48 protein-coding genes and 6 pseudogenes (1 of these 54 only partly in view) are annotated in these 57,540 nt (G+C 68.2%); 24 read left to right on the plus strand and 30 right to left on the minus strand.

Annotated features, from left to right (window positions below; genetic code table 11):
• Positions 1 to 77: 77 nt before the first annotated feature.
• Entirely contained in the window at positions 78 to 1,064 is a 987-nt protein-coding gene (locus ABZT02_RS10750) for an aldo/keto reductase (RefSeq protein WP_356016344.1), read from the minus strand.
• A 244-nt stretch (positions 1,065 to 1,308) separates the two neighbouring features.
• Between ABZT02_RS10750 and ABZT02_RS10755 the strand changes: the two genes are divergently transcribed.
• A complete protein-coding gene (locus ABZT02_RS10755) occupies positions 1,309 to 2,217 on the plus strand; it encodes a helix-turn-helix transcriptional regulator (protein WP_356016346.1) in 909 nt (302 codons plus the stop codon).
• Positions 2,218 to 2,539: 322 nt separating this feature from the next.
• Positions 2,540 to 3,163, plus strand: a complete 624-nt coding sequence (locus tag ABZT02_RS10760) for a hypothetical protein (RefSeq protein ID WP_356016347.1) — start codon at positions 2,540 to 2,542, stop codon at positions 3,161 to 3,163.
• Positions 3,164 to 3,339: 176 nt separating this feature from the next.
• Here ABZT02_RS10760 and ABZT02_RS10765 read toward each other — a convergent pair.
• A pseudogene (locus ABZT02_RS10765) lies at positions 3,340 to 3,639 on the minus strand (UTRA domain-containing protein); the annotation flags it as partial.
• A gap of 310 nt (positions 3,640 to 3,949) precedes the next feature.
• On the opposite strand from ABZT02_RS10765, the gene ABZT02_RS10770 reads away from it, so the two are divergent.
• On the plus strand, positions 3,950 to 5,323 hold the full coding sequence (locus tag ABZT02_RS10770; RefSeq protein ID WP_356016349.1) for a ricin-type beta-trefoil lectin domain protein: 1,374 nt from the start codon (positions 3,950 to 3,952) through the stop codon (positions 5,321 to 5,323).
• A gap of 233 nt (positions 5,324 to 5,556) precedes the next feature.
• Positions 5,557 to 6,855 (plus strand): ThuA domain-containing protein, encoded by a 1,299-nt coding sequence (locus ABZT02_RS10775; protein ID WP_356016351.1) that lies wholly within the window; start codon positions 5,557 to 5,559, stop codon positions 6,853 to 6,855.
• A 199-nt stretch (positions 6,856 to 7,054) separates the two neighbouring features.
• Here the strand turns inward: ABZT02_RS10775 and ABZT02_RS10780 are convergent, their stop codons facing one another.
• From ABZT02_RS10780 to ABZT02_RS10795, 4 genes and pseudogenes are all read right to left on the minus strand, one after another.
• Positions 7,055 to 7,531, minus strand: coding sequence for an MSMEG_6728 family protein (locus ABZT02_RS10780; protein ID WP_356016352.1), 477 nt, complete (start codon positions 7,529 to 7,531; stop codon positions 7,055 to 7,057).
• 10 nt (positions 7,532 to 7,541) lie between these two features.
• A complete protein-coding gene (locus tag ABZT02_RS10785; protein WP_356016353.1) occupies positions 7,542 to 7,778 on the minus strand; it encodes a DUF2945 domain-containing protein in 237 nt (78 codons plus the stop codon).
• A pseudogene (locus ABZT02_RS10790) lies at positions 7,775 to 8,198 on the minus strand (hypothetical protein); the annotation flags it as partial. The pseudogene ABZT02_RS10790 and the gene ABZT02_RS10785, both read right to left, overlap by 4 nt.
• Before the next feature lie 632 nt (positions 8,199 to 8,830).
• Positions 8,831 to 9,417 (minus strand): annotated as a pseudogene (locus tag ABZT02_RS10795) (SMI1/KNR4 family protein).
• 387 nt (positions 9,418 to 9,804) lie between these two features.
• Here ABZT02_RS10795 and ABZT02_RS10800 point away from each other — a divergent pair.
• The gene (locus tag ABZT02_RS10800; protein ID WP_356016354.1) at positions 9,805 to 10,383 is read left to right on the plus strand and encodes a dihydrofolate reductase family protein; all 579 of its coding nucleotides are present in this window, start codon (positions 9,805 to 9,807) and stop codon (positions 10,381 to 10,383) included.
• 90 nt (positions 10,384 to 10,473) lie between these two features.
• Here ABZT02_RS10800 and ABZT02_RS10805 read toward each other — a convergent pair.
• A pseudogene (locus ABZT02_RS10805) lies at positions 10,474 to 11,173 on the minus strand (IS256 family transposase); the annotation flags it as partial.
• A 768-nt stretch (positions 11,174 to 11,941) separates the two neighbouring features.
• Between ABZT02_RS10805 and ABZT02_RS10810 the strand changes: the two are divergent.
• Positions 11,942 to 12,418: a lamin tail domain-containing protein gene (locus ABZT02_RS10810; protein ID WP_356016356.1), complete on the plus strand. Its 477-nt coding sequence runs from the start codon at positions 11,942 to 11,944 to the stop codon at positions 12,416 to 12,418.
• Positions 12,419 to 12,552: 134 nt separating this feature from the next.
• Here the strand turns inward: ABZT02_RS10810 and ABZT02_RS10815 are convergent, their stop codons facing one another.
• The 11 genes from ABZT02_RS10815 to ABZT02_RS10865 form a co-directional block, all read right to left on the minus strand.
• Positions 12,553 to 13,353, minus strand: a complete 801-nt coding sequence (locus ABZT02_RS10815) for an inositol monophosphatase family protein (protein ID WP_356017100.1) — start codon at positions 13,351 to 13,353, stop codon at positions 12,553 to 12,555.
• A 213-nt stretch (positions 13,354 to 13,566) separates the two neighbouring features.
• Positions 13,567 to 15,018: an amino acid permease gene (locus ABZT02_RS10820; protein WP_356016357.1), complete on the minus strand. Its 1,452-nt coding sequence runs from the start codon at positions 15,016 to 15,018 to the stop codon at positions 13,567 to 13,569.
• Complete coding sequence (locus ABZT02_RS10825; protein WP_356016359.1) at positions 15,011 to 16,306, minus strand: MFS transporter; 1,296 nt, start codon at positions 16,304 to 16,306, stop codon at positions 15,011 to 15,013. Before ABZT02_RS10825 ends, ABZT02_RS10820 begins: the two co-directional genes overlap by 8 nt.
• A gap of 8 nt (positions 16,307 to 16,314) precedes the next feature.
• On the minus strand, positions 16,315 to 16,644 hold the full coding sequence (locus ABZT02_RS10830; protein WP_356016360.1) for a hypothetical protein: 330 nt from the start codon (positions 16,642 to 16,644) through the stop codon (positions 16,315 to 16,317).
• Entirely contained in the window at positions 16,626 to 17,819 is a 1,194-nt protein-coding gene (locus ABZT02_RS10835; protein ID WP_356016361.1) for an ATP-grasp domain-containing protein, read from the minus strand. Before ABZT02_RS10835 ends, ABZT02_RS10830 begins: the two co-directional genes overlap by 19 nt.
• Entirely contained in the window at positions 17,816 to 19,078 is a 1,263-nt protein-coding gene (locus ABZT02_RS10840) for an ATP-grasp domain-containing protein (RefSeq protein WP_356016363.1), read from the minus strand. Before ABZT02_RS10840 ends, ABZT02_RS10835 begins: the two co-directional genes overlap by 4 nt.
• Before the next feature lie 23 nt (positions 19,079 to 19,101).
• On the minus strand, positions 19,102 to 20,448 hold the full coding sequence (locus ABZT02_RS10845) for a hypothetical protein (RefSeq protein ID WP_356016364.1): 1,347 nt from the start codon (positions 20,446 to 20,448) through the stop codon (positions 19,102 to 19,104).
• Positions 20,445 to 21,686 (minus strand): ATP-grasp domain-containing protein, encoded by a 1,242-nt coding sequence (locus ABZT02_RS10850; protein ID WP_356016366.1) that lies wholly within the window; start codon positions 21,684 to 21,686, stop codon positions 20,445 to 20,447. Before ABZT02_RS10850 ends, ABZT02_RS10845 begins: the two co-directional genes overlap by 4 nt.
• Positions 21,687 to 21,714: 28 nt before the next feature.
• Complete coding sequence (locus ABZT02_RS10855; RefSeq protein ID WP_356016368.1) at positions 21,715 to 23,052, minus strand: coproporphyrinogen-III oxidase family protein; 1,338 nt, start codon at positions 23,050 to 23,052, stop codon at positions 21,715 to 21,717.
• A 64-nt stretch (positions 23,053 to 23,116) separates the two neighbouring features.
• Entirely contained in the window at positions 23,117 to 24,712 is a 1,596-nt protein-coding gene (locus ABZT02_RS10860) for a tryptophan halogenase family protein (RefSeq protein WP_356016370.1), read from the minus strand.
• Positions 24,713 to 24,783: 71 nt separating this feature from the next.
• Positions 24,784 to 25,326, minus strand: a complete 543-nt coding sequence (locus tag ABZT02_RS10865; protein ID WP_356016372.1) for a flavin reductase family protein — start codon at positions 25,324 to 25,326, stop codon at positions 24,784 to 24,786.
• A 399-nt stretch (positions 25,327 to 25,725) separates the two neighbouring features.
• On the opposite strand from ABZT02_RS10865, the gene ABZT02_RS10870 reads away from it, so the two are divergent.
• The 5 genes from ABZT02_RS10870 to ABZT02_RS10890 all read left to right on the plus strand — a co-directional run bounded on the left by ABZT02_RS10870 (position 25,726) and on the right by ABZT02_RS10890 (position 30,190).
• On the plus strand, positions 25,726 to 26,385 hold the full coding sequence (locus ABZT02_RS10870) for a hypothetical protein (RefSeq protein WP_356016374.1): 660 nt from the start codon (positions 25,726 to 25,728) through the stop codon (positions 26,383 to 26,385).
• 74 nt (positions 26,386 to 26,459) lie between these two features.
• A complete protein-coding gene (locus ABZT02_RS10875; protein ID WP_356016376.1) occupies positions 26,460 to 27,053 on the plus strand; it encodes a hypothetical protein in 594 nt (197 codons plus the stop codon).
• Positions 27,054 to 27,154: 101 nt separating this feature from the next.
• The gene (locus tag ABZT02_RS10880) at positions 27,155 to 28,498 is read left to right on the plus strand and encodes a hypothetical protein (protein ID WP_356016377.1); all 1,344 of its coding nucleotides are present in this window, start codon (positions 27,155 to 27,157) and stop codon (positions 28,496 to 28,498) included.
• Positions 28,499 to 28,532: 34 nt separating this feature from the next.
• Entirely contained in the window at positions 28,533 to 29,840 is a 1,308-nt protein-coding gene (locus ABZT02_RS10885; protein WP_356016379.1) for a cation:proton antiporter, read from the plus strand.
• A 194-nt stretch (positions 29,841 to 30,034) separates the two neighbouring features.
• Positions 30,035 to 30,190, plus strand: a complete 156-nt coding sequence (locus ABZT02_RS10890; protein ID WP_356016381.1) for a hypothetical protein — start codon at positions 30,035 to 30,037, stop codon at positions 30,188 to 30,190.
• A gap of 279 nt (positions 30,191 to 30,469) precedes the next feature.
• Here ABZT02_RS10890 and ABZT02_RS10895 read toward each other — a convergent pair whose 3' ends face one another.
• Both ABZT02_RS10895 and ABZT02_RS10900 read right to left on the minus strand, forming a co-directional pair.
• The gene (locus tag ABZT02_RS10895) at positions 30,470 to 30,760 is read right to left on the minus strand and encodes a DUF6355 family natural product biosynthesis protein (RefSeq protein WP_356016382.1); all 291 of its coding nucleotides are present in this window, start codon (positions 30,758 to 30,760) and stop codon (positions 30,470 to 30,472) included.
• Between the two features lie 519 nt (positions 30,761 to 31,279).
• A complete protein-coding gene (locus ABZT02_RS10900; RefSeq protein WP_356016384.1) occupies positions 31,280 to 32,395 on the minus strand; it encodes a winged helix-turn-helix domain-containing protein in 1,116 nt (371 codons plus the stop codon).
• A gap of 172 nt (positions 32,396 to 32,567) precedes the next feature.
• Between ABZT02_RS10900 and ABZT02_RS10905 the strand changes: the two genes are divergently transcribed.
• The 3 genes and pseudogenes from ABZT02_RS10905 to ABZT02_RS10915 form a co-directional block, all read left to right on the plus strand.
• Entirely contained in the window at positions 32,568 to 33,509 is a 942-nt protein-coding gene (locus ABZT02_RS10905; protein WP_356016386.1) for a LysR substrate-binding domain-containing protein, read from the plus strand.
• A gap of 570 nt (positions 33,510 to 34,079) precedes the next feature.
• Positions 34,080 to 34,454 (plus strand): peptidase inhibitor family I36 protein, encoded by a 375-nt coding sequence (locus ABZT02_RS10910; RefSeq protein WP_356016387.1) that lies wholly within the window; start codon positions 34,080 to 34,082, stop codon positions 34,452 to 34,454.
• 164 nt (positions 34,455 to 34,618) lie between these two features.
• A pseudogene (locus ABZT02_RS10915) lies at positions 34,619 to 34,871 on the plus strand (hypothetical protein); the annotation flags it as partial.
• Positions 34,872 to 35,241: 370 nt separating this feature from the next.
• On the opposite strand, the gene ABZT02_RS10920 reads toward ABZT02_RS10915, so the two are convergent.
• Positions 35,242 to 36,696, minus strand: coding sequence for an amino acid permease (locus ABZT02_RS10920; RefSeq protein ID WP_356016388.1), 1,455 nt, complete (start codon positions 36,694 to 36,696; stop codon positions 35,242 to 35,244).
• An 824-nt stretch (positions 36,697 to 37,520) separates the two neighbouring features.
• On the opposite strand from ABZT02_RS10920, the gene ABZT02_RS10925 reads away from it, so the two are divergent.
• The 3 genes from ABZT02_RS10925 to ABZT02_RS10935 all read left to right on the plus strand — a co-directional run bounded on the left by ABZT02_RS10925 (position 37,521) and on the right by ABZT02_RS10935 (position 40,330).
• On the plus strand, positions 37,521 to 38,255 hold the full coding sequence (locus tag ABZT02_RS10925; protein WP_356016390.1) for a GntR family transcriptional regulator: 735 nt from the start codon (positions 37,521 to 37,523) through the stop codon (positions 38,253 to 38,255).
• A gap of 49 nt (positions 38,256 to 38,304) precedes the next feature.
• Complete coding sequence (locus ABZT02_RS10930; RefSeq protein WP_356016392.1) at positions 38,305 to 39,774, plus strand: APC family permease; 1,470 nt, start codon at positions 38,305 to 38,307, stop codon at positions 39,772 to 39,774.
• Between the two features lie 64 nt (positions 39,775 to 39,838).
• The gene (locus tag ABZT02_RS10935) at positions 39,839 to 40,330 is read left to right on the plus strand and encodes a hypothetical protein (RefSeq protein ID WP_356016394.1); all 492 of its coding nucleotides are present in this window, start codon (positions 39,839 to 39,841) and stop codon (positions 40,328 to 40,330) included.
• Here the strand turns inward: ABZT02_RS10935 and ABZT02_RS10940 are convergent.
• From ABZT02_RS10940 to ABZT02_RS10955, 4 genes and pseudogenes are all read right to left on the minus strand, one after another.
• Complete coding sequence (locus ABZT02_RS10940; protein WP_356016396.1) at positions 40,320 to 41,084, minus strand: IS5 family transposase; 765 nt, start codon at positions 41,082 to 41,084, stop codon at positions 40,320 to 40,322. The genes ABZT02_RS10935 and ABZT02_RS10940 overlap by 11 nt on opposite strands.
• A 28-nt stretch (positions 41,085 to 41,112) precedes the next feature.
• Positions 41,113 to 41,220, minus strand: a pseudogene (locus ABZT02_RS10945) (hypothetical protein); the annotation flags it as partial.
• Positions 41,221 to 41,274: 54 nt separating this feature from the next.
• On the minus strand, positions 41,275 to 41,436 hold the full coding sequence (locus ABZT02_RS10950; protein WP_356016398.1) for a hypothetical protein: 162 nt from the start codon (positions 41,434 to 41,436) through the stop codon (positions 41,275 to 41,277).
• Between the two features lie 254 nt (positions 41,437 to 41,690).
• A complete protein-coding gene (locus tag ABZT02_RS10955) occupies positions 41,691 to 42,581 on the minus strand; it encodes an aminoglycoside phosphotransferase family protein (protein WP_356017102.1) in 891 nt (296 codons plus the stop codon).
• 744 nt (positions 42,582 to 43,325) lie between these two features.
• On the opposite strand from ABZT02_RS10955, the gene ABZT02_RS10960 reads away from it, so the two are divergent.
• Positions 43,326 to 44,984, plus strand: a complete 1,659-nt coding sequence (locus tag ABZT02_RS10960; RefSeq protein ID WP_356016400.1) for a penicillin-binding transpeptidase domain-containing protein — start codon at positions 43,326 to 43,328, stop codon at positions 44,982 to 44,984.
• Between the two features lie 139 nt (positions 44,985 to 45,123).
• Here the strand turns inward: ABZT02_RS10960 and ABZT02_RS10965 are convergent, their stop codons facing one another.
• Positions 45,124 to 46,500: a serine hydrolase domain-containing protein gene (locus tag ABZT02_RS10965; RefSeq protein ID WP_356016402.1), complete on the minus strand. Its 1,377-nt coding sequence runs from the start codon at positions 46,498 to 46,500 to the stop codon at positions 45,124 to 45,126.
• A 105-nt stretch (positions 46,501 to 46,605) separates the two neighbouring features.
• On the opposite strand from ABZT02_RS10965, the gene ABZT02_RS10970 reads away from it, so the two are divergent.
• Complete coding sequence (locus tag ABZT02_RS10970; protein ID WP_356016404.1) at positions 46,606 to 47,301, plus strand: TetR/AcrR family transcriptional regulator; 696 nt, start codon at positions 46,606 to 46,608, stop codon at positions 47,299 to 47,301.
• Between the two features lie 898 nt (positions 47,302 to 48,199).
• Here the strand turns inward: ABZT02_RS10970 and ABZT02_RS10975 are convergent.
• On the minus strand, positions 48,200 to 48,895 hold the full coding sequence (locus tag ABZT02_RS10975) for an SDR family NAD(P)-dependent oxidoreductase (protein ID WP_356016405.1): 696 nt from the start codon (positions 48,893 to 48,895) through the stop codon (positions 48,200 to 48,202).
• Between the two features lie 102 nt (positions 48,896 to 48,997).
• Here ABZT02_RS10975 and ABZT02_RS10980 point away from each other — a divergent pair, with 102 nt between their 5' ends.
• The 3 genes from ABZT02_RS10980 to ABZT02_RS10990 all read left to right on the plus strand — a co-directional run bounded on the left by ABZT02_RS10980 (position 48,998) and on the right by ABZT02_RS10990 (position 50,996).
• The gene (locus tag ABZT02_RS10980; protein WP_356016407.1) at positions 48,998 to 49,876 is read left to right on the plus strand and encodes a helix-turn-helix transcriptional regulator; all 879 of its coding nucleotides are present in this window, start codon (positions 48,998 to 49,000) and stop codon (positions 49,874 to 49,876) included.
• Between the two features lie 254 nt (positions 49,877 to 50,130).
• Complete coding sequence (locus ABZT02_RS10985; RefSeq protein ID WP_356016408.1) at positions 50,131 to 50,487, plus strand: hypothetical protein; 357 nt, start codon at positions 50,131 to 50,133, stop codon at positions 50,485 to 50,487.
• A complete protein-coding gene (locus ABZT02_RS10990) occupies positions 50,484 to 50,996 on the plus strand; it encodes an alpha/beta hydrolase fold domain-containing protein (RefSeq protein WP_356016409.1) in 513 nt (170 codons plus the stop codon). The genes ABZT02_RS10985 and ABZT02_RS10990 overlap by 4 nt, the downstream gene beginning before the upstream one ends.
• 390 nt (positions 50,997 to 51,386) lie before the next feature.
• Here ABZT02_RS10990 and ABZT02_RS10995 read toward each other — a convergent pair whose 3' ends face one another.
• Together ABZT02_RS10995 and ABZT02_RS11000 are read right to left on the minus strand one after the other, a co-directional pair.
• Complete coding sequence (locus ABZT02_RS10995; RefSeq protein WP_356016411.1) at positions 51,387 to 51,560, minus strand: hypothetical protein; 174 nt, start codon at positions 51,558 to 51,560, stop codon at positions 51,387 to 51,389.
• Between the two features lie 264 nt (positions 51,561 to 51,824).
• Positions 51,825 to 52,418, minus strand: a complete 594-nt coding sequence (locus ABZT02_RS11000) for a TetR/AcrR family transcriptional regulator (RefSeq protein ID WP_356016413.1) — start codon at positions 52,416 to 52,418, stop codon at positions 51,825 to 51,827.
• A gap of 972 nt (positions 52,419 to 53,390) precedes the next feature.
• Between ABZT02_RS11000 and ABZT02_RS11005 the strand changes: the two genes are divergently transcribed.
• Together ABZT02_RS11005 and ABZT02_RS11010 are read left to right on the plus strand one after the other, a co-directional pair.
• Positions 53,391 to 54,350, plus strand: a complete 960-nt coding sequence (locus ABZT02_RS11005) for an ornithine carbamoyltransferase (protein WP_356016414.1) — start codon at positions 53,391 to 53,393, stop codon at positions 54,348 to 54,350.
• Between the two features lie 90 nt (positions 54,351 to 54,440).
• A complete protein-coding gene (locus ABZT02_RS11010; protein WP_356016415.1) occupies positions 54,441 to 55,310 on the plus strand; it encodes a methyltransferase domain-containing protein in 870 nt (289 codons plus the stop codon).
• Positions 55,311 to 55,362: 52 nt separating this feature from the next.
• Here ABZT02_RS11010 and ABZT02_RS11015 read toward each other — a convergent pair whose 3' ends face one another.
• Positions 55,363 to 57,540, minus strand: the 3' portion of a protein-coding gene (locus ABZT02_RS11015) for a hypothetical protein (RefSeq protein WP_356016417.1). 696 nt of this gene lie beyond the right edge of the window; the window shows 2,178 of its 2,874 coding nt (coding positions 697-2,874); its start codon lies beyond the right edge, outside the window — the gene reads right to left on this strand; the stop codon is at positions 55,363 to 55,365.

Here is a 57,540-nt window from a genome sequence, read left to right on the forward strand (position 1 = left end):
GCCTTGACGAGGCGGTCGACGAGGTCCGCGAGGACAAGCGTCATCGACGCTCCCCGGCCCGGCGAAGTTGACCCGGGTCACCGACCGACAAAGCCCATGTGCTGCTCGTTGTAGCGGTCGCCGTGTACGCCGATGCGCGCCGCTGTCGCGTCCAGGTCCGCGACCTCGTCGGCGGACAGGGCGATTTGGGTCGCGCCGGCGTTCTCCTCCAGGCGCTCGACCCGGCGTGTGCCGGGAATCGGGGCGATCCACGGGTGCTGTGCGAGAAGCCAGGCCAGGGCGACCTGTCCTGGGCTGGCGCTCTTGGCCCGGGCCAGAGTGGCGACGTGGTCGACCAGTGCCTGGTTGGCGGCACGGTTCTCTTCGCCGAACCGGGGGATGGAGGCACGGATGTCACCGTCGGCGAACGAGGTCGTGGAGTCGACGGTGCCGGTGAGGAAGCCCTTGCCGAGCGGGCTGAACGGCACGAACCCGATACCGAGCTCGGCGAGGGTCGGCAGGACTTCGGGCTCGGGATCACGGGTCCACAGGGAGTACTCGCTCTGCACCGCGGTCACGGGGTGGACCGCGTGGGCCTTGCGGATCGTCGACGCCGCCGCCTCGGACAGGCCGAAGTGACGTACCTTGCCCGCCTGCACGAGTTCGGCGACCGCACCGGCGACCTCCTCGACGGGGACATCGGGATCGACCCGGTGCTGATAGAAGAGGTCGATCGTCTCGCTGCGCAGTCGGCTCAGCGAGGCGTCGGCGACCCGCTTGATCTGCTCCGGCCGGCTGTCCAGCCCGGTGACCTTCCCTCCTTCGATGCGCCAGCCGAACTTCGTGGCGAGGACGACCTGGTCCCGCACGGGGGCGAGCGCTTCGCCCACGAGTTCTTCGTTGACGTAGGGGCCGTAGACCTCGGCCGTGTCGAAGAACGTGATGCCGCGGTCGACGGCGGCGCGGATGACCCCGATCATGTCCTGCCGGTCGCCGGGGTTCGGCCCGTAGCCCTGGGACATGCCCATGCATCCCAGGCCGATGGCCGAGACCTGCAGGCCCTGACCGAGCGTACGCGTGTGCATCCTGTGTCCTCTCGGAGGTATTGGTATGGCGAGCGGGGCGGGCGACCGCCCTCTTCGCGCCTGCCGCGCAAGGCGCCTTTTCCGGCAATCTGCGACAACCAGGGCAGAGCCCGGACGTCCGGCCTGCTGTCACAACCGATAAGAACGCAGCTCACGAGGATGAGGGAGGGTCGCTTGTTCCGTGTACTGGCAGTACGCCCCTCGACTGTGTGGTCTGCCCGCCGGGAACCGTAGCCTCGACAGCGTGGACCAGCGCAGCGAGATCCGTGACTTCCTGAGCACCCGACGGGCGAAGATCACTCCCGAGCAGGCAGGGCTGCCGGTCAGGGGCGGGCATCGACGGGTGCCGGGGCTGCGCCGCGAGGAGGTCGCCCTCCTCGCGGGGATCAGCGTCGAGTACTACGCCCGCCTGGAACGCGGCAACCTCCAGGGCGCCTCCGACGCCGTCCTCAACGCCGTCGCCCGCGCGCTCCGGCTCGACGAGGCCGAACACGCTCACCTGCGCGACCTGGCCCGCACCGCTCGCCCCGGCGCCGACCGCCGCGTACCGCGTCGCAGCCGACCCCAGCCCCTGCGGCCCACCCTCCAGCACCTGCTCGACGCCATGACCGAAGCCCCCGCCTTCATCCGCAACGGCCGCCTGGACGTCCTCGCCATCAACCGCCTCGGACGCGCCCTGTACGCCCCGGCCTTTCTCGGCAGTGCCCGCCCGGCCAACCTTGCCCGGTTCCGTTTTCTCGATCCGGCCGCTGTCGACTTCTACGCCGACCTGGACAACACCGCCCACAGCACTGTCGCCTTGCTGCGCACCGAGGTGGGCCAGGACCCCCACAACCATGACCTGACCGACTTGATCGACGAACTGTCCACCCACAGTGCCGAATTCCGCCCCCTGTGGGCCACCCACGACGTTCGCCTGCACCGCACCGGCATCAAGACTTTCCACCACCCCACCGTCGGCACGCTCAGCCTCACCTACGAAGCCATGCCGCTGCCCACCGATCCGGGCCTTACCCTCACCGCGTACACGGCCGAACCCGGCACCGTCTCTCGTGAGCGCCTGGAACTCCTTGCCAGTTGGACCCCCACGCTCGACCGGCCCGATCTGCCCGAGCCAGGGTCGGCACCCCCTACACAAAGACGCACCGCATAGCGGCCCGAGCCCGGCGGGGGATCGACTCGACCAGTTCGGCGAGATGCCCGCCACCGGTCCCCCTTCGGCAGGGCACGTCGAGGCAGCCTGCGCCGCTCACCCCGCTGACCGGTACCCCGCAGCCACCGGTGCGGGGCTGCTGGAGGTCAGACAGGCGGCCGACCGGCTCTGGGACTGACCGCTGACCACGACGAACCGGCCCCGGCGCGCCCAACTGGCTTCAGGAACGGCGGCACCTCCGAGGCGGCGAGCGGACACCGTCGTTGTCAGTGCTGCCTGCGACGATCCCGCATGGTCCAGGAACACCACGGTAGGAGGGTTCATGTCCTTCGGTTTCAAGACATCATGGCTCGCGGTGCGTGACGCCGGGCCGGAAGAGGTGGCCGATGCCCTCGACCTGCGGCACCGACAGCGCATCGACTGGATGACCGGCACCGAACTCGCCTACCGACAAGGTGTCTTCGTGGCCAGACCCGTCCCGGAGTGGACACTCGCCCACGGCAGGATCCATCTGACGCACACGACCGACCCCACCCACCCGGACATTCCCGACTGGCTACGGACACTGCCCGCGCGCGTGGGCGACCTCCAGTACTTCGCCACCGACCGTATAGGCGAGTTCCACGCCTGGGCCAAGATCGAATCCGGTGAACTGACCCGCGCCTACTGCTACATCGGGATGACGGGTGACGTGCCCCTGCGCCGGGGAGAACCCACCGCCGTCGAAAGGGAACTCGGCGTCGGGCTGGTCGGACGCGAAGAGGTCCGGCGTGACTGGGGAGACGACGAATGGGACGCCTGGCACGACGCCATGCCGACGGAACATTCGGTGATGCGCATCGCCGCCGACTGGAGCGTCTGCCCTCCCCTGATCGACGACGACTCCGTCACCGCGCCCGGGATCCACGGCTTCCCCCCAGGCGTCGAGCCCGGACACGCATCCTGACGACCTGAAGCCCCTGCAGGACGCCTCTCGCATCTTCCAGCCTTACGCCCGGGCGGCGGCCGGCGATACCGTGCGGTGCCGTGATGGCGGGCGCTGATGAGACCCGACTGGTCAACCTGCGCGGCCACAGCGCTCTGCCGTACAAGCCGTACCACCCCAGGGTTCCGCCTGGATGTCCCCCGTGGCGAGGACGCGATGGCGTGCCGGTGAGCGAAGTCGCCCGGCGGATGCGGGTGGTGTCCGAGTCGGTCGGGTGGTGCGACGTCCGCGGGGCCGAGGGTGGGCCGGGAGACGACCCGGTAGCTGTCGCCCCGGCAGACGGAGTGGACGTATTCGAGCGGCTGTCCCCTGGTGCCATGGGTGAGCCGCCCGAAGAGCAGTGTCGGACACATCTCGGGCCCGTCGAGTAGTCCCGCTTCGGCGCGGGTAACAACGGCCGGCTCGTTCGCCTGCGCGGCCTCCCGGACATGCACGCCCTGCTACCGGCACAGGGCTCATAGAAGTCGCCGTCCCCAGTTGCTCCGCGGACAGGGTGCCCCCTCCGGAACGCATTCATCCCTTCGCGACCTCTCCTGCTTCGCCTACAACTTCTCAACTCAGCGATGCCAGGGCGGACTTCCCTGGTCTCACCTCTTGACGGCTTTGGTGTAGACCTTTAAGTTCACCAGCCAGCAGGCCTTCCATAGATGCATCCGTCGCACACATATGTGAACACCCGTGTTCACCTCTCACCGCCCTCATGTCGGTGGCGTCCACCCCCCACCCCTGGACGAAAGGCCCCTCGCCATGCAACGCCTCGCCCTGCGCTGCGCCCTCGCTCTCTCGCTCGGCCTCACCGCCGTAGGCACACTCGCAGCCCCCTCCGCCTCGGCGGCCACCGGCACGATCACCGGCCTGGCCGGCAAGTGCCTCGACGTGGCCGGCGCGAGTACGGCCGGCGGCACAGCCGTACAGATCTACGACTGCAACGGCACCGCCGCCCAGCAGTGGACGGTCGGTTCCGACGGCACCATCCGGGCCCTGGGCAAGTGCCTTGACGTCACCGGTAGTTCGACGGTCAACGGCGCCCTGCTCCAGCTCTGGACATGCAGCGGCGGCGCCAACCAGAAGTGGACGGTCAGCGCCGCGCGCGACATCGTCAACCCGGCCGCCAACAAGTGCCTGGACGTCACCGGCAACACCTCGGCCAACGGCACCCGCACCCAGATCTGGACCTGCACCGGAGCCGCCAACCAAAAGTGGAATGCGCCCGCCTCCGACGGCGGCACGACGCCGCCGGGGTCCGCGCCGATGGCCGTGGCGCCCTACCTCTACAACGGCTGGGGCAATCCGCCCAGCCCTACGAATGTCATGAACGCGACCGGCGTGAAGTGGTTCACGCTGGCGTTTGTCCTGAGCAACGGCTACTGCAACCCGCAGTGGGACGGCGGCCGGGCGCTGACAGGCGGAGTCGACCAGCAGACCATCAACACCGTGCGCGCGAACGGCGGCGATGTCATCCCGTCCTTCGGCGGATACAGCGGCAACAAGCTCGAGAGTTCTTGCTCCAGCGCCGGCGAGCTGGCGGCGGCGTACCAGAAGGTCGTCAACGCCTACTCGCTCAAGGCGATAGACATCGACCTCGAGGCCGACGCGTACAGCAACGGCACCGTGCAGCAACGGACCGTGGACGCACTCAAGACCGTCAAGGCCAACAACCCGGGCATCAAGGTGTACGTCACCATCGGCACCGGGCAGAGCGGTCCCGACACGAGTCTGATCAACCGGGCCGCGTCGTCCGGGCTGACCGTGGACGCCTGGACGATCATGCCGTTCGACTTCGGCGGCGCGGGCCAGAACATGGGCACCCTCACCCAGCGGGCGGCCGAGGGCCTGAAGACCGCGCTGAAGAACGCGTACGGCTACAGCGACGACGCGGCCTACCGCGACATGGGCATCTCGTCCATGAACGGCATCACCGACGACAACGAGACCGTCACCACCGCCGACTTCCAGAGCATCCTCTCCTACGCGCAGGCCCATCACCTGGCGCGGTTGACGTTCTGGTCCGCGAACCGTGACCGCCCCTGCCCGGGTGCCTACCCGAACGACGACACCTGCTCGGGCGTGAGCCAGAGCAACTGGCAGTTCACCAGCATCTTCGCCCGGTACACCGGCTGACGTACGCACCTCGCACCTGGACCCGGCCCCCGGCCCCCTCACCACGGGAGCATCCGCGCTCCCACGGAAGAGACCGACCAGCCGCCACCCCCTGCCGAGAACGCCCATGGCGGCGGTTGTCACCGGGTGAGGGGCAACCGGACATCGGCAAGCCATCCGACTACGGCAGTCGTCGCCCCCTATCGCCCCCTGAGCAACTACCCGTAGCCCTCACGGAAAGGATCGACCAGAAGATGAGCACCGCCCGATCCGGCTCCACCCGCGCACTCCTGCGGGTCCTGCTCCTGATGGCCACCCTGCTGGGCCTCGCGGCCGTACCGCCCGCCGCACAGGCGAGCACCACCGCGACCCCGTTCAAGGTCCTCGCCCTTTACAGCGGCACCTACGACGCGGCGCACATCGACTTCGACAAGGAGGCGAACGTCTGGTTCCCGCAGCAGGCGACCGCCAACGGCTTCACCTACACGGCGAGCACCAACTGGGACCTGCTCGCCAACGGCGGGGTCAACGCCTACCAAGTCGTCCTGTTCCTGGATGATCTGCCGCAGACGTCCGCCCAACGATCCGGTTTCGAGGCGTACATGAGAGGCGGAGGCGGCTTCATGGGCTTCCACGTCTCGGCGTTCACGACCGACGCGGCAAGCTGGTCCTGGTACCACAACACCTTCCTCGGCTCGGGCAACTTCGCGTCCAACACGTGGGGGCCGACCTCGGTGAACCTGAAGGTGGAGGACCACACGAGCCCGGCCACCGTGAACCTGCCGGCCACGTTCACCTCGTCGGTCAGTGAGTGGTACAGCTGGTCCAAGGACCTGCGGCAGAACCCGGACATCAAGATCCTGGCATCGATCGACCCCAGCAGTTTCCCGGTCGGCACGGACCCCAACCAGTCCTGGTACAGCGGCTATTACCCGATCCTGTGGACCAACACGAAGTACAGGATGCTGTACGCGAACTTCGGCCACAACGCGATGAACTACACGACCAACACCCGGCTCTCATCCACGTTCGCGAGCGCGACCCAGAACCGGTTCCTGCTGGCCGGGCTCAAGTGGCTGGGCGGAGGCGCCACCACGATCCCGCCGACCGGCGACCAGATCTCCGAGACTGTCTGGTACACCGTGCAGAACGGCGACAACGGGACATGCGTGGACGCCCGTTCGGCAGCCACCGCGAACGGGACGGCAGTCCAGCAGTACGCCTGCAACGGCACGACAGCGCAGCAGTACCAGTTCCGGAGCACCGACAGCGGGTACATGCAGATTACCGCCCGCGGCAACACCGCGCAGGTGATCGACGTGACCGACCGCTCGACGGCGGACAATGCGCCGTTGCAGCTGTGGGCCTACTCCGGCGGCACGAATCAGCAATGGCAGCCGGTACGTGAGACCAGCGGGCACTACCACTTCATCGCCCGGCACAGCGGCAAGTGTCTGACGGCCGCCGCGGCGGCGACGAACAGTGTCCAGCTCACCCAGCGGACCTGCGACGGTTCGGCCGCACAGTCCTTCCAGCTCACAGCACAGTCCTGAGCCACTGCACGGCGACACAAGGACGGCTTGCGCCCAGCCGTGTTCCGGGTTCCGCAGTCGAGGCGGCCCGCCCGCCTCCGTAGGCGTCCGCCCAGTGCAGCCGGCCGCTGAGATGACCTGCGGTCTGGCGAATTCACGGTCGGCTGCAGGCCCGCGACGCGCCGGAGCAGAGCCCGATCCAGCTGTCTTCGAACCGCCGTCAGCCTGGTTGTCTCTCTCTGTCGGACGCGGGCCACACGTAGGGGAGGTCGTCGGGTACGCCGGGGAAGAGCGCGCCGTACACCTCGGGGTCCTTGCGGACCAGCGCCGAGCGATGGCTTTCGTGGAAGCCCTCATCGCCGTGCCAGGGCGGCAGCTCGCCCGCGGCCGCCAGCGCCGACTGGTCGCGCACCGGGGTGCCAGGGTGCAAGGCAGCCAGCCCGGCCACCAGCGAGGCGGCGCAGCTGTCCTGGTGCCCCTGTTCGCGCCAGACCCGGCAGATCTCCAGGCCGTACCGTACGAGTGCCTCCTCGTACCCTGCCCACATCCTTACGGCCGGATGCCGACGCCAGCCGTATCCCGGCACCGTCAGACCGCGCAGGACCTGCAAGGCCTCGACTCTCTGCTTGCCCAGTCGTCGCCTGTCCAGCAACAGGGCTGTCTGCCGGAAGTCAGGGTGGGGCAGGAAGGTCTGCATCGGGGCCCGCTCACTTCTTGCGCAACGCGGACGGCTTGTGGACCGCCGTGCTGCCGGACTTGGTGCTGCGCACCTCGTACTGCGGTTCGTCCGGTGAGGCCTCCACGGTCCGGCCTGCGGCCTCGGTGCGCCGGGTGAGCTTGCGGACGACCGAACCTTCGGCGGTGCTGCCGTGGCTCCTCCAGGTGACCTCGTCGCCCCGGGTGAACTTCTCACTCTCGGCCTCGTTCTTCGCCTTCTTCGTCATCTCAGTTCCTCCGTTCCTCTCCGCCCAGGACGTGATCGTCCGGTGCGGCGCGCCCCGGTGCCAGGCACGCCGAGCGGTCTGGTGTGCTCAAGGGGATGCCCGGCCTCGACACGTGGCAGTGCGCGACGCGACACAGCACCGCGGGCGGCGGGGCCACACAACTCCGGGCCATCGACCAGGCGCCCGTAGTAGGTGACGCCCACGGCGACGCCCTGATGGGCCACCTCCGCCCGCAGAGCGTGCGCACAGGCCTCGGCCTCCGTCTTGGAGGCGCAGTAGGCGCTCAACAAAGGAGCGGCTCCGATCGACGCCAGGTAGGCGATCTGGAGAAAGGGAACCCGCCGTGTCGAGGAATTCGGGCAAGACCCGCTGGCACGTAGCCGGATCCGAGTCGACGTACGGGCGGACCTCCGCAATGCCCGGCATCGGCCCCGATTCTCATGGTCCAGCAGCGCAAACCCGCGCGTCGACTGTCGGTCCCACAAGCGGGCTGCTGCGCACACGATGACCTTCCCTTCCGCTTTTCGGATGCGGGTCCTGCACCATTACTTCGGCGCGGAAGCGGTACTCGGATGCGTTCCAGGTCCGCGAGGAGGCGGGCCCCCAGAGTGGTCGGGGTAGCCGTGGATACACCACGCTTCCGTCATCTCCGCCTCGTACTGGTGATCCGCGGCCGCGCGAGCTCCATACCCAGCATCGGCAGGACCGGCGCCTCATCGCCGGCGACCGCACCCGACTTAGTCGCAAAACCGGCATAGGCGGCGAGGTGGGCAGCCGGTGGGATGGAACGTCAGCCAGGTACTGCTCTCGCACAACGAGCCGGGCGCCGTCGAGGAAGCCAAGGAAGTTACGCTCTGGGCGTCGAGCACCAGCCGGCAGGCACCGGTGAAAATGAAGCCGCCGCGAATTCAGCGGGTACCGCTTGTCAGCACTGTCAGCGGACAGTCCGCTCGGTGCGTTTCCTGCGGCTGCTACCGCCCCATGGGCCCCTCCCTTCGCGGTGAAGGTGATGGCATCGGTGCCCATCGCCATCGGCAGTCCTGCACAGTGGGTCAGGCATCCGCGAACCATGAGCGGCCTTGGGACCAGTGGGTTGCCCATCCCGCGAAACCGGGCGTGCCCGGCATGAAGGAGGTGTCCGGCCGGGTGCCGAAGGGCATCGCGCCGTTCTCGTCGATCAGCCAGACATGACCGCGCTGCGCGCCGGTGACGATCAGGTGCCAGTACATGGCGCAGCCGTCAGTGCCCAGCAGCAGTGAGCCGTGGTCGAACACGGAATCCACCCGGGCCTCGAACTCCTGCTCAGGCACAGCCTCCTCGTCCTCCTCCCACAACCACGCCGCCCCGTAAGCGGAAAGGGCTCGGAAAGCAGGCGCTCGGGGCGGTCCGAGCCCCAGTCCGAGGGCGTTTGCGCGAAGGGCAGCAGACCGTAGTAGGGCGGTCCTGCGCGCAGCCCGTCGGAGACCTCCGCCACAAACGTGCGGTACGGCTCCGGGAGCACGACGCCGTTCTCGTCCTCGAAGGCCCGCACGGCCTTCCAACCGGCCGGCGACGTCGCCTCGGGACGGGAAGCGAAGACGTCGCGGAGGGCGGCCAACTCGACCGGGTCGCAGATTTCCGTGTTCATGCCAGTCATCACGCAAGATCCGCAAGCGTATTAGATCAAGAGGCCACCCTGCATCGTTCCACCATGCAGGCGCGACTCCGCGCCAGGGCGCCCGGGCAGCGGCCTGTCGGGGGCGGTCAGGCGATGTCTGTCGCAGCCGCGGCGGCGCCGAGCCACGATTCCCAGCACCGCACACCCGCGCCGGACGAGGAATAGTCAAGACCTGTGGATCGGTGTGCCACGCTCCTCTTCCCTCGCCGTGTCGCTGATCACGCTGCCCTTCGCCACCGTCTTGGCCGCGGTCAAGCCCTGGGGCCGCATCCAGGGTGGCCTGGCTCCGCAAGTCCAGCGGCGATGAGTTTCGTCGTCGTTCTCAGTCTGTCTCTTCACACGCGATCAACCGCACTCGAGGAGAGCATTGTGACCGCTACCTACACCTTCGACGTCTTTTCCACCCTCGACGGCTTTGGCGCCCACAGCGGCAGCTGGGGCGGCTACTGGGGCAAGCAAGGCCCCGAGCTGCTCGACCACCGCCTCGCCTTGTACGGCGAGGAGCAGCGGATGGTCTTCGGGGCCAACACGTATCGGGCACACGCGCAGATGCTGGCCTCGGGCATCGAGGAGTCCGAGCTGGGTGACCCATGGGTCACCCGGATGAGAAACATGCCGGCAACGGTGGTGTCGACCACGCTGAAAGAACCCCTCGACTGGCCGGACGCGACCGTCGCGAGCGGCGACCCCGTCGACATCGTCGCCCGGCTCAAGGAGGAATCAGAGGTGCCGTTGCGCTCGCACGGCAGCCTGTCGCTGAACCGGGCGCTGCTGGCCGCCGGTCTGGTCGACCGCGTCCAGGTGACGCTCTTCCCCGTGATCAACGGCCAGACCGGAGTAGACCCGATCTTCCAGGGTGCGGCCGACTTCGACCTCGAGCTGATCGAGAGCCGGACGCTCGACGGCCACACTCAAGAGCTCATCTACCGGCCCACCCTGCATGTCTGAGTCCACCCATGCACCAACCCTCTAAGCGGCCGAACCAAACCTGGAAGTTCCCTGTGACCGACATACCGACAGGTCGCAGGGCCGCCCTTGTCACGCGGCTTGCTGATCATCACCTGATTCGTCGGGTCGTTCGACGAGCTGGCCGTTCTCAAACCTCGCCTCGGCGCGGACCAGGGCGACCAGGTGCGCGCCGGTGCTCGCGCGCCAGCGGGCCTGGGCGGACTCGACCAGCTTGCACACCATCGCCAGCGCAGCCGCCGGGCTGCCGGCGCCGCGGGTGACCTTGGTGCGAAGCTTGACTGTGGAGAACGTGGACTCGATGGGGTTCGTGGTGCGCAGGTGGATCCAGTGCTCGGCCGGGAAGTCGTAGAACGCCAGCAGTTCCTCCCGGTCGTCGGTGATCTTCGTGACGGCCTTGGGCCACTTGGCGCCGTAGGTCGTCGTGAACGCTTTCGATCGCCTTCTCGGCGTGCGCGCAATCCTCGGCGTTGTAGATCTCCTGCATCGCCTTAGTTGCCCCCGCCTGCGCGGACTTCGGCAGGCAGTTGGTGACGTTGCGGGACTTGTGAACCCAGCACCTTTGCTGCCGCGCGGCGGGGAACACCTCGGCCAGCGCCTTCCACAGTCCCATCGCGCCGTCGCCGACCACCAGCTCCGGGTCACGCATGCCCCGCCGGCGGCAGTCGCGAAGCAGGTCGGCCCACGACTCCGTGGACTCGCGCAGCCCCTCCGCCAGGGCGATCAGTTCCTCGGTGCCGTCCACGCGCGCGCCGAGCAGGACCAGGACGCACCAACCGGGCCGCCCTCCCAGCCAACCCACAGTCTGACTGATCGCGTTGAGCATGAAGGCGCGGGCGGCGGGCGCCCCGACGGAGATCCACGCGTCGCTCGCAACGGATCCGCAACCGGAACAGGATCCGAAACCGCTTGAACTGGTGCAGCCAGGCAAAGGCGCGCTCAACCACCCAACGCACCTTGCCCAGTCCGGATCCGTGGGCGACGCCACGTCGGGCGATCACAGGGTCCGACACGCCGTGCGCACACGACACGCGTGCGATGTACGCCGCCACTGGGTGAGGCACAGCGTTCGCTCGCTGGCCTTCCGTAGCCCGGGCAGCGGTGTCGTACGGCCCCGGTGGGCGCCGTCGGCGCTTCGCCGTAGCCCTGCGGGCCGCTCGGATGGGCTCGAGCCGTCGCGTTGTGCTCCGCGTGCTGTGACGCACTTTCGGGTGAGCCTCTGGCCGGGGCTGGGGTGGCGCAGCGTGGCGATCAGGGCTGAGGGATCAGTGCCTGCACGGATTGTCGGGCAGCGGGGGCGTCAACCTGGCGCATTCGGCGCATGGATGGACGTTACAGGCGAGAGTTACGGCAATGTGGGCGAACGGTAACGGAGTGCGCGTATCGCGTTCACAACCTGCACGGGTTGGCCATGGTGTGGGTGTGCGGCCGACCGGCCGCCACCCGCACACCGCACCAGCCCGTCCCATCCGGCCCACTGCAAAGGGCCTCCGGGACGGTCGGTGCTCGTACACCTGGGGGCTTTGTGTCTTCTTCCACTGTGACCGCCCGTCGTCTCTCCTCCGCCGTCCTGGCGGCCGCCGCGATCGTCGGGGCGGTGGCGCTGCCGGCGTCGGCGGCCGACCACGCCCGGCCCGAGCGGGCGAGGGTGGAGATCAGCGCGGTGCAGTACGACTCGCCCGGCCCCGAGGACCGCTCGCGGCGCTCCCTGAACAAGGAGTGGGTGGAACTCACCAACACCAGCCGCCACACGGTCAACCTCGACGGCTGGACCCTGAGCAACGAGGACGGCCGCACCTACACCTTCGAGCACTACCGCCTGGAGGGCCGCGCCACGGTCCGTATCCACACCGGCCAGGGCCGCGACACCGACAACGACCTCTACATGGACCGCCACAACTACCTGTGGGACAACCACTCCGACACCGCCACCCTGCGCAACGACCACAGCCGCTTCATCGACGACGAGTCCTGGGGCAGCCGCCACCACCACGGCGGCGGTCACCACCACCGCTGATCCCCCTTCCCGTCTCCGCGGCTCCAGGTGATGCCGCGGGGCGGGGGACATGGCCCCGGCCGGCTCGTCCGGCCGGGGCCGTCCGGCGTCGAAGCGCGTCGAAACCCATGCGGTCACAGCACTCGGTCGCAGCACTAACTTCGGCTGCGCATCATCGACATCAGCATCCCGTGGGTCTCGTCGTCGGCGGCGACCACAAGCCCACGGCCTGTCTCACCGATCGGGGCACCGTCGATCCCGGTGACTACGCAGCCGGCAGCCCGGCACAGAGCGATACCCGCCGCGAAGTGCACGTTCCCGGAGAGGTCGCCGCCATCGGCGACATACGCGGCGCGCTTGCCGGCAGCGACCCAGGCCAGCGCCAGGGTGGTGGACACGACCCTGGGCCGGAAACGCTCGACGAACTCTGGGTGGGCCAGCAGATCCACGGCCCGGAATCCCGGCGCGCTCGGGAACGGCGGGTCCAGGTTGACGTCCACCAGCCGGGTAGCGGGCGTGGGCGTCAGCAGTGCGTCGTCGGCCCCCTCCTGCCGCAGCCAGGCGGTCTCCCCGTCGGTGAAGAAAACCTCTCCGCTGAACGGATCGGCTATCGCCGCCGCCCCGTCGCGCAGTGCCACGTTGACGGCCACCAGCATGTTGCCGACGGCGTAGTTCAGCGTGCCGCACAAGGGATCCACCAACCACTGGCGCACAGCGTCGGCGGCGCCCTGCTGCCCGCCTTCCTCGCCGAGCACCGCGTCATCGGGGCGTGCGGCACGGATGACGCCGAGGATCGCCTTCTCGGCCTCCATATCGGCGGCGGTGGCAAAGTCCCCGGCGCCCTTGTCGACGCGTTGGAGCCGCTGACCGTACATGGTGCGGACCACGTCCGCGCCGGCCCGCGCCCCGGCTATCGCGACGGCAGCATCATCTGAACTCACGTGTGAGTTGATCATGCCGGGCAGATTACCGAAGCGAAGCCACCGCCCCGGCGAACCTTCCCGGCCGGAGCAGTAGCGGTGTGGCTGCCCGTAATGCGTCAGTCGAACAGTCGGACAACAGCGGGCCGAGCGCGTGTACTTGGTCGCCGGCGTCGGCCAGAGAAACAGCACCTCCGCCAACCGTCGGCCGGCGGCCCCCGGAACCTTGAGGTGCCGCGTGTGCGGGAGTCACGGTCGACCCGACGTGGCACCGGCAGCGGGGTCCACGGTCTCGGCCCGGCGTTCGGTCACCGCGGTGCGTTGCCGCCGGTGCGTCACCAGTACGTAGGACAGCGCCACCATGGCGATGAACGGCACGCCCGCCTGCCAGGCCAGTGAGAAAGCGTCCACGAAACCGGTCAACACCAGGACGAGAAGGGTGAAGGTCATGGCAAGCGCCGTCGTGACCGGTGCCCCCGGCAGCCGAACCGTGGGTCTCCGCGTCGGATCCTCGGCTTGGGCGCGCCTGAAGGCGAAGTGCGTGGCGAAGATGAGCAGCCAGGTCACCATGCCGGTGAACAGAGCTGCGCCGAGGAGCACGGGAAACGCGGTGTCCGGTGACACGGCGGACACGACGGAGGCTGCTATCAGCCCGACTGCGGACGCCAGCACAGCAGGCAGCGGGATCTTGCGGTCGCTGGTGCGCCCGAGAGCGCGAGGCGCGTAGCCACTCAGCGAGAGGGAGTGCATCATGCGGGAGGCCACGTACAGGTTGATGTTGGCGGCGGACAACGCGGCCGTCAGCACCACGGCGTTCATGAGGTCGGCGGCCGCGGGGACGCCGATGAGGCTGAAGAGGCGGACGAAGGGGCTCTGCTGCACGCCGGAGACTTGCACGGTCTCGGTCCAGGGCATGATCGACACGATCACTGCGGTACCCAGGACATAGAACAGCAGCAGCCGCAGTACGGCCCCCCGCGCAGCCCGGGGCACGTCTCGACCGGGGTTCTTGGATTCGGCTGCTGTCATGGCCACGGCTTCGGTGCCGCCGTAGGCGAGCGTGGTGACCGTCAGCGCGAGCAGCATCCCCTTGAGGCCGTTGGGGGCGAAGCCGCCGTGCTCCGTCCAGCCCCCCAGACCTGCTGCGGGATGCTCGCCCGCGCCGAAGAAGATGAAGGTCACGCCGAAGCCGATGAACAGGACGACTGCAAGCACCTTGATGAGGGCGAACCAGTACTCGACCTCCCCGAACACGGACACCGCCGCACAGTTCACGAGGGTGATGAACACGGTGAAGATCACCACCGGTATCCACAGGGGAAGATCCGGCCACCAGAAGCGGAGGTAGATGCCGGCGGCCACGATCTCGCCCCCGATGGTGACGACCAGGCAACCCCAGTAGCACCATCTCTGCACGTAGCCGGCCAGCGGCCCGAGGTACCGGTCGGCAAGCCGGCCGAAGCCTCCGGCCTCCGGGTGCGCGGAGGTCATCTCAGCCAGGGCGTAGGCCAGTGCGATGGCGCACAACGCTCCGACGAGGTACAGGACCGTCACGGACGGACCTGCCATGGACATGGCCAGTGATGAGCCCAGAAAGAGCCCAGTGCCAAGGGCGCCGCCGACGGCCAGCATGGTGATCTGGCGACTGCCGAGCGACCGGTCGAGTCCTCCGCCGTCTCTGCCCGCTGCGTTGTCAGTCATGGTCGAGCGGCTCCTTCGCACGGGTCGCGTCGTCGGTTTGCAGTGCACTGCGCTCACGGATGGCCCGCCCGAGCGCCCACTGCCCAGCGGCCACCAGGACACAGACGCCGAAGCAGGTCGCCCACAGCGCCGTGGATCCCGCGTGGGCGTACAGCTGAGTACCTCCGGCCGGGGCAACCACGGCGGCCAGCGCGTAGGCCGCGCCGAAGAGTCCGTTGTAGCGTCCGCGCAGATGCTCGGGTGCCAGATCGGCGACGATGGTCTGCACGACGGCCGCGATGGCGATCTCACCTGCCGTCCAGATCACCACCGTGACGGCGTAGCCGGCGAGGCTGGACACGTAGGCGCCCAAACCGAAGCCGGTGCCCATCAGCAGGACACCGCAGGCGATGACAGCGCTGTGGTCCTTCTGACTGAGCCACTTGATGAGCAGGGGCTGTACGACGACGACGAGCACGCCGTTCACGGCGACGGCAAGCCCGTAATCGGCGGACGTCAGCCCGCTGTCCACCATGGCGAGCGGCAGGGTGGCACCGACCTGGAACTGTACGGACGCGTGCAGCAGGAGCAGCAGCGCGTAGGCGACCATGACGCGGTCCCGCAGTACCTCTCGATAGCTGCCCGAGGGCTGTTGCGCGCTCTGCGCGGGCCGCACGTCATCGGCCGGTAGCCGCCACCAGATGAGCAGGCCGAACAGCACGCAGGTGACGGCGTCGATCCAGAAGAGCCACATGAAGCCGCGCTGAGCCAGCACTCCGCCGAGCACGGAAGCGACGGAGAACCCGACGTTGACCGCCCAGTACAGAAGGCCATAGGCGCGAGGCCGGTCCTCCTTCGGCACGGCGTCGGCGACGATGGCCCCGGAGGCGGGCTGGTAGAGCTGGAGGCACAGACCCGCGAGGAAGGCCGTGGCGAGGATGGGCACCAGGCCACGGACGTAGCCGAGAGCCAGCAGGGCCGCACCCGCGGCGACAGGGCCGGTGGCGAAGGTAGCCCGGCGTCCCCACAGGTCGCTGAGGAAGCCCCCGACCAACTGGGAGCAGGTACTGCCCAAACCGAGTGCGGTGACGACGGCGCCGGCCCAGGTCACCGACATGGCGCGCTGATCGGTGAGGTAGAGGGTGAGGAAAGGGACCACCATGGTCCCGGCCCGGCTGACGAGGATGCCCGACCAGACCGCCCAGTAGACGGGCGGCAGCCCCCCGAAGTGTGAGCGCAGGAAGCCGACGACCCGTCCGGTCGGTGCGCTGCTCTCCGGGCTCTCCGGGCTCTCCGAACGGTCGCTCATCGGTTTCGTCACCAAGGAAGTTGCTCCGGCCGCGCATGGGTGAGCCGGGCATGGGACACCCTGACCGAATCCGGATCGAGGCACGACATGAAGGAGGCCGCTCGCGGATCCGTCCGGATCGATTCGGCGGCGGCCCGAGCGGCGGCCAGATCCTTCCACCACACCAGATCGACGCGGCTTCCATCGGTGTCGACGGTCAGCACCTGCCGGGACAGGAAGCCGGGCTGCTCCGCCAGGAAACCGTCCACGGACCGGACGGCCTCGTCGAATTGCTGCTCCAGCACCCCGTCGTGGGTGCGGAACGTCACGAGCTCAAGAATCACCGGCTTGCCTGCCAATCGTCTTCCATGAGGAACTTCTCCGCGGACCCGTGATCCGGTGCCGTGAAGAGAACGTGTCCGTGGCGCCGGTGGGGAAGTCTGATGTTGTCGAGCGCGTCAGGCTCTCGGCTGTCAGGTCCGGTGAGGACGACCTCCGCCTGGACGCCGGCAGGCAGAGCGGGCAGACGTCGTCCCATGCCGTCGGCGGGCCGGCCGAGGAATCGGACCCCCGCGATCCGGTGAGGGGCTGCGGGTGTCCGGGGCACTTCCCCCGACAGCAGCGCGTCGTAGAACTGACCGAACACCGTGATACCCAGGGCTCGTTCCATGAGGAGTGGGATGAGATCCCCGCCGAAGCGCGTGTGGATCTCGATGAGATCGATGGCCTCGTCCGTCACCTTCACCTCGGCGTGGATCGGGGCAGTGCCGATACCGAGGGCGCGCACGACGTCCTGGATGTACGACGCGAAGCGAGGGTCGTCCCGCTGAGCGCGGGCGGGCAGCACATGCCCGGTCTCGTAGAAGGAGGGAAAGCCACTGGTCTCCTTCTGCGTCACGGCGAGCAGATGGAAGGTCCCCGCCAGGCTGATGCCCTCCACGCTGTACTCGGTGCCGGGGACGAACTCCTCCAGCAGGAGGCGGCGCCCCCGGTCCTGTTCCGCGTGCGGGTCGTCGAAGAGGTCCGTGTAGGAGGAAATCTCCGTGCGATCCCGTACAGCGCGTACGCCGATGCTGCCGGTCATGTCGACCGGCTTCACGACGAACGGCACAGGGAACGTGTCTGCGGTACGCGGGAGGCCCGCCAGTGTTGTCACGGCGGACCGCACGGTGGACAGCCCGTGGTCGACGAGTTTTCGCCGGGTGGCGCCCTTGTCTCGTATCAGGTCCTCCACCGCGCTCTGCTCGCCAGGCAGGTCCAGTCGCTCCCGGACGCGCGCGGCGAGGCCGAGATGCAGCTCCGAGAAGGACAGAACATGCTCCGGACACACCGTGGCCACCGCGTCCGTCACGTGGTCCGGCGCCATGTCGGCGACCTCGATCAGCCGGGACACCGGAAGCGTGCCGGGAACGGCACCGAGACCCGCCGCCTGGTCGACGAGTGCCACCTCAAGGCCGCGCAACCGTGCCTGCACCACCGCTTCGTGCAGCGTGTACGCCGTGCGGGGAACCCCCACAAGCGCCAGGTACGTCATACGACCTCCTCCAGTTCCGCCTTGAGAACGCCTCTGATCCGCTCGGCGGTGGCCTCCACCGCGGACCGGCTCTCGCCCTCCACGAGGAAGGCCGCGATGTGGTAGTCGGTGCCTTCCGGAAGGGTGACGAGGACGTCTCCGGGTTTCTTGATGACGTCCAGGAGGAGAACTCCGGGCAGTTCACGAGCCGCTTCTTCGCCCGTGATGCAAACGACTCGGCCCGGGCGTTCCACGTTGACCGCGCCGTACAGGCAGGCCCGGTCGGCGGATACGGGGGGCACCTCCGGCAGGGTTCCCTCGACCATGAGCCGCGCCAGGGCAGCCAGCGGGTCCAGGCCGGTCAGGCGCTCCACTGCGAGTGGGGTGAGGAATCCCCCCGGTCGCAGCGCGCCTTCGATCACCACCGGCCCGCGGTCCCCGACGCGGAGTTCTATGTGCGCCGCTCCTCTGGTCGCGCCCAGGGCCCGTGCGGCCTGCACCGCGACATCGACGGCCCGGCCGACGTCGGCCGGGGAAAGGGAGACAGGATGGACGCTGTGCACCTCGCCGAAGGTGGGACCGGCGGCCGGGTGCTTCTCGAAGACGCCGAGGACGACGTGACTGTTCTCGGACAGCAGCAGATCGATGTTGAGTTCGGCACCGCTGACGTACTCCTGGGCGAGCACCATCGCTGTGTCGTCCGTGGGCGCGTAAAGGTCGGCGAGCCTGTTGTCCGACGCTTCGGCGCGGTAGAGCTGACGGATGACGGACATGGCCGCTTCGAGTTCGGATCGCGTGCGGACGAGCATGACCGACTGGCTGTTGGTGGACCGGGGGATCTTCACCACCATCCGACCGTCGACGCACTGCCCCAGCACCTCCACGCCGGCGCCCGGCGCGGTGGCGTCGAAGGTCCAGCTGCGGGGGTGGGGAACGCCGGCGCGCCGGAAGCAGGCGGAGGCGAGCGACTTGTCCCGTGCGGCGCGCGCGGCCTCCGGCGTGCAGCCGGGCAGCCCCAGCGCCTCGGTGATGAGAGCGGCGGTCTCCACCGCGCCTTCCCATACGGAGAAGGCGGCGTCCAAAGGAGCCTCCCGATGCAGCTTCCGCGCGAGCGCCACGGCCTCCAAGGGGCTGCCGTAGGTGTGCACTTCGACTCGATCGGCAAGGGCCGGTGGTGATGTCGGCGTCGAGCCCGGGGCGGCGGGGACGAGCAGGACGACCTCGTCCGCAGCAGCGAGCAGGGACTGCCTCAACCTCGGTGCGGCAAAGGAGTGCAGCACCAGGACTCGTGTGCTTCGAACCGTCATTGTCCTTCGCTTCCAGACACCGCGAGCCCGGCAGGAATGCAGCCGTCGAGCGATTCACAGGCCGCGGGCGCGAAGAACGCGCCCTGATGGACGTTGGCGACACCACCGGTTCCGGCGGGTACGCCGCGGGCCAGGAACCCCGCGAAGTGACCGTCCACGTAGAGACAGCCGATGCCCACTTCGAAGGGAGCGTGTCCGCCGGCAACGGGAAGATCGAGGCTGCTGGGAGCCACGTAGTCCTGCAGGACGTGCGGACGGGCAAGCGCGGCACGGAGCCGTTCGTCCCACACCTCAGCCGACACGGCACGCCCGATGACCACGCCCCGGCCTCCGTATCCGATGGCGGGCTTGAGCACGAGGCGCTCGCGTTCGGCGCGTGCCCGGGCAAGGGCAGCCGGAGTGACCAGACGGGTGGCTGCCACTCCCCCGGGCCCGTCAGCCGGCTGCTCGCCGTCCTCCATCGCGAGCATCGCCTTGTTGCCGAGCAGGCTGAAAACGGGTGGTGCCACATAGACCGGTCCGCCCCGCGCGTGGCATGCCAGGGCTGTGTCGACGAATGCCCGATAGCGGGGCGTGATGACCTCGTCGTAGGTGAAGCAGCCATAGACGAGGTCAACGCGTTGTTCGCCGACCGTGGCGCGGGAACCGTCGAAGGAGATGTCCGAGGTGCGGGCCACCGTCGCGTCGAAGCCCTGGGCGCTCAAGTAGTGAGCGGCGTCGTGAGGGATGGGGATGTCGGCCTCTTCGTCGGTGACGGCCAGTACGATCCGGGGGCGCGGTCCGCCCGCTGGCACGTCGGCGAGACGCCGCAGGGCGCGCCCCCACGGCCCTGCCGGCCTGGGCAGACGCACGCTCGGGGACGTCGAGCGGAACAGGTCGGCGGCACCCGGCAGATCGTCCACGACGTCGGCGTACCGGTCGAGGATGCCGATACCGCCGACGGTCGGGCCCACGTTGATCTCGACCAGGCGCGGCCCGTCGGGGCCCAGGACGAAGTCGGCCCGGGCGAAGGACCCGGCGATGTCCAGTGCCGCGGGCGTGTGGATCGACGCCAGCCATGACGCCTCATCAGGGGGATATCCCAGACCGTCGAGCGCGCTGCCGCAGCCGTCGGCAAGAACACGGGAGGCTCGGGCCCGCAGCCGTGCCAGACAGGTGCGCGTCGTGTCCCACATCTCCCGCGCCGCGTCGGGGGAGACAACCAGAGGCGTGAAGGCGGGCTTGATGCGGCGGTATCCCTCATGGTGCGCCGCGAAGCGTGCGGGCAGCTCGGTGCTGAGCCGGGTGAACGACGCGTCCCAGGCAGCGTCCGGGACCCGCAGGGCCGGTTCGTTGCTCCTCATGAGCCGGACGCCCCCCTGGCACCCGCCTCGTCTGCTCGCGGCGACTGCGCCCGCATGAAGTCGATGTTCTCCTGCACAGCACGGTGAACGGGGGCGCGGAACAGGGCTCGCCCAGCGCGCCAGTACATCAGACGCACGCCTTCGTAGGCGCACAGTTTGGGTTCGGCGCTCGCGTCGACCTCCAGTTGTACGACTGCCTCGGGGTGGGGGAAATCGTACGAAGCCCACCGGAAGGCCGATCCGACCGGAGCGCTGAAGAATCCGACGCCCCAGACGGCGTCCTGGCCCTCGCCGCTCGACGCAGGCCGCGTCCCGTTGAGCATCGCGTCGAAGTAGGCCTCGAAGGGCCGCACTCCACAGCTCTTCTCCAGGAGCCGCACGATGTCATCGCCGCCGTAGCGGGTGTGCAGCTCGATGACTTCGACAGCGTCGTCGGTCACCTTCAGTTCCGCATGCACCGGAGAGGTCACCACGCCGAGAGCCGTGACGCAGCGTTGCAGGTAGTCGTGTACTCGCGGCCCCCACTGCGCGCTGTGCGCACTGGGCATGAGGTGACCCACCTCCACATAGTGGGGGGATCCGGTGTTCACCTTGTCGGTCAGTGCGAACACGTGCAGTTCGCCGTCGACGACAAGGCCCTCCACACTGATCTCGACGCCAGGCACGTAGCTTTCGACGAGCAACCGGTGACGGTCGAAACGCTGTGCCGTGTCGTGCTGGTACTGCTCGATCAGATGTGCCACATCCGCGGGTGAGGCGACCAGCCGGACGCCGGCACTGCCCGTCAGTTGACGGGGCTTGACGACGACCGGCAGGTCGATGGCTGCGACGAGGTCGGCGACCTCGTCGAGCGTCGTCTCCCAGTGGTCGACCTGGGTCAAGCCGTGCTTCTGCAGCACCGCTCGGGTGCGGAACTTGTCGGCGACCGTCAGTTCGGCATCGGCGGACGTGCCGGGATGACCTACGGCCATGCGAACCCGGGCAGCGAGCTCCATGGTCAGCTCGGTGATCGACACGATGCAGTCGGGCCCGATCCTGTCGGCTGCCGCGACGAGTTCGGACTCGTTCAGCACGGGGACCGGGATCCGCTCATATGACGTGTCGTCACCGATGGAGCTCAGTGTGTCCGGGGTGTCGACCACATGCAGCCGAGCACCCAACCGCTCGGCGTCTCGTGCCGCCGGCACGAGCTCGTGGCTGCTCCACGGGACACCGACCACCATGATTCGCCTGGCCATACTCCACTTTCCGTTCACGCGGCGGAGGTCACAGGGTGACGCGATTCGAATAGTGCGACTCGAGTTCTTCGACCCAGCTGTCGTGGATCTCCCGTTGCGGGTCCTCGAAGAGGTCCACCGTGATGTTCGGGATCCATTCCTTGCCCTTGTCCGTGAGCCGCAGTTCACCGTCACCGATGATCGCGTATCCCTGCTCCACGAGGTTGTCGAGGAAGACTCGGGTCCGGGCGTCGTCGGGGATGCGGTCCAGTGCCGTGCGGAAGAACTTGGGGAAGAACACCATGCCACGGTTGCGGGGGTCCTCAAGGAGCGCCGACACCTTGTTCACCGGCAGCTTGCCCTCTTCGATCTGCTCCACGTACGGGTCGGGAGCGAGCGTGTTGGCGTAGCTGTAGCCGTTCAGGTAGCCACGGGCCGAGGCGCCGACGGCCAAGGTCTCGGCGCGGTGCTCACCGAACCCGCCACCCCACAGCAGGCGGTAGTACTCGGAGCCCTGGGGGTTCTTGGCGTACACGTGGTCGGTGACGTGGTGATAGCCGAGTTCCTTCATGCGACGCTGCACGAGCCGCCCCATCTGGGGGCGCATCTCCGCTGGCGGCCTGCGCGGGTACGTGCCCTTCTCCATGCCGAGGAACGTGCTCTTCGGCATGGCGTAGTAGGACATGTAGTAGTAGTCGACGCTGTCGAACCCGCAGTTGCCGAGTTCCTGCAGGTCGCGCTCCACCGCGGCCAGTGTCTGGCCGGGCATGTAGTACATCATGTCGACATTGATGTCCTCGAAGCCGAGCTTCTTCGCGCGCTCGTTGGCAGTGAGGGCATCCTGCACCGTCGCGGCGATGTTCATCGTCATCCGCAGCGGCTCGTCGAACGTCTGGATGCCATAGCTGAGCCGCTTGGTGCCCTGCGAGGCGAGCAACTCGAGCAGCTCCGGGTTGCACAGCCCGGCCGGCTCCCCTTCGAAGGTCCACTCGGCGTCGGCTTCGATGGCGAAATTGCGACGCAGCGCGTCGTACAGGCGCCCGATCTGCTCGACCGTCAGCAGCGAGGGGGATCCACCCCCGAAGTACACCGCGCGGAAGGTCATGCCCTGCACATAGGGAAGACGTCCCAGCATCTCGATCTCCCGCAGCAGCGCGACCACGTAGCGCTCGTACACGGAGACGTCGCGCTTGACGCGCACGTGGAAGGGGCAGAAGGTGCACCGCTTCTCGCAGTAAGGAATGTGCAGGTAGAGCAGATTGTCCGTTGCCTGGGGCTTGGGGTTGTCGAGCACCCGCAGGAAGTCGGAGAACGGAGCGCTCTCCGGGTCGGTGTGCCGCTGCAGCGGGTAGAAGTGGTGCGTCACCGGCACCAGCGATTCGTACACGGCCGTGCTTCCCCTCTTGTCGTGGCGTGGGGCGGATGGGAGCTGAGCTCGACGCTTTCGGGTACTACTCCGCTCCGTGGAGGGACCGCAGGTACCGGTGATTGTCGCCGAGTCCCTCGGCGTGCAGTTGCTGCTCCTTGCGGATCGCGCTGAAGAGCTGTTCGGCGCCGGCGACGGATTCGGGCCTGTGATCGAGGATCGGCAGGGGGTGATCGGGCATGAGGCCGAGGCCGGCGAAGATGCAGTAGTAGCTGCCGTTGGTCCAGAAGTTGCGGAACTCCGCCCCGGGATCTCCGTAGTAGGTCTCGGCGGCGGTGTAGGGCTGGTTGATGGGCAGACCGGCCTTGTACGCCTCGACCTTCTCCAGGATGTTGTCGGTGAGCTTCAACTCCTTGTTCGCGCGCCAGAATTCCGTGTCGTTGCGCGGCGAGAAGTAGAAGTGCGCCTGGATGAAGTCACGCGTGTCGTCGAACATGAACTCGATCTCGCGGTTGAACCCGTCGATGAGGGCCTGGTCGAACCGTCGGTCGGGGAAGTGCTTGACCAACTGGTAGATGGCCCCGTACGTGAAGTGGATGCCCGTCGACTCCAGCGGCTCCAGGAAGCAGGAGGCCAAGCCGACGCTCACGCAGTTGCGCACCCACGCGCGGCGGTTGCGCCCCACACGGAAGCGGATGCGGTTGACCTGCGTGGCGTCAGGATCCAGCCCCCACAGGCGGCACAGGTCTTCTGCGGCACGGTCATGGTCCGCGAACTGGCTCGAGAACACGTAGCCGCTGCCGAAGCGGCCGAGCAGCGGGATCTTCCACGTCCACCCGGACTCCATCGCGATGGCCGAGGTGTAGGGCTCGATGCCGTTCTTCTCGTCGTCGTGGGGAACCGAGGTGGCGACCGCGCTGTCGCACAACAGGTGGTCGCTCATGTCGATGAAGGGCTCCTCCATGGCCTGGTTGATCAGCAGGCCACGGAAGCCGGAGCAGTCGATGAACAGGTCCCCGGGCAGGGAGTGTCCGTTCTTCGTCCGCAGTTCGGTGAGGAACCCGCGCTCGTCCTTGAGGACCTCGGTCATCTCGTCCTGCACATGGACGACGCCCTGCTTGCTGGTCGCGTAACGACGAAGGTAGTCCGCGACGAGGTGGGCGTCGAAGTGCCAGGCGTAACGGGTGGCGGGGCCCCCGTCGGCCCACCGGGGCGCCCGCTTCGCGTCCATCATCGCCGGCTCCTTGAAGCAGGCGTAGTCGAACGGAAGGTCGGTCTCGCCCAGGGCACGCTTGCGGTACCAGTAGTGGGACAGCGGGATACCGTCGTGGTTCGGGAGAAGCCCGAACGGATGGTAGAAGTGGTCGCTGCGCCCCTCGTGGGTCCGGCCTTCGGCCTGCGCGGGGCCGGGTGTGCGCCAGTTGATGAACTTGACGGCTGTCTTGAAGGCGGCATTGCACTCGCGCATCCACTCGTCTTCGGGGATGCCGAGGTAGTTGAAGAAGGCGTTCTGCAGCAGGGGGATGGTGGCCTCACCCACACCGATCTTGGGTATGGAGGGCGCCTCCAGGACGGTGATGGTCGCCGTGCCCTGCAGCGCCTTGCCGAGGTACGCGGCGGTCATCCAACCGGCCGTTCCGCCGCCGAGGATGACAACGTTTCGTATCCTGTGGTCTTCCATTTTCTTTCCCATCGCCAATGAGTGGACATGAAAGAGTCGGATGATCGGGCGTAGCACCCGCGAATGATCGTTCAGTCCGCGCGACCCGGCCAAGAGGCGAACGTGCGCAGTCCGTACATCAGCGGCGAACCCTGCAACGTGCCGTCTATGCGAGTGATGCGTCCCAAAGTCAGGACGTGATCGCCGACTTCATGGGTCTCCGTCAGCGCGCATTCCGCCAATGCGAAGGAATCGTCCACCAACCACGGAATTCCGGACGCCCCTGAAGGTTCCCAGTTGATGCGGTCGAAGCGGTCAGGGATCGGAGTGGAGAATATCCGTGCTGCTCGCTCGCCGTGCTCGTGGAGCAGGTTGACGGCGAATGCCCGACTTCGGTGAATCGCGTCGAGCACGGGACTCTCGCTCTTCACGGACACCAGCAGCGTCGGGGGCTCCAAGGTGACACTGACGAGAGAAGAGCAGGTCAAGCCGTATGGCTGCCCTGATGCAGGGCAACGGGTGGTGATCACGGCAACGCCGGTGGGGAAGCCACTCATCAGGTCCGCACCGGCGCGCGGAGAAACAAATGAAACGCCAGCCGATGCCGAGCGACCTCCGGGCATCAACTCCCCCATTCTGTACGGCTGCGTCCTGGTAAAGGCTCGCCACGGCGCGGATATGGCGGATCGCTCGGGATGCTGATGCAGGGCCCCTTGCGGTGTCCGCAGATCGTTCGTGCGCCGTACAGTTTGGGGACTGTACATAGGCCTGGGCAACCCGCACAAGATCCGCTGTCATTGCGTCAGAGTTTGGCCGAAAGGCTTCGAGGATCGCCCAGGCCTGTGATGCGCCTGGTGTACTACGAGTTGCACCGGGGTAAGGTGCGTAGTTGCTGCTGGCGTATGCCACTCGCATGTCGGCGGTGAAGTGCTCGGGGGCGCCGGGACCGGACGGACTTCCCTTGTTGTCGCGCGCTCTGCGGGCTTTTCGCGTTGCCCAGCAAGTCGTCCAAGCCTGTTTGAGGAGTATGTTCCATGACGCAGCCTGGCGTGGGGCCCTCGGTGCCGACCTTGCTCGGGCGGCAGCCACGACCCCCGGCCCACACGGGTTTCGATCGAGTGGCGGTCGTCGTCGCGGCCCCCGACATGAAGCGTTTGGAGATCGCCGTTGCGGAGCAGCGGGAGGATCTCGCCAAGGCGACCGAGTACGCCCATGAGAACGCGAAGTGCTACGCGGACTGGTTCGCCCGGAACGGCCATGCCAGTCCCCTGTCCGGCCAGCTCGGAGCCGTCACCGACGGGCGACCCCTGCGTGGTCCCGCCCCCGTGCGGGCGCTGCTGCACTGCGAGCTGTCCCACGGCGTACTGATGGGTGTGCAGGACTTCGACGCGGTGCGCGGCGCGATGCGGGTGGAGTACGCCGCGGCAGGGGACGAATTCGCGGGCTTTCGGTCCACGGTGACGTGTCGTGCCGGGGAGCCGGTCCTCCGGGACGACGCCGGCATCTTCGCCTCGGTCTTCCAGGGGCCCGACGCCCGTACCGGAATCACGCGCAGAACCGAGCGGCTCCTGTTCCTGATCTTCGACGCGCCGGACCTGAGTCCCGAACGCTTCGAAAGAGCCGTGCACGGTGTCTCCGCACTGCTCGACGAGGCCGGCGGAACTCCTCACGTCGAAAGCTTCGACCTCACATGAGGGCAGACGGGACAACCCGTTCCGTCTGGGACGGACCACTGCCACCCTCGCATGAACGCCGAGTCCTCATCCACGTGTCCGACCGCGATCCGAAGCCTGACGTCGTTTCGGTTGCCCTTGACTGGCAGCAGGCCCGCATCGGGTCGGTATTCGTGTCCGTCGGAGCCGGGCACACAGGAACCGTCGATGACGCCGAACTGGTCCAATCCCTACTGAACATGGGGTACTTGCCGCAGCAGACCACGTTCTACGCGCCCCATGAGGTGCGTCGTCTCCCAGAGCTCGCCGACATAGTGAGAGAGCTGTGGCGGCGATCGGCGAACGACCGGAAGCCAGCTCTTCCCGACGAGCAGGCCCCCGCGGTCGCCGAACTCCTGGCGGTGGGCGCTACCGACACCTTCGGAATACCTCATTCCTTGGTGGACGCGGCCCGTCACACCGCAGCCGGCCTGAACCGACTCCTCGGCTCCAGCGAGCTACCGCTGGCGACCGCGAGATCCTTCTCCTCCTCCTCGACGGACTCGACTGCTGTCTCCGCTCCGGTGTCACTTCCCGGAACGGCGGACACCCGAGCGCGGCGCCCGGACGCCCGTCAGCTTCTCCGCACGGGAGGGGTCGCAGTGACCATGGAGTGTGACCAGTTAGTGAGTCTGCTCTGTGACATCTAGCAGGAGCGCGGCCGGAGGGGACCGGGCGCGCTTTCGCTGAGGCTCGTCGACAGCCCCCACCAGGACCTTTGGAACGCCACCTTCTTACTCCTGGAGTCCTTATGAAGGCACCGTCGGTCGTCCGTGCTGTTCTTGACTTCGATGTGGCGGAGTACGTCTCCACGACGCGCGCGGTAGGGAGGCATCACCTGGATCCCGAACTGCGCAACCGGATGGCAGAGCTGTATCTGGACCTGCGCGACGCACTTCACGGGTCCGACGCCGTGTTCGACCGTCAGGAGCTGCGCGTGCTCCGCTTCGCCGAACTGGCTCTGCAAAGCGAGTGGAAGCTCGCCGATCCTTCGGGCACCTCAGGCGACGCGGGATTGCTGAACACGGTGAGCGGCCCCCGGGGCAAGCGCTACCAGCCCTACGCGAACGTGCGCCTCCTCAATCAGGTACTCGGCACCCGACGGGGTTCCAGCGATGCGTCCATCGAGTATCGCTGCCGACAGACACTGCGCTTCCTCATCCGTTCCTGGCTGGAGTACGAACAGCGCTCGTCGAACGGCACAGAGGTGACGTGGGGGTGGCAACGCCCCCTGACACCGGACGCGATGAGCGAGCGCCTCGAGCGCCTCGAGCGGCTGCGGCAGGAGACCGCCGACTGGCCGACCCTGCCGCGACCCCACCCTGCTCCTCCCGCTCGTTGGCACGACTACGTGGGCGACGCGGGGCGCAGTGACACCCTTGAGTACCTGGTGAACCTGCCCCAGACTCAGCATCACGATGAGAACGCGTTCCTCCGGGTCATCCACCTGACCGAGGTGACGACGTCCGGCATTCTGGCCCGCGTGCTCGGAGCCAAAACGTGGCTGGAAACGGGAAAGCTCCGAGAAGCCGCGATGTGTCTGGAACGCGCCGCCGCCCTCGCGTCCCTGCAACTGGACGTCATGCGGGTGTTGCGCCGCACCATGTCGGTGGAGAACTTCCTCGGCTTCCGCAAGGAGACCGGAGACGCGAGCGCGGTTCAGATGACCTCCTCGCAGGCACTGCATGTCCACCTTCTCGGCGTCCACCCCCTCAAGGTGGAAGCACTTGAAGGAGTCCCCGAGAACGCCTTTCTGCTCTTCCACCTCAACGACCGCTTCCGACCGCTGCGCTCCCTCCTGCATGAACTCCCCGAAGACGCGGATGACTCCGCCCTGGTGCTCACTGCGGCGCGTGATCTCGACGAGGCACTGTATGCGTGGCGCCGACTGCACCTCGGGCTCGCTCATCGCTACCTGCCGAAGGACTCGATGGGCTCGGGAGGCACCTCCGGGGCGCCGTACCTGGCCGGCTTCTACCAGGACCGACTCTTCGACCACGCAGGCGAGTTGACCCCGCACCCGGTACCCGTCACCTCGCCGGCTCTCGACGGCCGACCGGTGTGGGCGCGTGCGATCTTCTCCCCCATGAACTGAACGGGCCAGTTGGCTCAGAGCACGAGGAGAACTTGTGTCCAACGCCGAACAGATAACCCGTCTTCTGGTCTCGCTGCCCGTAGTGATCCTGGCATGCCGTGCCGGGGCCGCGGTGTTGCGTCGCTTCCGACAGCCACCCGTCGTGGGAGAAATCGCGGTCGGGATCCTGCTGGGCCCTTCACTCCTTGGCCGGCTCTGGCCCCAGGGCCGCGGATACCTCTTCCCTCAGGGTGTCATCGACCACATCGAGGCACTGGGACAGCTGGGGCTGCTCGCGTTCATGTTCTTCGTCGGCCTGGAACTGGACCTGGGTCGCCTTCGTGGGAACGGGCGCGCTGCCATCGTCGTGAGCCAATGCAGCATCCTCGTGCCCTTGCTGCTGGGCGCGCTGCTGGCACTGGTCATGTACGGCTCACTGGCACCTCACGGCGTCAACAGGGGCGCGTTCGTCCTCTTCGTAGCTGTCGCTTTGAGTGTCACGGCGTTTCCTGTACTGGCCCGCATTCTCATCGACGACGGGCTCTACCACACACGGCTGGGCAGCTTGGCCATGACCTGCGCCGCCGCGAACGACGTCATGGCATGGTGTCTCCTCGCCGTGGTGGTCGCGGTCGCGACAGGCGGCACGTCACTTGCGTTCCTGATCACCCTGGCCCTGCTGGTCGGTTACTTCGGGGTGATGCTGCGGGTGGTACGTCCCGCACTCGCCCGGGCGAGCCGGCTCAGGCGGTTCACCGTGGGAGGAGAGAGCCAGGACGGCCTCGTTCTGGTGCTGCTGTTCAGCGGGCTGTGTCTGTCCGCGCTGGCCACCGACGCCATAGGGGTGCATGCCATCTTCGGCGCCTTCCTATTCGGTCTCGTCGTACCGCGCCGAACGGTTGTGGTGGAGCGGGCCGCGGCTCGGTTGCGCTCAGTCACCGAACCCCTGCTGCTCCCGCTGTTCTTCGTGACGACAGGTCTGCACACCGACGTCGGGCTGCTCGCCGCCGATCCGCAGCAGTGGCTGTGGTTGAGTGCCGTGCTCGTCGTGGCCGTGGTGGGCAAGTGGGGTGGCGGCGGGGCCGCCGCGCGTCTGAGCGGCATGTCGTGGCGAGAGTCCCTCGTTCTCGGCGCCCTGCTGAACTGTCGGGGGCTGACCGAGCTCATCGTCCTGAACGTCGGCCTCGATCTTGGGGTGATCTCCGGGAACTTGTTCACCATGCTGGTTCTTGTGGCCATGATCACTACCGCGGTCACCTCTCCGATCGTCAGAGCGCTCGGCGCAGGGGCGCCTACCGTGCACACGCACGAGGAAGAGCGGGTCACTGCGCAGGACATCCCTGAGCGTTCCCAGCCAGGATGATCGAGGAGTACGACCGAATGTCAGCCGTCCTGGTCCTCCGGCCGCAGAGCATGATCTTGCCGGCGGCCCTCGACAACCTACCGCAGGTCGGCTTCTCGAGTCCGGGCTGTCGGACGCGGTCCCTTCGGCGGTTGTAGCTCCGTGGGCTCGTCCAAGGGCACAGGCCGACCGGCACGGTCCCAGAAAAGGCGCCCGTGAAGTGCACACCCTCCGGTGACGACCTGCTCACCAACCCCGGCGCACTCCGGCACCTCGGCGAGCTCTGCCCCGACCCACGGGAACGGCTGCTCGCGATGTCGAGGGCGGGACACGCGAGTTCGGGCACCTGGTCGGCGAACTCGTCGAACTGACCCTGGTACAGAGGAGCGAGGAACCTGAAGAGCCGGTCGTGCTGGCCGAAGTAACAGGGAAGACGCCCAGACTGTCACCAACTGGCACGCGCGCCACCAAGACCAGTACTCCCCCGAACGCTGTGGGGAGTACTGGGCCTGTTTCACGCTTCAAGGTCTGGAGACGGCCCGTTGCTGCGCTTCTCTGGTCAGCTCATGCAGCAGAACCCTGTATCCGTCGCGATGCCTTTCACCGTCTCTCATCCGACCTGGCCCAGCCGCCGATCGAGGAGACGGGATCTAGCTGGGCGAACAGCCTCCTATGGACCAGGCGTTGTCGATTTCGTCCGTCGTGCCGAGATGGGTCTCGCCCGGCGGGACACACCTCTTGATGTCGGTCGGCCACCAGTCGATGTCGACCTTGATCATGACCCAACTGCTACCGCAGTGGCCGTAGTACGAATCCGTCTGCGTCTCGTAGTAGCCGCATGCCCTGACGCCCGTCTCTGCGGCCGATGCTGAACCCGGGAGTGCCACAGCCGCCAGCACGGTGGCGACGGCAGCGCCGAAGACCTTCAGATTGGTGTGCACGGGAAACCTCCTGGCCTTGGTGGAGCGTGGGAGTTTCGGTGATCGTATGGTTCGGCCTCAGCGTGGTCTGTGGGCCTGAGAGCAGGCCACACCTTTCGGTCAGCCCCGAAAGTCCCAGATACGGAGCCGGCTGTCGGCGAGAACAGGGCAAGGGCGACCACCAGGCGGGCCGACAGCAGGCGTCTGCGAAGCTCCTCACGACCCCAGGCAGCCACCACACGCTCTACCAACCCCGGGTCGATACACCCAGGTCAGCGGCTCCGGTCCCGATGACTCACCGACATCCGCAGGCACCCGAACCACCCGCGGCGAGCACTGCACGGGAGCGTACGCCGCAGGCTGAACAAGGGCATGGAGCGTTGATGCTGTAGCAGTGCGGGAGCAGCTCCCGTCGCACGATGGTGTGCACGAGGGTGTGCACGAGCGCGGGGCCGCCCACCTGGCGGCGTCGGAGTAGTCGGCTGCCTGCGGTGTGGGCAGTTTGGTCTTGTGCCGGGCAGCGGCGGCGACCAGAGCGACTCAGGCATGCCGAGCGTGCGCCGAATGTCGCTGCACACTCTCCGCGCTCCCGGACGACCGCGGCCGGCCGTCACCGCCGGACGGCGGGGGTGAGGAGTCGGCCAGGACGGGCGGACGCTGCGCCGGCAGATCGCCGCTCAGCAGTGCGGCGCCCAGCGGTGTCAGGGTGTGGACGACGTGGGTGCCGACGCGACGGCTGTGCGCAAGGTCCACCACCCGCAGGGCCGCGACGTGTTCGCTCGCCGAGGGGGCCGAGATGCCGAGACGTCGGGCGATTTCACCTGTGGTCGCGGTGGTGTCCAGGCAAGCCAGTACCCGGGCGCGGGTCCGGCCGATCAGAGTGGCCAAGGCCTCGGGGCGCCGGTCACGGGTGACCTCCGGCGCCCAGGTCGCGGGATGCGCGACGGGGTAGGCAAGGACCTGCGGCAGGGCGGGGTCGGCCAGCGCGATGGGCGTGTTCCAGCAGAAGTGCGAGGGGATCAGCCGCACACCGCGTCCGCCGAGGTGCAGATCGCGGTCCTCGGGGTAACGCACGTGCAGCACGGGAGGACGCCAGATCATCAGTGGACGGAAGGAGTCCAGCAGTCCATGGACCCCGCGATCGCGCAGAGTGCGCGTCCGCAGGGCTCGGTCGGCCTCGGTGGTCCTGGCCGTACCGGCCCAGTCCGGCGCCACGATCGTGCGGTGCACCAACCGGAACGCCGTCGCGACCTCCTCCATCACCGTCCGGTCCCCCACGCCGAGATCGTGCGCCCAGCGCGGCAGCGCGTGAGTGCCGGCCATCCGGTCCAGTTCCCGGCGCAGCCGTGATCGGGGGGTGGAGCGCAGTTCCTCCATCGCGGTCTCCAGGCCATCGGCCGAGGCGCCGGGTGTCAGGAAATCGGGCCAGTAGCTCGCCGAAGCCGGGGCGAGGACGGAGAGCAATTTGGCCGGTCCTGCCAGGCCCTTCGCGGCCAGTCCTGCCCGCGCGGTGCGCCGCCAGTGGGCGTAGACGGGCAGGCCTCGTCTCGGGGCGGTCAGCTGATGCAGGCTCAGCAGGGTCTCCCAGACCGGGTCCGGCTCACGCGCCAAGTGGACGCGAGCCAGGTCCGCGGCTGTGAAGTGAATACGCAGCATTGGTTCTCCCCCGTTGCCGTTGTCACCGCCTGCCGTGCCGGTGGTCAGTCCGGACGGTGCGGCGGTTTTCCAGGGTGGCACGGAGAAGATCCGTCCAACGGTGCGCCGGCGATGAGATTATGGGCCCAATCGATGCAGGGGCCGCTATGGCCGCAGGTTAAGGACGTGCGCGGTGCCTGAACCGGAGGGAACGGCGGAGCCGAGCCTGCATCAACTGCGGCTCTTCCTGGCGCTGGGCGAGGAGTTGCACTACGGCAGGGCCGCCGCTCGCTTGCACATAACCCAGCCGACGCTGAGCCGCCAGATCCAGGAACTGGAGAGGCGACTGGGTGTCCCGCTGTTCTCACGCGACAGCCGCAGTGTCACGCTCACCGACGCGGGCCGTGCCCTGTCGGAGGAGGCGCGGGCGACAGTGGAGTCGATGGGCCGGCTGCGCGCCCGTGCCGGCCAGTGGGCCCGCACACTCTCCGCACATGTGGTGGTCGGAACGGTCGGCGCCGAGGCCGCGATGCCCTACACCCACGCGGTCCTCGAGCACCTGCGCACCCTGCATCCGGCGCTCACGGTGGAAATCCGCACCCTCGGCTTCGCCGAGCACCTGGTCCAGTTGCTGTCCGGTGACATCGACGTCGCCTTCCTCCGGCCCCCTGTGCCCGCCGGAGTCGAACTGCTGGAACTGGCCACCGAGCCGCGCATCGCCTGCCTGCCCGCCAACGACCCGCTGACAAAACGGCCCGAGCTCTTCCTCGCCGACCTCGGCGAGCGGGTCTTCGTGGACGTCCCTCCTGAAGTGCCCCGCGTGTGGTGGGACTTCTGGGCGGTGGACCCGCGCCCGGACGGCAGGCGGGTGCGCTATGGCCCCGTCGTCTCCGACATGGAAGGGCTGCTGCACACGGTCGCCACGGGCCAGGGGATGTGCTTTCTGCCCGCGGCCGCCCGGGAGCTCTTCCCCCGCCCGGGAGTGCGCTACGTCGACGTGGTGGATCTGTCCCCCTCGGTGTCGGCCCTCGGCTGGACGGCCGAGCACCGCGACCGCCCGGCCGTGCGGGCCGTGCGCGAGGCCGCGACCGCCGCGATGGCCGCGGCCTGCTGGGAGCACGCGACGTCCCGCTGACTCGGCTCCCGGGCACGGCCCCGCCGCCGGACGCGGAGAGCGCCTTCGGACCACGAGCTCCGGACCACGGACTCAGGGCTGACTGCCACCGGCTTCGGTCCACGGGCGTCGGGGCACCGGCTTCGGTCCACGGGCGTCGGGGCACCGGCTTCGGACCACCGATTTCGGTCCAGACCGAAAAGGGGCGCGGATCTCTGCGCGGGTGGGCAGGCTGCAATACGGGCTCGGGAGGGAAGTGGAGCCCGCTACCCGCGTCCCTCACAACAGAAGAGACAACAGCTCGCACACGTGGATCGGGCCGAACCAGCGGTCCAGCATGTGGTGCAGGCCACCGGCACCTGGACCGGCCCCGTCTCCACCCGGTCCATCCAGTCCGATCTTCAAAAACGGCTACCGGGACGTCTTCTGCTTCGACACACCCCGGGGCCGGGACGGCACGAGGCGAATCCCGCCATCTGAACGGGGGTCGTCGAGGTCAGACGGCGCGGCGAGTGCCCCCAGCCCCGCCGCATGCCATTGGAACTCGGTACTCCGAACACCACGCCCGTCATGACAGGAAGGGAACCTGCTGTGCGCAAGCGCGCCATGAGCATCCTGGCCGGAGCCGCCGCCTTCGCGGCCACCGTCGTCACCGCTCCCACGGCCACCGCCGAGCCCAACCCGCCGGACTGTCCGAAGGGGTACTTCTGCGCCTACTCGGAGCCGGACCAGCGCGGCACACTGCTGCTGAAAACGGCAGGCAACTGGTCGGGCGAGATCCACAGCGTCGGCTCCGTGTTCAACAACGGATACGTAGCCCCGGGCGCCGACCACATCGAACTCCTCTACGGCTACACCACGTCGGTCCGCGTCATCTGCCTGCACTACAACCCCGGCCCGGGCCAATACAAGGCGAACATCATCTACGCCACGATCGGGAAGGCAACGTGGCGCGGCGAGTGCTGAGCGGTCGCGCCGCCACGGAGGCCACCTGAGCACCTGCCGATCGGCCGGAGCGTCCGCGAACTCGAGGAGACCAGCCGCCTTCTCTCGTCGGCCCCACGGTGAACGGAGGCGGGGCTCTGCTCAGTCGGCGGCCCAGCCCTGGGTGTACTACCTCTACTGCACGCCTCCTCAACTCGCCCGGCACAATCGCCCGTATCCACCGGCACCTCGACATCGGCCCGGGGCGAGGTCTGGTACTCCTTCGCCGGCACCCTGCGCGAACTGGACTACGACGGCGTCGCCACCGCCTGTGCCTGTGCCTGTGCCTGTGCCTGTGCCTGTGCCTGTGCCTGTGCCTGTGCCTGTGCCTGGGAGGAACGCGCCCGCGACTCCTCGGCGTTCATGCTCGACCGGATCACCAAGGAACTCGCCCTCTAATCCATCCGCTGGAGTCCGGCGGCGCCCGGTCCAGCGGCGTCGTCCGAAGAACTCGGCCCGGTCGTGGAAGCCCGGCGTGCGTCGCCAGTATGTCCCGGCACCCGGCACCCGGCACCCGGCAGCGAATGTTCGGCCGGGCAGGGCGGGCGCGGACCCGCGGTGTGCCACCAGCCGGATCGGTATGGCCTGCACGCTGACACATGCGGCTCGCCGATCAGACCGCGCCACCGTCGCCGATCCGGCGGCGCCGGACGCGACGCCGTCCCGCTCCCCGACCAAGGTGGCCCAGCGGGTGCAACCGCAAGGCCGGTGACGCGATGGAAGGCGCGTCACCGGCGGTAGGGCGGCCCTGTACGGGCCCGGGGCCGTTCTACGAGGGGACGATCACGTCCTGCTGGACCTTCCGGGACAGCCGATTGCGGATCAGTGCGAAGACCACCACACCTGCGGCCACCAGGGTGGACAGGACGACCTGGTCCCGGCCGCCGCCGGAGGCGGTGTCGGTGAGCATGTAGCCGAGCACGAACACGATCAGGGCGATGGTGGCCCAGGTCAGATACGGGAAGAGCCACATGCGTACGACGAGCTTCTCCGGGGACTCCGCCTGGATGATCCGGCGCATGCGCAGCTGCGAGAAGCAGATGACCAGCCAGACGAACAGGGCGATGGCGCCTGAGGAGTTGAGCAGGAACAGGAAGACGGTGTCGGGCCAGGCGTAGTTGAAGAACACCGCCACGAAGCCGAAGACGACCGAGGCGAGGATCGCGGTCTGCGGCACGCCCTGACGCTTGGTGCGGCCGAAGGCGGCCGGGGCGTCGCCGCGGCGGCCGAGGGAGAAGGCCATGCGGGAGGCGGTGTAGAGGCCGGAGTTCAGACAGGACAGCACGGAGGTGAGGACGATGAAGTTCATGACCTGCCCGGCGTGCGCGATGCCCAGGGAGTTCAGGGCGGCGACGTACGAGCCGTCCTTGGTGATGGCCGGGGAGTTCCAGGGCAGCAGCGTCAGCACGATGAAGATCGAGCCGAGGTAGAAGACGCCGATCCGCCAGATGACACTGTTGGTGGCCTTGGTGACCGCGCGCTGGGGGTCCTCCGACTCCCCGGCCGCCAGCGTGACGATCTCGCTGCCCATGAAGGAGAAGACCACCATCAGCACACCGGTGAGGATCTTGCCGGGTCCGTTGGGCAGGAAGCCGCCGTGCGCGGTGAGGTTGGACAGCCCCGCGGTGTCGCTGTGCGTGCCGGGCAGGATGCCGAAGACCGCCAGGAGGCCCACCCCGATGAACGCGGCGATCGCGACGACCTTGATCCCGGCGAACCAGAACTCGAACTCGCCGTAGGAGGCGACCGAGGCGAGGTTGGAAACGGTCAGCACGATCATCACGATCAGGGCCCAGGCCCACTGCGGTACGCCCGGGATCCAGCCTTCCAGGATCTTCGCGCCTGCGGTCGCCTCGACGGCGAGCACCACGACCCAGAAGAACCAGTACAGCCAGCCGATGGAGAAGCCGGCCCAGCGGCCGAGCGCCCGGTCGGCGTAGGCGGAGAAGGAGCCGGAGGTCGGGTTCGCGGCGGCCATCTCACCCAGCATGCGCATCACGAGCACGACCAGGGCGCCCACGAGTGCGTACGACACGAGGATGCCTGGTCCCGCGGCGGCGATGCCCGAGCCGGAGCCGACGAACAGGCCCGCTCCGATCACGCCGCCGATCGCGATCATCGACAGGTGACGGTTCTTCAGCCCGGCCTGCAGGCCGGATCCTGCTGGGGTGCCTTCGGTGGTGGTCACCTTGTCGGGGGCGGTAACAGGGGGACGTGTTGTCATCTCGACATCCAGGGGGCTGGCGGGGACAGGGGACGGTTCCGGCGAGATCGGGCGGGGGTGGCCGCATGGATTCCGCCGGGCGTGGCGTGCGGGGTTCCGGGTCAGGCGGTGGGGCCGGGTCGGGGGGTGGCGATCACGGTCGCGGGGAGGGCATGGTGAATCACTGCCGCCGACCGGGGTCCGCTGCATCGGTGTCCCGGTGACGCTCAGGAAAATAGTTCACGGCGATCAAAAAAAACAAGGGTCCGATCGACGGGCCGACGGCTTCCGTGCGCCAACCCCGGGGCGCCCGCGCCTCCCGGACACCCACCCGCGCCCGCATCGGCGTATCCCGCAGAGGCGTCCGACGAGACGCGAATCGCCTGCTCAGAGCGAGGACCGCCCGGCCACCGACCCGGGCCTCCCCTCCGCCCGGGAACCGGCCGCGGCGAGGTCTTGTTTAACTGTTCACCTTGCTCTAATTTTTCCTGCATCGCGGCCCGCCACTCCCCGCGGGACACCCGCGTCGGGCCCCGGCCCGGTTGTTCCGGGCTGCTTCGCACCCTCCGACGATCCCGCACACCTGGGAGCCCCTATGCACCACACCGTGGCGCCATCACGGGAACCACCGGCGCCCCCTCCCCCTCACCCGGAGCCCGCGCGAGCACGCCCCCGGTGGGACGGCCGTCGAGAAGCCGACACGGGACGCCGACCGACGTGAGACCGCCCCCGCCACACGGGGTCCGGCTCGACCGGTCGAGGTCATGTGCGCTACCCGAACCGACGCGCCGGACCGCGGCCATCGCGGGCCTCGACCCCGTACAGCGGGCCGTTAGGGTGGCGTCGTGGTGAATGCAGCGGGCAAGTTCGGGCCTTACAACCAGCCGGGCCCGGCTCGGACGACGCCGGTCACCGGCGTGGGACACGCCCGCGCCCTGCCCGGCGGGGGTCAGAACGGATCCGATCTCGTCCGGTCGAGAATCGCGCTGCGGGTACGCCTGCGCTCCGTGCAGCCCGGGGACCGGCTCCCCGATGCCGGAGTACTCGCCGAGGAACTGGGGATCAGCGAGATCACCGTCCGCCGCGCGCTGGAAGGCATGTGCCAGGACGGTTTGCTCGACCGCCGACGCGGACGGGCCGGCGGAACCTTCGTCGCGCAGGACTGGGACGCCGTCGTAGCCGTGATGCACGACGCCGAGGAGGCTGCCTCACTGGACGCCTTCCACGTGCTCCTCGAATGCGGCCTGGTGGCGCACGGCTCGGGAGAGGTCCCGGCCGAGCGACTGGAGGGGCTTCGGGCATTGGTCGAGGAGACGGAACGGACCGACGACCCGGCACGCCAGGCCGAGCTGGAGGCCCGCTTCCACCTGGACCTCGCGGAGACGCTCGGCGGTGCCGGAATGCGCGAGTTCGCCGCCGATCTGCTCGGCCGGCTCTGCCTGCTGCTGCCCGTGCCGCACCCTGCGGCGCTTCGGGCACAGAACCTCTGCCACGCCGAACTGCTCGCCGAACTGGGCCGGGGTGCGACCGATCCGGCCGTGCAGGCGGTGAAGGCCCACCAGCGCTCCCGGCACCGCTGACGCCCGGTCCCCTGCACTGACCACGCCCCACGCACAAGGAGTTGCCGCCATGCCCGACCCCGCAGCAGGCCCGCTGTCCCCACCGGGGCCCGCCGGCGGCGCGCCGCAGCGGTTGCGGGGTGGCGTCCTCGGCATGGCGGACATCGCCGCCGCCACGATGGCCAACGTCGGCCCGGCCATGAGCTTCTTCTTCGGTTTCGCCTTCCTTGCCACCACCGCGGGCGTGGCCTCACCGCTGACCATCGTCGCCGCGGGCATCGCGGTCGCACTGCTCGGCAACACCCTGGCGGAGTTCTCCCGTGCACACCCTTCGGCGGGCAGCTTCACCACCTTCGTGGGCAAGACCTTCGGGCCGGTCAGCGCGGTGACCACCGCGCTGCTGGCGGGGCTGGGCTACATCATCGCGATGGCCTCCGTCATCGCCATCTCCGGCGGGTTCGTGCAGATCACCCTGCACCACTACACCGGCGTGGACCTGCCGTGGATCATCTGGACGCTGCTGCTCACCGGGCTGGCGGTGGGGCTGATGCTGCGCGGGGTGGTGGTCTCCACCAAGTGGGCCGGCTACTTCTTCGGCGTGGAGATGCTGGTCCTGGCCGTCGTCTCGGTCGCGGCGCTCGTGGAACACCGCGGCTCCCTCTCCCTCGATCCGTTCCTGCCCAGCCACATCAGCCACGGCTTCAGGGGACTCGCGGCCGGTTTCCCGCTGGCGGTGTACCTGTTCGTCGGTTGGGAGAACTCGGCCGCGCTCGCCGAGGAGACCGAGAACCCGCGGCGCAATGTCGGCCGCGCGGTGTTCTCCTCCATCGCGATCATGACGGTGAGCTACGTCGTCTTCGCCTACGCCACGGTGACCGGATTCGGCTACGACGTGAACAGACTCGGCGCCTCCCCGATCCCCTTCGTCGAGGTGGCCCAACACACCCTCGGAGCAATGGCGTTCCTCACCTACCTGGGCGGTCTGACCTCCACCCTCGGCGTGCTCATCGCCGGCATCAACTCCCAGGCCCGTCTGGTGTTCAACGCCGGACGCGAGGGCCTGCTCCCGTCCTTCTTCGGCTACGTGCACCCCACCCGCCGTACACCGAACAACGCGATCATCACCTTCGCCACCACCGCCTTGCTGATCATCGGCGGCTGGGGCCTGGGCCACCTGCTGGGCTCGGGCGACGGCTCGATGAACCCGGTGGTCTTCTTCACCGAGTCCTCGACCCTCGGCACCATCCTGATCCTGCTGGTCTACCTGGCCTCGAACGTCGCCCTGCCGCTGTACTACCGCAGGTACCGGCCGCAGGAGTTCCGGGTGGTACGACACCTGGTGCTGCCCACGCTCGGCACGCTGGCCATCCTGGTCCCGCTGTACTACCTCGCCAAGCCGGGCCAGCCCGGACCGTACAACTGGTTCCCCTACGCGGCGCTGGCCGCCCTGCTCGCCGCCGTCGCCTACGCGGCCCTCTTGGTCCGCCGCGACCCGACCCTGGCCGATCGCATCGGCTCCGTCGTCGCCGACGCGGACTGACCGACATCATTGCTCCTGCCGTAAGGGGTTCGAGAGGGCAAGTGGAGCCGCTCCACGGAAAGTCATGCGCCGCGAGACGAAGAGTGCCCGCGTTGCGATCGCCCGTCGCAGGAACGAAACCAGCGGGGCGATCCCTCTTGGTGATGGGTACGATCGGCGGGTTGGAGGGGATGAGATGTTGCAGGTTCTGTACAGCGGGGAAACGAAAGAGCTCGAGCTCTCCGGGACGCGTCAAGGGCTGCTGGCGTTCGGGCAGCTGCTGCGGGGGAAGGCCGGAAGCTGTGATCTCTCGGAGAGCTCGTGCCCCTCTCCCTACGAGAGGTCGCTGTCGGAGATCGCGTTTCGGGAGGATCCGGAGCGGGCCACTGTTTCGATCGTCACGGAAGCCCAGGTCCTGAGGATCAAGGGAGGGCGGGAAGCTCTCGACCTCCTCGCCGACAACCTTGAGGGCTTCGCCTCCGAGGCGGGTGCAAGCGATCATTGCCACGTCGACTCCCCGACATACGACTACGTCGCGCCAGAGTCGGAATCGCTGGTGATTGCGTTCATGAAGTGAGCGACGAGCCTTCGGCCGCACCGCAGTTGAGCCCGTGGGCCTCAGTGCGGGAGAGCGATCGTGGGCCTGGTCGGGTTGCCGGACGGCCTCGGGTAAGGCGGCGGGCCATGACGCCGATCATGGCCCATCGAATCATCGTCTCGGAGTGGGCCGGCTGCTCTCGTAATCCCCGGGCGAGGCGCCGGTGGGCGGTCAGCCACGAGAAGGTGCGCTCTACCGCCCACCGCTTGGACTGGACCTGGAAACCGCGCTGGTCAGGGTCCTTGCGGACGATCTCCAGACCGCGGCCGAGGATCTGTGCGACCCACTCGACCAAGCGGCCGGAGAAGGCCTGGTCGGCCCAGACCTTCCGGACACCGGGATGGTCGAGCCTGGTCCACAGCAACGGCCGTTTCGCGCCGTCGCGGTCCTGGACGCTCGCCGCGACGACGTGGACGGCCGACAGCAGTCCGAGGGTGTCGGTGACGATGAACCGCTTGCGGCCCTTCACCTTCTTGCCCGCGTCGAATCCCCTGGTCGCAGCGGGGACGGTGTCGGCGGTGCGGACGGACTGCGAGTCGATCAGGCCCGTGCTCGGCTCCGCGTCGCGGCCGTCGGCCACGCGAATCTGGCCGCGCAGGGTGTCATGGATGCGCTCCACGGTGCCGTCGTCGTGCCACCACGTGAAGTACCAGTACACCGTCGGCCACGGAGCGAAGCCCTTCGGCAACTGCCGCCAGGCACACCCCCGTCCGCACCACGTAGAAGATCGCATCCACGATCCGCCGCCGCGGATGCTTCTCCCGCCGACCACCCTTCGGACCCACCCGCGCCGGCGGCAGTAACAGCTCCACCGGCGCCCACTGCTCATCCGTCAGGTCCGACGGATACCCACCCCCAACACCGCTCACAGAGGATTCAACGACCGCCTTGGCAACGGGAGACGGCAGATCTCAAACACGGTCTCAGGCGGTGTCGCTCGACACCTTGGAGCAGGTGATCAGCAAGGTTGAGGTGCCGACACGGTCGATCCCGACGATGAGCGGCGCGCTGCGGAGCAGGCTGCGCGGCGAGAACTTGAGGGGCAACAGAAGCGGGGTCGGAGAGGCAAGGCTGAAAATGCCCAAAGGACTTCAGTGACTGCGCACGCCGAATTGTGCACCCATCATCCCGGCCAAGGAGGTGGCTGAGGTTCTGCCTTTCCACCACATCCAAGGCTTGGCCGACGGGGTTCAGGCTTTGCCGGTGACCTGCGACGGGGCCGGCCACCGTGCACACGCCCGACCTGTTCGAAGGGCGCACCTTCGAAAGCCTCGAGGAAGGGATGGAGTTCGCGCAGGAGACCGGGTTCGGCACCCTCAAAGCCTACGATCGGGCGACGTCACCCCATCGACTCCAGAATCCGGTCGAGTGTCCGGCGCCCCATTCTGCTCATCGTCGGATTGGTCTCGACGTAGTACCAGACCACACCCACCGCCTGCTCGAACGCCCATGCCTTGCCGCGCTCCCACTCCAGATCGTCACAGGCCAGTGTCCGCCGGAGCACTTCCCGCGGGCCTGGCTGCAGAAGGTGCCAGGCACTGACCAGATCCAGCGCGGGGTCGGCCGGGCCGAAGCCGCCGGTGTCGAGTACGCCGCTGAGCCGGTCTCCCGCGACCAGTACATTGCCGGGAATCAAGTCACTATGACTCATCACGTCGGCACCCGTGCGTGGCAACTCCCGAAAGTGGCTCCACACCTGGCGCAGCCGGGGCACGTCGAGGAGCTCTTTACTCTCCTCGAAGCACTTCGCCATCCAGTCGTCATGGTGAGCGAGAACGCCGCCACGATTTTCGCCGCTGAAACGCCTCCCCCGCGTCTCGGCGCCCCGCAGGGCTGTGATGAGGGCCGCAAGGTCCTCGGCAAAAGCGTCCGACCCACTAGGGTCGGTATCAGAGGCGACCGTTCCCGGCAGCCAAGTCTGGATCGACCATGGCATGGGGTAACCCGCTCCAGGCTTTCCCAATGCCACGGGTTCCGGGGCGGGAAACAGAGACACCTGTGCCAGCTCCGCACTCGCCTGGGCTTCCTGTTCCAGAACCGCCAGTGCCTCGGCAGGATCGGCCAGACGCAGTGGGAATCGCGCGGAAAGGTCGTTCCCGATGCGGAAGATGGCGTTGACCGTCCCGGTCGACGGCAGGAGTCGGATCGCCTCGCCGCTCCACTGAGGGAACTGTTCTTGGATCAAGGTCGCAACGATTTCGGTGGTCACGTCCACCTGGTCCTCGTGCATGGTCACTCTCGCAGGCCCTTCCACTAGTCCATTTCGAAACGCCGGAAGCAGACCAGATCAACTGAGACAACAGCCAGTATTCATGCGCCGGGGTCCAGATCAACTGAGATTTTCGGCCGCCCGGGTGTCTCGACCGTTCTGGTCGCCCAGGTCACAGCCGCGGCCTCGGATCAGACGACTTGAGACGGGACAGATCCGCTTCGTCCGAGAACGACGTCGGCAGAGTGCCGAGTTCGACCTTGCGTACCCGGTTGAACGCCTCGCTGACGGCGTAGTCCGAGGCACCATCCGACGCGGCCCATGGACTGGGTCACGCCGAGATTCGCGAAGGCCCGGCGGAGGCGGCGGGAGGTGTACTCCCCGGATGCAACCGGCCGTCGGTGCCGCGGGCAGCGACAGCCATGTGCAGGGCAGCGGCGACGAGTTGGGCGTCATAGCGTTCACCCGCCCCTCCCTGCGCAGACGTTCCGCCCGCTCGGCCTCACGCAGCCGCCGACCCGGGCGCCGCCTCCGCAGGGCAGTCGGATGTCGCCGACGCATGGTGGCGCCGGCGCGAGATCCCTGTGCAGCGTGCCGGAGTTGACGTCGATTCGAGGGGAGAGACACATCACGGCCTGCCCGATACGGTCAACCGGCTCGGTCGCCGTCATCGCAGAACTGTCAGCACTGTCAGAACTGTCCGCCGGGCAACGCTTTACCAGATGCTGACATACCTGCAGTGGGCACAAATATACGATCCGCTACATGAACAGAGCTGCAAAGGTCGGCATAGCCGGTACGTGTACGGCACTGCTCGTCCTCGGGGGATACGGCGCCTACAACATCGCGCAGAGTCTGGCCTCGGGGGCCACGGACGACGCTCAGACCAAAGCGGCACACAGCTTCGACCCGGCGACGGTGTCGAGTTCACCACCGTCGGACGCCAAGGCCGTCAAGTTGACCCGGGCATTCCTGGACAGCTGGTCGCAGCAGCACCTCGACGAGGCGGCGGGCGCCACCGATGCACCGAGCACAGCCACGTCGGCACTGCGGGGCTACACGGACGGTCTGCACCTGACGAAGCTGACGTTTCAGCAGGTGGTGTCGGCCGGGCCGTCTAGGGTCACATCCGGCGCCACCAAGGTCACCTTCAACGTCACGGCCAAGGTGGCGGGCGGTACGTGGACCTATCCGAGCGCGGTGGCGGTGCTGCAGAGCGCCGGCGGCCAGGCGGCGGTGCACTGGAACAACTCCGTGCTCTACCCCGGCCTCGGCGACGACCAGTCGCTGACGGCGGGCAAGCTCCCCGCGGACGCGAGCACGGCGGAGGTCGTCGCAAGCGACGGGAAGACGGACCTGACCACGTTCCCCTCGCTGCGCGACATCGCGGCGACGATCCGCCAGAACGCCAAACCCAGTGGCGGCAGCTCCGGCACGGGTGTGGCTGTGGTGGGCTCGGCCGGCCAAGGTGTCAAGACGTTGAAGGTGTTCTCCAAGGGCCGGACCCCGAAGATCAGGACGACTATCGACGCGCACCTCCAGGAGGTGGCCGAGAGCGCGGTGAAGGACTCTCCCCTGCAAGGAAAACCGGCAGGGACGGTGGCACTCGACTGGCGCAGTGGCCACATCCTCGCGATCTCCCACACGGGTGCGGACGGCGACATCGCCATCAACGGCATCAAATCGCCGGGCTCCACCATGAAGATCATCACGTCGGCGGCCCTGTTCGACAAGGTCGGTCTCACTCCGAGCAGTCCGGCACCTTGCACGGACACGCTGACCGCCAACAGTCAGACCTTCCACAACGACCCGGGCGTGACGGCCAATCCGGCCTCCACCATCGCGCAGGCGTTCACCGTCTCGTGCAACACCTCCTTCATCAAGGACGGCTTCCACTACCTCGTCAACAACGGCGACGCCTCCGCCCTGCACGACGAGGCCGTGGGCGTCTTCGGTATGGGCAGCTGGTCCATCGGCGGCGGCGTGGCCACCACCGACCCGAGCATCCCGGGCGACGTCCAGGGCGGTGACCAGGCGGCCCAGTTCATCGGGCAGGGCAAGGTCACGGCCACACCGCTGTTCATGGCGTCCGTGGCGGCGACCGTACGCAACGTCGGCTTCGAACAGCCGATCATCCTGCCCGGACAGCACCAGGACAGCGCGCCGCAGCAGATCTCCAGCCGTACGGCCGCCTACCTGCAGTCGATGATGCGCGACGTGGCCACCAGCGGTACCGCGGCCCCGCGCCTGGGCGGCCTGGCCGGCGTCGGCGCCAAGACGGGTACGGCGGAGGAGGGTGATCACACCAACGGCTGGCTGACCGCCTACAACTCCCGTATCGCCGTGGCGGCGTTGGTCGAGGGCGGCAGTTCCGGTGTGAACTCCGCCGGATACGTCGTTCGACACCTGCTGACCGAGAGCTGATCCAAAGTGAGCCGAGACGGTCAGTACGAGTGAGCGGCCAGCAAGGTTGATGCGGTGGCGGGATGCGTCCCTGGTCCCGCTGCCGTCGGTTCGGAGTGTCAGAGGGGCGGCCGCTCGGCAGCGCCCGGACTCAGCTGCATCAGGGCGCTTGCACGGTCCGGTGGAAGAGCCGGCCGGCGAGATCGGCGCCGATGACCGCGCCGCTGGCGTCCCGAGAGAAGTAGCCGCGCTGTCCCCTGAGGCCACCTTCGGTGACGATGTACTCGTCGCCGTCGCCGGCAAGGAAGCCGATGGCTGCGGCCGGGTAGCCGGGCGGCATCTCCTCGTCCGACGCCTCACGGATCTCCGGCTTGATGTCGACGGCCAGGGTGAGGCGGCCGCCGTCGGTGGCGATGTCGAGGCTCATGGCGTCGATCTCGTAGCGGCCGACGACCTGCCGGGCCTGCTCCTCGTCGTACGGGACCGGCTCCGCCTCCCGCTCGACGACGTTGAGGTAGTGCTCCAGCGTCCACTGCACGACGGACTGGTTGAAGGGGTAGCCGTCCGGCCCGGCGTTGGCCAGGCAGACCACCGCGAAGTTGCGCTCCGGCACGATGAGCAGCTCGGCGAACTGGCCGTTGCCCGAGCCGCCGTGCCCGATCCCGAGCATGCCGTCCAGGTCGTGCAGGAACCAGCAGATGCCCAAGCCGTCCCCGAGCGAGCTGGCACGCAGCCTGATGGTCTGCTCCCGCATGCCGTGCAGCACCGGTGCAGGCAACACGCCGTCGCCGTGACCGAGTTGGAATCGCGCCCAGCGCAGCAGATCGCTCACCGAGGAAGCGAGGCCGCCGCCCGGGTTGTCGGCGCGCGCGCCCTCCTTGAACGCCCCCCACGGCCGGGCGGGGTGCAGTGCGCCGTCCTCGCCGCGGTTGTAGCCCACTGCGAACTTGCGGACCATCACCTCGGTCAGGCCGTACACGGTGTCGGAAAGGCCCACCGGCTCCAGGACGAGCGAGGCCATGGCCTGCTCGAAGGGCAGACCCGTGACCTTCTCGATGACCCGTCCGGCCAGGTTGTATCCGGCCTGGCTGTATGAGGAACGGGCGCCGGGCGGTGCGATCAGCGGCAACTCGGGCAGTTTCGCCACGAGTCCGGCCAGGGAGCGGTCGCCCTTGCCGTCGTCGATCAGGTTCCAGTCCAGGCCCGCGGTGTGGTTGAGCAGGTTGAGGACGGTGATCTGCGCCGCCGCTTGCTCGTCGGCGAGCTTCAGCTCGGGGACGTAGCGCCGCACCGGCGCGTCCAGGTCCACCTTCCCCTCCGCGACCAGGCGCATCAGCGCGGTCGCCGTGAAGGTCTTGGACACCGATGCCAGGTGGAACAGGGTGTTCTCATCGACCGGCAGCGGGTTGGCGAGGCTCGTCACCCCGTGCGCCACGTGGATTTCCTGGTCGTCCACAAGCACCCCGACGGCGACACCGGGAACCCCGAACTCCTTGGCCTGCGCCTCGACGAAAGCCGACAGCTTCTCCTGCGACATCGCTCCCCCTCCACACACTTGAACTAAGTACGAGGAGGAGCGTAGGCCGCGCCTTGAACAAAGTGCAAGCGTTGACGTGAACTAAGTGCAACTAAGGTGATGGTCATGCCGAGAGACACGCTGACCGCAGACCGGATCGTCCACGCGGCCATCGAACTGCTGGACGACGAGGGGCTGGACGGTCTCAACATGCGCAGCCTGGCCAAACGGCTCGGCTCGGCCGCCACTGCCGTCTACTGGCACATCAAGACCAAGGACGAGCTGGTCCGGCTCGCCAGCGACGCGATCTGGTACGAGATCGAGCAGCCCGATCTCGACGCCACCGACTGGCGTACCGCCGCTACCCTCCAGGCCGTCGGCATGCACGAGATGCTCACCCGGCACCCCTGGCTCGGCCAGGCGTTCGGCAGCCATCTCATGCACGGTCCCGGCCAGGCCCGCCATGACGATCTGAGCCTCGCCATCTACGAAAAGGCGGGCTTCACCGCCGCCGACGCGGACCGGGCAGCCGCCACCGTGCTCACCTTCGTACTCGGCAGCGCGCTGGGCCCCGCCGCGGAGGTGTCGCTGAAGCGCCGGCTGAGCAGGAACGGCGCGGATGCCGAGCCATTGATGACCGACGCCATGACACGCGCTACGGAGACCGCCCAGCAATACCCGCGGCTGCGCGCACGCCTCGGCACCCCCGCCGCCTCTCAGTACATCGCAGCGCCCGACAACACCTTCGAATTCGGCCTCCAGTCCATCCTCGACGGCTTCGAGGCCCGCCTCGCCACCGACCGCCCCAGCCGACGCCAGTGACCTCCACCGACACCACACGCCCGACCAGCCCATAACTGTTCTCGGCTTCGCACCGGCCCTCCTCGCCCACAGCGGACCATCCAGCGGGACACCGACGGGGTCCGAGCGTTGCTGCCCATGACTCTGTACCTGACGGTGCACTCAAGGGTCACGGCGACGGCGTCCTTCAGCCGGTGGGCGGCGAGGGAAAAGCGACCATAGCCATCGGGAGCTTGGCCACCTACACCATCCCCTGCGCGACCACACCCGCAACGACTTACAACGAGATCGGGCTGGGCAGCAGCAGGCAACATGTCCACATCACTGTCACGGCGAGCACCGGAATCCATTGGGGCTTGTCAGTCGGCTGGCGTCCCGGACACGAACGCCCGTCCTGACACACACGCCACCCCCGCCGAGGACTGACTGCCCTGAAGGCCTCAGGGCAGTCCGGAGTTGCTCACTGTCTGGGCGTCAGTTCCTATGGCGACGAGGACGCGGCCGGGGCCGCCCACAACCCTGACCAGACCGTGGTGTGAGCCGGCCCGCCGGGACAGGCGGAGGACGCAATCCCGTCCCGGCTGCGACTTCGCGCACTTCGTCGCTGAAGGCCCGTTCCCACCCTGAGATCTCGACGTGACGCGGAGGGCGACGGTTGTCGCACCAGGACTCGCCCCGTCCGGCAGACCACCACCACACGACCTGGCGGCCCGGCCGCAACCGGTAGTGAGACCGCGGACCGGCGGCGAGCACAGATGTCGACGGGCCCATGGTCCACCGACCGGAACCGGCTCCACCGGGACCCGGTCTCTCCAGACATGTGAGCCGGTCCCGAGGAGCGGGGATCGCACCCCGGTGCCGTGCAGCCGCACTCCGCAGTGCTCGTCCCTGCCACGTCCGGACCGGGTTCAGATGTCGATCACCAGGCCACGTCCCCGTGACGGTCGCGGAAGGCGCCGGTCGGGCCGTCCGCCCCGATGGTGGCGAGTTCGACGATCGCGTCGGTGCCCTCGCTCACTGTCTGCGGGCCGCTGTGCCCGTTGAAGTCGGTCGCGGTATAGCCCGGGTCGACCGCGTTCACTTTCACGTCGGACCAGGACTTCGCGTACTGCGTCGTCAGCATGGTCACGGCAGCCTTGGACGCGGTGTAGAGCGGTGCGACGGCCCGGCCCTCGGCGCGACCCGGGTCGTGGGTGGCCGCGAACGACCCCATCCCGCTGGACACATTGACGATGACCGGGTTCGCGGATTTGCGCAGCAGGGGCAGGAACGCGTGCGTCACCCGGACGATCCCCACGACATTGACCTCGAACACGGCGCTCGCGTCAGCAGCCGTGAGCTGGTCGGCGGGGCTGTGCGCCCCGAACACACCCGCATTGTTGATCAGTACGTCGATACCGCCCTCGCGGGCCCCGATGTCGTCGGCGGCCGCGGCCACCGACGCGTCGTCGGTCACGTCGATCTGGACGAAACGGGCACCGAGTGAGTCGGCGGCCGCCTGGCCGCGCGCACTGTCGCGAGCGCCGACGAGGACGGTGTGACCGGCCTCGATCAGTCGGCGGGCGGTCTCGTACCCGAGGGACTTGTTGGCTCCTGTGATGAACGTTGTGGTCATGCGTTCACTCTCGGCCGGTGCCGAGAGGAGAACCAGTGCCCCCTGCGACGGTAGGACTGCCAGTACCAGGCACAACGGCTGTCCGACAGACACAATGGTCCAGTGGACGAGACCCTGGGCAGGGCATTGCGCCGCTGGCGCGACCGGCTTTCCCCTCTCGACGTCGGACGGACATCGCGGCCCGGACGACGTGCGTCGGGATTGCGACGCGAGGAACTGGCCGACCTCGCGGGGCTGTCGGTCGACTATGTGGTGCGGCTGGAGCAGGGGCGCGCCACGAGCCCGTCGGCACAGGTCGTCGCGAGCCTGGCCAGGGCACTGCAACTACAGCCCGCGGAGCGGGATTACGCCTACCGGCTGGCTGGCCTTCTTCCACCCCAGGACGGCACGATCTCCACGCATGTGCCGGCGGGGGTCCAACGGATGCTGGCCCGCCTCGGAGAGTTCCCCGTAGGCGTGTTCAGTGCAGACTGGACCTTGCTGTCCTGGACTCCCGCCTGGGCGGTGCTGATGGGCGACCCCAGCGCGCGGACCCACGTCGAGCGGAATCTGGTGCGGTCGGTCTTCGCCACCGGGCCCAGAGGGCTCGCGGCCTGGCCCGTGATCCAGGACGGCGACGCCCTGCACCCCGCCCTCGTCGCCGATCTGCGTACGGCCCTCATCGACTACCCCCACGACAGTGCACTCGTCGACCTCGTCGCCGAACTGCGCTCCACCAGTGCGGAGTTCACCCGACTGTGGGACGAGGGCGCGGTCGGCCCGCACGTCTCTGCCCGCAAGACCGTCGTGCACCCCCAGGTCGGCGAGGTGACGTGCGACTGCGACGTGCTCACCGTCCCGGGATGCGACGTCCGCCTCGTCGTCTACACGGTGGCCGCGGGTTCGGTCGACGCGGAAAAGCTGGAGTTCCTGCGCGTCACGAACGGCGTCCGCGCCGACGACTCCTCGCCTCCGAGCCCCGGCTTGTTCTCCATGCCGTGACGAGTCGGCCGGCAGACCCCCGTCGAGCCCCTGTCCGCCTGCCCTCCCAGGGCCGGGCCCTCGCGCATCGGGCACGGAGCACCGGTGACCGCGGACTCCGGCAAGCAGGACGCCCTCATCCCCCTCAAGCCGCAGGAACGCTCCGACACGCAGACCGGGTGCCTGGTCCGGTGACCGCTGACCGCTGACCGACCCCAGGTGCCTGCCGATACGCTGACGCATCGCTACTGCTGGAGGAACGGATGAGCCTCGCGATGCATGCCGTCGCACTGTACTTGCGGGTCACCGCCAAGCCCGGCTCGTCGACCGCGGCGCGTGCCCAGGACAGGATGCGCAAGCCGAAGGGTTCCGCACAGCCACCGGCCGCGCTGGGCCGACGCCACGAGCTGTCCGTGCGGCAGGTGGCCGGGTTCGCCTGCTGGACCGTCCTGCCACGTGGGAAGGCGGTCACTCGTGGTGCGGTGTACCTGCATGGCGGGGCCTACACCAGCGAGATCACCACACAGCACTGGGCCTTTGTCGGTGCGCTGGCCGACGAGGGCGTCCAGGTCGAGGTGCCGTTGTACGGCCTGGCCCCGCAGCACACTTCCGCGAGGCGTATCCGCTGGTGACCGAGGTGTACCGGCAGTTGCTCGAACGGTTGCCGGCCTCGTCGGTGACCCTGGCCGGCGACTCGGCCGGCGCCGGTCTCGCGCTCGGGGTCGCCCAAGAGCTCCGGGCGGCAGGCCTGCCGCAGCCCCGCCGGATCGTCCTGATCTCCCCCTGGCTCGACCTCACGCTCAGCCAACCCGCGGTGCAGGACGTCGCACGACATGACCCGTGGTTGTCGCCGGCCGGCCTCGTCGAGATGGGGCGCGTCTGGGCGGGCGGTGACGACCCGTCCGACCCTCGCCTGAGCCCGATCAACGGCCCGTTGACCGGCCTCGCACCGGTATCGGTGTACATCGGCACCCGCGACATCTTCTACCCGGACGTGTGCCGCCTGCGCGACCGCGCCGCCGCCGAGGGAACGACGCACGACGTGACGGTCTGCGCGAACGCCGTGCACGTCTACCCACTGACTCCCACACCCGAAGGCCGGGCCGCGGCCACCCGCATCGTGAGGGACATCTCTCGGTAGCGGAGTTTTCAGGTGCCCGACATCACCCCCGTACGACACAGGCTTGGGGCGGCCGGTAGCCCAGGCCGCGCTCTCTGATGCGCCTCAGGACCCTTTCGAACGGCCGACGCGTGAGCGTGCGAGCCCGTGGGCGTCCGGTTCGACGGTGACACCGCCGGACGGCTCCTTCTGGGCGATGGGAAGAAGCCGACCAACCCGGGAGATCGTCGTCGCCTTCACGGTACGCGTCGAACAGCAGGTGATCGAGGGGCCGCCGGGTCACCCTGGCGCGCGGCTTCAGACGCGGACGCGGAGGTCGCGCCAGCCGGCGTTGAGTCTTTGTCCGCGCAGAGACGTGCCGGCGCGGTCGTCAATGGGGTGCACGGTGAAGACGCGCATGCCGATCTTGAGTTAGGCGGGGAGTTCGGCCACCAGCTCTTCGTGCGCGGTTCTTTCCTCCATCAGCCAGGTGATCCTTCTGGCGGCGGTGTCGAGGCCGATCTCGCAGTGGTGGAGCTGGCGGCCGGGCGCCGCGGGAGGGCCGTAGAGCGGGTCGCTCACCGCGCGCGTTAAGGGTGAGGCCACCCCCGGGGGCGTACGGCAGGCGGTCGGTGCAACGCCCCTACGACCGTCCCGGCAGACGTCATCGACTCCTCGGCGGCCGGAATGCGGCCCCAGGCCGCGGTGATGCTCGGATCAGCGACCGGAATCGCGGCATCGTCAAGCGCCAACCCGAGCACTTCCTGCCATCAGCAACTCTGTGGGGTACCGCCGGCATGCGCAGGGGCGCGGAGTGGCCTCACTGTGGGACCGAAGCCCCCACCAGCCCTGCGTACGGCCGGCCCCACCTCACGTGCCGGGCTGTCGCCGGCCGGGCGCTCCCACGCGCAAGCCGTCCATGATGATGTCCAGGAGGCGGGCGGCCTGGCCGTGCCAGTCCCCGCTGACGTCGATCTCCCAGATGCCCGCGATGGCAAGGAGGAAGTCGTCGACGCTCACTCCCGGGCGGATGGTGCCGGCCTCGTGGTTGGCGTCGAGCAGGAGCTTGATCGCATCGACGACCAGGGAGTACCCCGGTCTTTCCGGACCACCGGTCGCCCGCGTGGCCTGCCGCAGCGCCTCGGCGAGACCGGCCTTGGCCATGGCGAAGACGGCGAGGCGGTCCATCCACTCACGAAGGGCCCGGTCGGGCTCCCTGCTCCGCAGCAACTCGGCCGCACCCTCGGTGAGCCGCTCCACCTCACGGCGGTGCACCTCCAGCACGAGCGCCTCACGACTGGGAAAGTTGCGGTAGAACGTTCCCTGTCCGACGCCGGCCTTCTTCGCGATCACACTCAACGGGACGGCCGCCGAACGCGACAGCTCGACCAGCGCCACCTCCAGAATCCGCCCGCGGTTGCGCTGCGCGTCCGAACGCTGCGGCACATCGTTCCTCGACTCCACTCACCCTCCTTCGGGCCCACTCCGGAAGACACTCCCAGATCGGACAGCCGCCGACAGCGCCCCCGATATCGGACTGGTGTCCGCTTAGAGGCTCACCTTAGCGGGCGACGAGTCCGGCTCGGGCTCGCCTTGCGCTTCGGGAACGGGGTGGAGCGGGCCGCCAACGAGTCCCTGAGGAGATAGGCGACCCCGCGCGGACGTCCAGGCCGCCGGACATGAGGGGGCACTCCCCGTTGGCCCGACGGGCGGACGGCGCGGGCGTCACTCCGGCTACTACGAGCGGCAAAGTAGTGGACGGCTATCCGGTCAGGAGACGCCCCACGGGTGTGGCCGGGTAAGCACTTCCAGGCCGCACACGTCTCTTCAGTGTCTCCACGTCACTCTGAGAACGAGGCCAGTCGTCGCGGAGGACTCGGACCGCGACTCGGACGCCGACACTGCCGAAGAACGTCGATCGGTTGGGCCCCGGCGATGGCCTCTGTCGTGCGGTGGGCGTGTTCGGGCACCGCACACAGCCAGTAGAGGGTTCGTACTGAGATGTGAGTCCGGGGTCGGTCAGATGCGCGCGCATCGGCGAAAACACGGGTGAGGAGGGTGTCCCTCCGCGACCGACCGCCGGGGCGAACTCACCGGGCCCCACGCTGAACTCGCCACCGCGGAATGGGGGACCGATCGGTGCGACGACCAGCGCCTCCAGATGGCCATCAGCGGCCTCCGGACTCCTGGACATGAGACCAACTACGGGGTAACACGAGCCCCGGCCGGCTGGTGCCGTTGAGGAATCAGAGGGCGGTTATTCATGGGTGACCGAATTTACGGCTATGCGTTCGGCGTCGGTGTTTGCGCCAGTGCGTTCCTGCGAAGGATGAGACTGTCGGCGTTCCTACCTGAAGGTTGCATCGGCGTGGGGGCCAAGTCCGGGTGAACGGATGCTTCTCCCCGCACGAGCCCTTCCTTCTTGAACGGGGCCCCATGGACAACCATCACGCCTGGCCAGGTGCGGTTCCCGAGCAGGGGCTCTTCTCGCTCGCCGACCTGGAACCAGCGTTGATCAAGGAACTCACCACGCGGTCGGTCGATCTGTTCCAGGACAGGAACGGCCACGACCGCCCGCTGGAGGGCCAGGCCGTCGGTGTGCTGTTCACCAAGACGTCCACGCGCACACGTACCGCCTTCACGGTCGGCGCCACCCGCCTTGGCGGCACCGCGGTCCCCTTCGGTCCGCACGATCTGCAACTCAACACCGGGGAAACACTCGAGGACACCGGGCGGGTACTCGGCTCCATGCTCGATGCCCTGGTCGCCCGGACCTCGGGGCCTCTGGACGAGCTCAGGATGCTGTCCCGCCAGGGCCACCTCCCCGTGGTCAACGCGATGGCCGCACAGGAGCACCCCAGCCAGGGCGTCTGCGACCTCGCGACTCTCCGCCACGTCTTCGGCGATCCGACCGGCGTGCGTCTGCTCTACGTGGGCGAGGGCAACAACACCGCGGTGGCCCTGGCCCATGGACTCGCCGCCGTTCCGGATGCCCGGGTCACCTTCGCGACGCCTGCCGGATACGGCGTGCCGGAAAGCGAGTTGAGAGTGGCGGCCCGTCGAGCCGAGGGGGTCGGGGCGGCCGTCGAGCAGATCCACGATCTGGCGTTTGCCCCGAAGGACGTCGACGTCATCTACACCACCCGCTGGCAGACCACGGGCACCCACAAGACGGACCCGGCCTGGCGCGAGGCATTCCGCCCCTTCCATGTGGACGGCACATTGCTGAAGCGCTGGCCACGTGCGGTATTCATGCACGATCTGCCCGCCCATCGCGGTGAGGAGGTCACCGGCGAAGTCCTCGACGGAGCCCGGTCACTGGCATGGACCCAGGCATCGATGAAGCTGGCCAGCGCCATGGCGATCCTGGAGTGGACGACCATGCCGCGCAGCTGATCACCCCTTGACGAACAGAGGTGGGCATTGCCCAGCTTTTCGCGTGTCACGGCCTACACACACCTGCGGGAAGACGATCTCGTCAGACCCATGTCCGCCCAGGTCTTCTTCGATCCAGCAGATACGGAAACCGGGATCTGGGCGGCCCATGACCTCATCACCGACGGATGCGGCGTGCTGGACCTCGGCTCGGGCAGCGGCGCCGCAGCAGCGGCCATGGCTCGGGCCGGCGCACGGGTCCACGGGGTGGACCGAGGCGCGGAGACCGTCGCGTGGGCGGCCGAGCACTACGCCTCCCGAGCAGGCGACCCGAGGGTCACCTTCGCCCTCGGGGACTTCTCCACGCTCTCCGCCGAGGAACTGATGGCCACCGCGCCGACGCCGCTTCCTCGGCCACTGATCGTCACCAGCAACCCGCCGTACGTCCCCTTCACCACCCGGACGAACGATCCGCGCACGTCCATCAACGGCGGAACGGACGGACTGAGGCTGCTCCCCGCGATCATCGAGCACTGCCGTTCGCTGCGGAGCGATCTCGCACTCACCATCGGAAGCTACTCGACCCCGCGCACGGCCGCGCGGCTGCTGGAGACAGCCGGCCTGCTCATCCACGCCGTCACACTGTGCCCACTTGCACTGGGTGAATTCACCCTGAGCAACATGGAACAGGTGCTGACTCTCGAGAAGCGGGGCGAGGCTGTGCTGTGGCGCAGGACGCCCGTGGAACCCCCCGCCTACTTCGCGTTGGGGCTCGCCTGCCGCTGGAGCGAAGCTGCCGGGCCGCACGGGGCTCGCCGGGCGCGCCATTGGACCGGCGAAGATCTCATACGACTGCTGCGGGCCGCGGCCGCATCACGCGACCCCTGGCTGGAGGCACTGGACAGCATGCCCTCGGGCTGCCGGCCCGGACCACTGAGGGTGCTGGACCTGCCGGCACAGGCTGACCGTCACCACTGGTGAACGTGTCTGGCGTCCCCTGTGTCACCCCTCGGCCGCTTCCGTATCCGCGCCCTCACCCCTCACCGAGCCCGCCTGGTTGTGCCCTGTTGCCGCCGCCGGCTCCGGTACTCGGGCAGCCGTTGGGACTGCGGGGCTGTTTCTTTTCGAAGAGAGCGCCGATGAGGTAGACACACTGGGGCACCGCGTTGAGATCGTAGACATTGTCGATCTCCAGGATGGCGAGATTGCGGTTGTCCCCAATGCGTGAGGTGGCGAAGGAAATCGCCCCCGTGGCACCCCTGAACGTCATCTCCCGGAACTGCTGGGCCACCGCTCCTCGGTCCGGTCGGACACTGCCTTCGTGTTTCAGCCGCCGCCGCATCTGATCGATTGCCTCCACGAAGAGCCCGGCGCCGTCGTAGGCGAGTCCCGAGAGTTCCGCCGGCCACAACAGGGCGGGCGCCTCGTCCCCTTTCAGTGTCTCGGCGAGCCCCTTGTGCAGATCGCTGTATCCCGCGCAGAAGGCGTTGAGCGGCGTGCCCCCGCCCACCAGCGGCGCGGGTTTGCCCGCCAGACATTCGGGGCCCGCCAGGGTGACCAGGCTCCCCATGCCCACGTAGGACACCGCCAGCCCGGCCAGCTTGGTCTGCCTCCGGTTCTTTTCCTGTGCGATGAACCGGGACACCGAGTCGTCTGCGATGATCCGCGGGAGAAGCTTGCCGTTGTAACAGGAGGCCGCCCCGGTGAGAAAGTCCCCGAAGTCGTCCTCTCGCCCCGCGTAGTAGACAATCTCCTGACTACGGTCCACCGTGCCTTGACACAGCGAGTCAAGCTCCATGGGTGAATTCGTCCAGGCCATGTCCACGGAGTGGATCTTGGCGTCAGCCAGCTTGCCGCGCACGGCTTCGACCAGGGTCTTGATGTAGTTGTCGCCGCTGTCCAGCTTCGGGTGATAAACGGTGACCTTTTTTGCGTGCACATACTGGGCATACCTGGTGAGCAGTTCAGCCTGCCGCGCATTGCCAGGCACCAGCTGGAAGTACAGAGGGGAGCGATCCGCCAGCCCGGCCCCGGTGAGAGTGGTACCCACAGCTGGGATGCCCGCGAGGCCGAGCTGAGTGATCGCCTCCTCGGTTTCGGCGACGGTGCGATCTAGCCCCAGCACGCCCAGAATGGTTCGATCGGACGCGAACAGCGGGCGCAGCATCTCGCGTACGACCTGCGGAGCTTTCCTCATGCCGCTTCCGCCGTTGGCGACGATCACCCGGAGCAATGGCGACGACTTGGATTTCACATTTTGCTGACTCTGTCTCAGGTACAGGCCCTCCAGTTCCTCGGCGGAGGCGTCGTCCGTGTCCGGGGCGGCCCCGCGGTGCGTCAGCCCGACGAAGTACACGACGCCGAGATACGGGCGGCGTGCGTCCTCCTCGTGCAGCCGTTTGGCCAGCTCGTTCTGTTTGAAGATCGCTTTCTGGGCGTCCTTGAGCCGCTCGCTGGCGCCGAAGACCTGCGAGTCGTTGTCGCTGTAGCCGACGCACTGCGGGTCGTTCGGGGCGACCTCGACCAGTTTCACCGCGACCCCGCCGGTGAACCGAGGGCGGAAGTAGGAGCAGTTGGCTGCCCAGTAGTCCTGTACGTTCTGGGAAACGGGCACCAGTGCCAGCACCAGGGCGATGAGCACAGGCATCTCCACCAAACCGCGGCGGGCAAGAACCGGCGCCGGCCGGGTCCGGAACACCGCAGCGACATCCCACGCGTTACGGTCGTCCCTGCGGAGACGGCGGGTATGGGAAGGATTGTCCGGGCTGGGCAGTCGGACTCGGAAATACCGGGCGTCCTTGACCAGTTGTTGGCGTCTGCTCGGCAGAGTGCGCTGCCACTCCGACAACTCGTAGTCGGCGTCGGCAGGTTCGACGGCCTCCGACTCCCCTCCGACCGCAGTCGGCGGAGCCTCGTCGCTCGCGGCGATGACGAACAGCGGGTCGAGCTCGCCTGTCTCGTTGCGGACCTCGTTGATCAGCTGAAGCAGCTCCCAACCGCCGTTCTCCTGGGTGACGTTGTCGAGCAGTACGGTCAGATAGCTGGTACGGCGCCACCCTGACCGCTTCGGCACGATCCGCCAGCGGCAACGCCGGTAGGCGATGCGCAGATCCTCAAGAAACGCGTGGACGAGGAGCTTCTTGATCTGGTCAAGGCTTTCGGAGCCCCGCCGGTCGAGGGTGAGCCGTTCCGCGAAGCCCAGGAAGTTCAC

Source organism: Streptomyces sp. NPDC005402 (genome assembly GCF_040606575.1).
Taxonomy (GTDB): Bacteria; Actinomycetota; Actinomycetes; order Streptomycetales; family Streptomycetaceae; genus Streptomyces.

What these genes read in the sequence shown, in the direction of transcription:
- ABZT02_RS10900 (WP_356016384.1), bottom strand. Translation starts at nt 32,395, where the DNA reads ATGCTGCGTATTCACTTCACAGCCGCGGACCTGGCTCGCGTCCACTTG.
- ABZT02_RS10780 (WP_356016352.1), bottom strand. Translation starts at nt 7,531, where the DNA reads ATGCAGACCTTCCTGCCCCACCCTGACTTCCGGCAGACAGCCCTGTTG.
- ABZT02_RS10870 (WP_356016374.1), top strand. Translation starts at nt 25,726, where the DNA reads ATGACGCAGCCTGGCGTGGGGCCCTCGGTGCCGACCTTGCTCGGGCGG.
- ABZT02_RS10960 (WP_356016400.1), top strand. Translation starts at nt 43,326, where the DNA reads ATGAACAGAGCTGCAAAGGTCGGCATAGCCGGTACGTGTACGGCACTG.
- ABZT02_RS10970 (WP_356016404.1), top strand. Translation starts at nt 46,606, where the DNA reads ATGCCGAGAGACACGCTGACCGCAGACCGGATCGTCCACGCGGCCATC.
- ABZT02_RS10860 (WP_356016370.1), bottom strand. Translation starts at nt 24,712, where the DNA reads ATGGAAGACCACAGGATACGAAACGTTGTCATCCTCGGCGGCGGAACG.
- ABZT02_RS10935 (WP_356016394.1), top strand. Translation starts at nt 39,839, where the DNA reads ATGCGCCGCGAGACGAAGAGTGCCCGCGTTGCGATCGCCCGTCGCAGG.
- ABZT02_RS10825 (WP_356016359.1), bottom strand. Translation starts at nt 16,306, where the DNA reads ATGAGCGACCGTTCGGAGAGCCCGGAGAGCCCGGAGAGCAGCGCACCG.
- ABZT02_RS10760 (WP_356016347.1), top strand. Translation starts at nt 2,540, where the DNA reads ATGTCCTTCGGTTTCAAGACATCATGGCTCGCGGTGCGTGACGCCGGG.
- ABZT02_RS10785 (WP_356016353.1), bottom strand. Translation starts at nt 7,778, where the DNA reads ATGACGAAGAAGGCGAAGAACGAGGCCGAGAGTGAGAAGTTCACCCGG.
- ABZT02_RS11005 (WP_356016414.1), top strand. Translation starts at nt 53,391, where the DNA reads ATGGACAACCATCACGCCTGGCCAGGTGCGGTTCCCGAGCAGGGGCTC.
- ABZT02_RS10965 (WP_356016402.1), bottom strand. Translation starts at nt 46,500, where the DNA reads ATGTCGCAGGAGAAGCTGTCGGCTTTCGTCGAGGCGCAGGCCAAGGAG.
- ABZT02_RS10940 (WP_356016396.1), bottom strand. Translation starts at nt 41,084, where the DNA reads ATGCGATCTTCTACGTGGTGCGGACGGGGGTGTGCCTGGCGGCAGTTG.
- ABZT02_RS10865 (WP_356016372.1), bottom strand. Translation starts at nt 25,326, where the DNA reads ATGGGGGAGTTGATGCCCGGAGGTCGCTCGGCATCGGCTGGCGTTTCA.
- ABZT02_RS10845 (WP_356016364.1), bottom strand. Translation starts at nt 20,448, where the DNA reads ATGAGGAGCAACGAACCGGCCCTGCGGGTCCCGGACGCTGCCTGGGAC.
- ABZT02_RS10820 (WP_356016357.1), bottom strand. Translation starts at nt 15,018, where the DNA reads ATGACTGACAACGCAGCGGGCAGAGACGGCGGAGGACTCGACCGGTCG.
- ABZT02_RS10835 (WP_356016361.1), bottom strand. Translation starts at nt 17,819, where the DNA reads ATGACGTACCTGGCGCTTGTGGGGGTTCCCCGCACGGCGTACACGCTG.
- ABZT02_RS10975 (WP_356016405.1), bottom strand. Translation starts at nt 48,895, where the DNA reads ATGACCACAACGTTCATCACAGGAGCCAACAAGTCCCTCGGGTACGAG.
- ABZT02_RS10770 (WP_356016349.1), top strand. Translation starts at nt 3,950, where the DNA reads ATGCAACGCCTCGCCCTGCGCTGCGCCCTCGCTCTCTCGCTCGGCCTC.
- ABZT02_RS10880 (WP_356016377.1), top strand. Translation starts at nt 27,155, where the DNA reads ATGAAGGCACCGTCGGTCGTCCGTGCTGTTCTTGACTTCGATGTGGCG.
- ABZT02_RS10955 (WP_356017102.1), bottom strand. Translation starts at nt 42,581, where the DNA reads ATGCACGAGGACCAGGTGGACGTGACCACCGAAATCGTTGCGACCTTG.
- ABZT02_RS10985 (WP_356016408.1), top strand. Translation starts at nt 50,131, where the DNA reads ATGCATGCCGTCGCACTGTACTTGCGGGTCACCGCCAAGCCCGGCTCG.
- ABZT02_RS10920 (WP_356016388.1), bottom strand. Translation starts at nt 36,696, where the DNA reads ATGACAACACGTCCCCCTGTTACCGCCCCCGACAAGGTGACCACCACC.
- ABZT02_RS11010 (WP_356016415.1), top strand. Translation starts at nt 54,441, where the DNA reads ATGTCCGCCCAGGTCTTCTTCGATCCAGCAGATACGGAAACCGGGATC.
- ABZT02_RS10815 (WP_356017100.1), bottom strand. Translation starts at nt 13,353, where the DNA reads ATGATCAACTCACACGTGAGTTCAGATGATGCTGCCGTCGCGATAGCC.
- ABZT02_RS10930 (WP_356016392.1), top strand. Translation starts at nt 38,305, where the DNA reads ATGCCCGACCCCGCAGCAGGCCCGCTGTCCCCACCGGGGCCCGCCGGC.
- ABZT02_RS10850 (WP_356016366.1), bottom strand. Translation starts at nt 21,686, where the DNA reads ATGGCCAGGCGAATCATGGTGGTCGGTGTCCCGTGGAGCAGCCACGAG.
- ABZT02_RS10750 (WP_356016344.1), bottom strand. Translation starts at nt 1,064, where the DNA reads ATGCACACGCGTACGCTCGGTCAGGGCCTGCAGGTCTCGGCCATCGGC.
- ABZT02_RS10775 (WP_356016351.1), top strand. Translation starts at nt 5,557, where the DNA reads ATGAGCACCGCCCGATCCGGCTCCACCCGCGCACTCCTGCGGGTCCTG.